Source organism: Arcobacter thermotolerans, from assembly GCF_983172305.1.
The window spans coordinates 1-57,671 of the sequence record NZ_CFAFZJ010000012.1 but is presented as its reverse complement, the minus strand read 5'-3'; the positions used below and the strand labels follow the sequence as shown (position 1 = coordinate 57,671).

The window sequence follows — 57,671 nt, the reverse complement described above, 5'->3', positions numbered from 1 at the left end:
AAACTCTATCATTCATAACTACTTAATTCTAAAGTTTCATTTGCTAGAGATAGTATAGATTCGTTAAAAGTTGGAACTTCAAATCCATCCGTAGTGAGTTTTAATGGCTTCACTTCAGTTTGCTTGTCAAACAAAACAAATTGATATGCTTTTATATCTTTTGGATTTATCAAATCACTCTTTTCATAAGCAAGTTTTTCCATTAAATTTTTTCTATCTTTATGATTGTAAAGTTTTATTAAATTATTTACTTGTTGCAAGATAGTATCACTATGTGTTGTACACCAAAGAGGTAAACCTTTGTTTACTAGTCTTGACATAGCTTGAACTACGACTCTTTGCATTTTTGGATGAAGATGTGCTTCTGGTTCTTCTATTATAAGTGATCTATAATCCACTTTTGAATTCAAAAAAATAATCAAAGGAGAGAGCTCTACAACTAAAGATGAAGTTATATAAAACGGTATAGATTTTTTAGAATTTTTTGGTAAATAGCTATAATCTGGAATTAAATCTTCCTTTTGCTCAATCTTTCCATTCATTACCTTTTCTTCTAAAAAATTAGCAATATCTTTAAACTTTGCTTTTTCACTCTTTTTTGATTCTATTAATCCTTGCAAAAAACGAACGACAGGAAGAGTAAATCTACTTGAAATCTCTCCATTTAATTCTCCCCACATATTCATAAGCTCACTTGTAAGAGATTTATAAGTTAGCATAAAACCTGTTCTAGCTGCTGGTAGGTACAAAGACTCTCCACCTGCTCTTTTATCAATATTTGAATTTATTGGAAAAAGAGGAGAGCTTAAATCTTCTATAATTAACTTCCAAGTTATATATTGGATAATTTTATATTTTTCTGTATCAGTAATACTGTTTTTATCCACAGGAACTCTTATATAGTCGCCTCCTGAAGATATTCTTTGAGATAGTTCTGTATTTTTTTCTTGCCAATTTATTTTTATTGGTTTTTCTCTTTTATAATTACTTAAAAACAATTGTCCAATAGTCAAAGTTTCATTTGCAAAAGTTCTTTTTATAAGTTCATTTTTCTTTGATTTTAAAACTTGATTGAACCATTCAATTATTACTAAAATTTCATTTTCAGTTAGTTCAAAACTATCTTCAAAAAGATGATTAAAAATTGTCATTTCCAATTGTTTATAATGCTCACTATTTGGAACATCTTTTGGGAATAAAAACCTTCCTTGAGTTAAAAGTCCCCAAAGCAAAGATACTAAATAGCTTTTACCACTATTGTTTTCACCAACAAAAAGCATAAAAGGTGCTATCTCTATTTCAGCTTCTTTTATCTTCCCAAAATCTTGTATATTTAGTGTCCATCTTTGTTTCATTTTTAACCCTATTTTCATAATTAATAAATTTTGATTGTATTTAAAAATTGCTTACAATACAACAAGTTCATTGTATAATTAAAATCTATTTTACAAACTCTCTATTTTTATCCGTTTTTCTCCAAATCATACTTTGCCTATCATATCTTTTTACTATTTTTGCAGAAAAACCTATCAACACTACATCCTCTCTATCTCTAAAAATCAATTTGTATCTTCACAATCTAGCTTTTTCTCTCAATCACACTCATAGCTCCATACCAAAAATATTTTGAAAATATAGCATTAAACTCTTTATGGCAAATAAAATTATATAACCATCTTCTACCTAAAACTTTATTCAAAGCAATAGAATCTACTTTTTTCAATTTATCATTTGCTTTTACTATCTTTTTGAAGTAATTTTTCAAATCACTCAGTAAAACTTTCTTTGCATTTGTTCGTATATTGTCAGATATTATAAAATGTAATTTTTTCTCATCTTCACTTAAATTTGTATCAAGAATATTTAAAGCTTCTTGAAAAATATTTTTAACTACTTGATATCTTTTTTCAACCTCTTTTTCTGCAACTCTTGTCATGCTTGTTTCTAAAAATCTATAATTTAACAGTACTTTAGGAATATTATAAAATTTTCCAACTTTTGCTAATTGAGTCCAAAGATGATAATCTTCTGCATACTTACAGTAGTATTTTGAAACATTCATTTTTTAAACCGCATATCTATTAGTTTTTCTCTTAAAAAGTTTGGTAATCCAAAATATCTCAAAAATTTTACAATAAATCCAACTATAAAAAATTTAAAATTCTTCTTTGAACTGATTGCTTCTCTAAACATATCAAAATCAAATATTTTTAATTTAAATTTATAATCTCTTTTATCATCAAGTATTTGATTTACTGTTTTTCTAACTTCATCTTTAAAACAGAAAAATTTATATTTTCTTTTATATATTTTTGTTAAATCTTTATTAAACTTGTTATAATAATAATCTACCACATAATTCCCATCACTTTTTTTTGTATCCAATCTTGTTCTAAAACTATAACTATTTGATGATTGTCTATAATTAATAAGTGGCTTTAAAATTATTCCAAATTTACCAAATTCAAGAACTCTAAACCAAAGTTCAAAATCAGCAGCTGTTTTAAAATTTTCAGCATCATATTTTTTTATCTTATTTTTATAAATATCAGTTCTCATCATAACACTTGGACAAACAATAAAATTACCTATTTCTAATACTTTTTTTAACATTTCAATTTGATTATCTATCGTCATAAATTCTTTATTTTCAAAAAATTCTTTTAATGGTACTTTATATAATCTTTTACTATTTTCATCTATCAAATTCATATCAGTAGAAACAGCTACACACTCTTTATTTTCTAACAGAAATTTAACTTGCTCTTCTACTATTGTTGGTTCATAAACATCATCAGAGTGATATAAAGCACCATATTCTCCTTCAAGATTTTGTATACACTTATTAAAATTCCCTTCAGCTCCTATGCTAGTCTCATTTTGAAATACTTTTATATGAGTATATTTTGCTTCATACTCTTTTAATATTTTCATACTATTATCTGTTGAAGCATTATCAAATATTTTTATAATAATATTTTTATAGGTTTGATTTACTAAACTATCAAGTGTTTCACTTATAGTCTTTTCATTATTATAATTTGGTATGCAAATACATACTAAAGGTTGATTATTCAACTAAAACTCCTTTTTTCTTGATTATCATATACATCACAAATAAAAAATAAATTCCATATACTGTTAATATAATTAATGAATATTTTAATTGATATGAATATTCATAAAAATAAATAGAAATCAATAAAGGTAAAGCATATAGAAATATCATTAAAAATGTTTTAATTTCCAAGTTAATTTTAACTAATTTATTCATTTTAAAATACATGGTTAAAAATCCCATAAAACTTGCGAACAATAAAGCTATTGATACTAAGATTTTATAATTTTCAAATTGAGCAACTATTAAAACACCAACTACAGATAAAATACCTCCAACAGCGTATGGAAAAATAAGTTTTTTTGTATCTATTTTTGCATGAGCAATATTCGCTACCATATTAGCTGACATTCTAAAAAAAGCAATCCAAATACCAAATATAGCATAAATATAAGTATCATAATATTTTGCATCTACTAAAATTTTTATAAAATAAAAAGATAAAAAAGAGACAAAAAGAGCTAGTAAAAAATATATTGGGATAATTAGATTTATAATATCATTTATGGTATTTTTAAATTTACTTTCATCTTTCATGTTTTTATACATCATTGGATATAAATATTGCATAACTACAGTTTCAAAAGCACTTGAAATTGCAAAAGCAAGTGCTATTCCAACTCCAAAATATCCTAAAAACTCTGCACTTATATATTTTTCAATGATTATTCCATAGGATTGAGTTTGCATCCATAAAAAAAGAACTCCAATAGATAGTGGTAAAGAAAATTTTAAAACACTTTTTATATTGTCATATTTTATCATTCTAAAAGAGCTTGAAATATTAAACTCATTTTGAATCTTTCTTATAAAATATAATAATGCAAAAATAGCAAACAATCCAAATCCAAAGACCTGTCCCAAAATCCAAAATACACCTTTAAAATCAAAATAATTTATAAAATAGATAGAGAGTAGAAGTCCAACTATTTGAGTACCAATTGTAAATAAAATAAAAGAAACTCTATTCCCTAATAAATTAATCATAGGAAGAATTGTTTGATTCCAAGTATTAAAAAATATATATAATGATACAAATAAAATAAAATAAAACATTTCAATACTATTACCTATACCTACTTTATATAATAAATATGTCAAAATAAAAGATATAAAAAACATAAAAACAACATAAAAATTAAATATAAAAAAAACATTCATGATTTTCTTTTCTTCATACCATCTATGAGTATTTCTATTTATATATTGTCCTACTGGATTTATTAAAAAAAATCCATAAAGTCCTACTATACTCATTATTAAATAGTAATTTCCCATTTCTATTGGTTCTAAATATTTTGTTGCTATTTTTATACTTACTAATGCAATTATAATTTGTAATACTCTACCAATTATTAAAATTAAAAGCTCTTTATTTATCAATAATTATTCCTATTAAAGTTTTTGCAAAAAACTCGCTACTAAATAAATAAGCTTTATCACTTTTCAAAAAAGTTTCTATATTTTCTAAATATTGTAGATACTTTTCATTATTTATACTTGTTATAAACTCATAAAGTTTTTCATAACTCTCAAACTCTCTTTTATCTATAAAACAATCTTTTGGAATATGTTCTGTTATATTATTTGCACCCCAATATATAGGGATACATCCAGCAAAAAAACAATCAAATATTTTTTCTGTAATATAGCCTGAGATATCTTTTGCATTTTCATAACAAATAGCAAATTTATATTTTTCAAGTACCTCTTTTTTGGAATCAACTTTACCTTTATAGCTTGAAAAACTTGGTTTAAACATTTTTGATAATTTTGATTTTCTTAATAAAATATTTACATATTTGTTTTCACTTCTAAATTCATCCCATCCTATTCCATAAAAATCAAAATCATTCGGATGATTTTTTTCAAACCATCTTATAGCTTCAATTCTTTTACTATAAAGCTCAAGTGGGTGATTAACCTTTTTATTTCCAGCTATAAGAGTACAAAGTTTCTCTTTTTTTGATACCTCTTTATTTATAGTTTTTGGAATTTCTTGAGCAAAATTAAATTTAAAATATTTTTTGTTATCTATAATATCATCTTTCCAAGTAAAAATTTTATTGAAATATTTATGATTTTTTAAATTCCAATTATCAGGTCTAATTAATTCACTTTCAAAAATCAAAAGATAAGATTTTTGTATGTCGTCTTTTTTCGGTAATATTTTTGGCATTTCATTATATATTACAATCTGAGATTCTTCAATCGAATGTATATCTTGTGTTGCTAATTCATGTCCATATTTTTTAAACTCTTGTTTTAAAAACCAAAACGGATACATACAATTATCACGATTTATAATCTTATCGTTCAAATCAAAAAGCTTATTATTCTGATAAGATTTAGATACTACAATACATGCTTTTTTCATTTGATTTTTTCCAGTATCTCATTAAGTCTATGAATATATCCATGTTGTTCTATAGATTTTTCATGTCCTAATTTTTTTACACTTTCTCTTTCTTTTTCATTTTGTAAATAATACTTTATTAACAACTCAGCTTCATCTACATTGTTATAGCAAACAACTTCTCTACCTATATCAAAATAATTTTCAATTGTAGGAACATAATCAGTTAATTGAAATCCACCAAAATAAGGTATTTCAAAATTTCTAGCTTTTGTTTGGCTTTGATTTTTACTTTTTTTTGTAAACATACTTTTTATTGTTCTTAAAAAATTTTTAGGGTTATATAACATATATCTAATATCATAACTAACACTGTTTGAAATATTTAAATTAATTTTTGAGGATATAAATAATTTATTCATATCCTCAGCACTTAAAGGACCATTTTCCCATCCATTTCCAAATACTTCTATTTTTATACCTCTTTTTTTAAGAGTATCTATAAACCATTTTCTATATGGATGAAAACCACCCACAAAAGAAACATCATATTTATACTTTTCAAATTTTGGTATTTTATGGCTATTTATAGCAGCCCATTGGCTATAAATAATGTTATTTTGACCTAAGCTTTTGTATTTTTCTATAGAAAACTTATCTGTAGTAATGCAATATGTAAAATGATTTGCATATTTATATGTAAAATTATCAAATCTCCATTGATCGTCCCCAAACCAATTTATAGTTAAATATTTTGTTTTAAGATAATCTAGTGTTTCTAATTCAAACTGATTTTGAAATAAAGAAAAGAAAATTAAATCAGGTTTAATATGATCTGCAAAATCTTTTAATTTTTGTTGCATCGGTTTTGTATTTTGTAAATACTCATCATAATAAAACATTACAACTTCATGATGTAACTCTTCAAATGATTTTTTAAAACCATCAAGCCCTATGATATTTCTGCCACGAGCCTTGATACCATAATCGTATTGTAAATCTACATATAATATCTTCATTATTTATTACAAAACCCTCTAATCTTCTCAATCATATAATTAATAGCATCATCACCCATACCAGGATATAAACCTATCCAAAAGCTATCATTCATAATTTTATCAGTCACTTTTAAATCTCCAACTATTCTATAATCAGTATCTAAAACCATACTATCAAACATAGGATGTCTTATCATATTTCCAGCAAATAGGTTTCTTGTTTGTATTTTATTTGCTTCAAGATACTCTACAAGTTCATTTCGTGTAAAGTTTACACCATCTTTTAAAGTCATCATAAATCCAAACCAGCTTGGGTCAGAATTTGGTTGAGTTTCAACTAAATGTAATTGTTCTAAATCTTTTAATCCATCATATAGTTTCTTTTGATTCTCTTTTCTTTTTTCAACAAATGTTGGGAATTTTTCAAGTTGAGCACATCCAATCGCTGCTTGCATATCTGAAACTTTTAAATTAAATCCAAAATGAGAATAAACATATTTATGATCATAACCTTTTGGAAGTGTTCCAAAGCTTTGAGAAAATCTACATCCACAAGTGTTATCAACACCACTTTCACACCAACAATCTCTTCCCCAGTCTCTCATTGAAAGCATAATTTTTTTTAGAAGTGGATTATTTGTATAAGTAGCTCCTCCCTCACCCATAGTCATATGATGTGGAGGATAAAAAGAGCTAGTACCTATATCTCCCCAAGTTCCTGTTGGTTTTCCTTCATAAGTTGAACCTAATGCATCACAGTTATCTTCGATTAACCAAAGATTGTGTTTATTGCAAAACTCTTTTACAGCTCTTAGATTAAAAGGATTTCCTAAACTATGAGCTATCATAATAGCTTTTGTTTTAGGACTAAGTGCTAGTTCTAGTTGAGATACATCTACATTTGCATATTTTAAATCCATATCTACAAATACTGGAACTGCTCCATATTGAACTATTGGAGCTACAGTTGTTGGAAATCCAGCAGCTACAGTTATAACTTCATCTCCTCTTTTAACTTGTCTATCTTTTAGTAAAGGAGAAGTTAAAGCATAAAATGCAAGTAAGTTTGCACTACTTCCTGAATTTACTAAAAATGCATATCGTACACCCAAATATTTAGCCAAAGTTTTTTCAAATTTTTTACTATAATCACCATATGTAAGCCAAAAATCTAAAGAGCTATCAACTAAATATTGCATCTCTGTTTCATCAAAAACTCTTCCTGCATAATTTACTCTAGTTTCACCATCAACAAATTTTTTCTCTTGCACTGGTTTATGAACCAGTTCATAATACTCTTTTGTTTTTTGTAAAATCTCTTGTTTTAGTTTTTCTTGTTGTGTCATTTGTTTTATTTCCCTTTCCAGATATTATTTATTTCTTTTAGATATGGATCATTTATGATAGATTCTTTATCTAGCCTTTCAAGATTTACTTTAAAATAGTTTCTCATTTTTGAAATAGCATCTTTATGTGAAGTAAATTCAAAGTTTTTTAATTCTTTCATAATTCTTTCATTATTTGAAGTGTATTCGTTGTTTAAACAATCATTTAGAACTTTAATTTCAGATTTAAAATCACTTGTTTCATTTACTAAATTTGCAAGAGTTATTAAATCAATTTTTATACCTGTTGTAGCATTATAGATTTTTTCTTTTGATTCATTATGAATAGTCCAATCTATCATCCGTAACAAATCATCTATATAAATATAATCAAAGTAAACATTTTTATTTATCACTATTGGCAATTTTAATAGATTTTTCACTATCGCATTTGTAATGAACTTAAATCTATAATTTTCATACTCTCCATAAGCTCCAAAAATTCTTAATTGAACTATATTATCCGATTTTTCGATATATTTAGAAGTGATTGATTTATAAAAACCATATTCATCCAAAGGTTGTGCATCTAAATAATCTTCTTCACGAGCGTCAACTATAGGTTTATGTTTACTATATTCTGCTCCACTTCCAAATGATATAATTTTTTTTACATTTTTCTCATGTTTAGCGATATTAAAAAATATTCTAAGATTATACTCAGTAACATTTTTCATATCAACTGTTGTTCTATCTCCACCTTTATTTGCCAAATGAATTATAATATCAATTTTATTTCCTAAAATGTAATTATCTACTGCTTCTTCATTTACTAAATCAAGTTCTTTACTTGAAGGAGTAAAAAGATTATATTTTGAATAGTTTTTATTTAAATACTCTTTTAAATGAGTTCCTATAAATCCATTTGAACCTGTTATAAATATGTTCATAATATCTCCAATATTTTTTTTGAAATTTTTTTTGAAGTAAATTCAAACTTTTCTCTAATAAAAAATTGACTTCCAACATAATGAGAATATTCATCAGGTAGTGCAAATCTTTTAAATATTGGATTTAACCTAGATTCTGCAATATACTCTGATACCACACTTCCTAATCCTCCAATAATACTATGTTCTTCAATTGTAAATATATATTTTTTTGAAGATACTATTTTCTCCAAAGCTTCGTAATCAAAAGGCTTTATAGTGTGAAAACTAATAACATCTGCTAAAAATCCTCTTTGTTTTAGTTCACTTGAAACCTCCAAAGCTATATCAGAAGAATTTCCAGTAAATAAAATAGCTATATTACTGTTTTCATTTGTTTCTATAAAATTTGCTTTGCCTAATTCTATTTTTGATTCTTGACCACTAATTATAGGTTCACCTTTTTTAGCTAGTCTAAAATATATTGGACCTTGATGATTTATAGATTCTTCTGTAATCTTTTCTACTTCATAAGGATCACAAGGAGAAAATACAGTCATATTCGGTAATGCTCTCATGATTGCAATATCTTCAATAGAGTGATGAGTAGCACCTGCAGGACCATATGTAAGACCAGCACCAACTCCCACAAGTCTTACATTTGTATTCATATAAGCAACATCAACACGAATTTGTTCAAATGGTCTCATTGTTACAAAAGGAATTATACTGTAAACATAAACTATCTTACCACTTAAAGCTAACCCAGATGCTATACTTACAGCATTTGATTCAGCAATACCAACATTTAAAAATCTATCTGGAAATTTTTCTTCAAACTCTTCTAAAACAGAAAAACCTAAATCTGGTGTTATCACAAATATTCTTTCATCTTGTTCTGCTAATTTTACTAGTGTTTTAACAAATGTATTTCTCATGACAACTCTTTTATTGCTTGTTCTAATTGTTCTTTATTTGGTGATTTATAATGCCACACAAATTCATTCTCCATATAACTTACACCTTTCCCTTTGATTGTATGAGCAATAATAGCTTTAGGCTTATTACTTTTTGCAATTAATGCTTGCTCTATTTCATATAAATTGTGTCCATCTATTTCAATAACTTCCCAATTAAATGATTTTAACTTTTGATTTAATGGCTCAAGATTAACTACTTCATTTGTTTTTCCGTAACCTTGTAATTTATTGTAATCAATAATCATGGTTAAATTATCAAGATCTTTATGTGGTGCAAACATAATAGCTTCCCATATAGATCCTTCATTTAGTTCTCCGTCTCCACACATTACATAAACATGATTATCAAGTTTATCTATTTTATTTGCTATTGCCATTCCTACACCTATCGATAATCCATGCCCTAAAGAGCCAGAAGAAACTTCAACTCCTGGAACTGCATCTTTATCTAAATGTCCTGGTAATTTTCCTCCATCTAAATAAAATCCATTGAGTAATTCTTTTGAAAAATATCCTCTCTCTGCTAAAGTTGCATAAAGGGCTGAGCTTCCATGTCCTTTGCTGAGAATAAATTTATCTCTACTTTTTAAGGTTGTATTACTAGAGTCAATATTCATAATTTTAAAATATAAAATTGTCAATATATCAACTGTTGATAATGCTGTTCCTGAATGTGAAGCAAATGATCTAGCATTCATCTGAACAATAGACTTTCTAATATTTTTTGATATTTGTTCTAATTCCATCATTTACTCCACTATATTTTATTATTTTTACTTCAAGCAAAGCTTTTACACTACAAAAATACTTTTGAATATTTACTATCATATATTTAATCCTTTTATCAATATGTAAGTCTTGCTCTAGTTCGTTCAATCATTTCACAAAACTCTTTTTCTATATCTTCTTCTTTTTCATTCCACTTTAAATTATCATTTTCTTCTATTGAAACTTTTGTTTGATTTAAGATATTTTCTCTATTTTTGGCATTATCTTCCCATCCTCTTCTTTTTGAAAGTTGAGAAAAACTTTGCTCTATAATATCTAAAGAAAAAGATGATTTTTCTTTAACCTTATATGCAAAAAGTGCAATATCATCATCTGGGAAAATAGTTTTTCCACCTTCAAACATTTCATAAACTTTTTTTGACTTCTCATAAGAGTGTTTAAAAAGATAAGTTTGCACTGTTGGAATAGTTGTAAAACAGTTAATATCTTCCAAATATACTGCATTTGCCCTTTGTTCTTCTGGTCTTTTAAATGGTTGCCAACCTACTGGAGTGTAAATTCTATTTCCATTTTTAGCTTGTGTCATAAATAAAAATGTTGGAGTAATTCTATATATAACTCCATCTTTACTATTTTCTCTCATAGGTTCATACTGTTGTGTATTAAAATTATATTTTTGTGTAGCAAAAAAAGTTGCTACATCAAAATTTTTTGTAATATCTAAATAATCAGTTGCCAAACCATAATGTTGTCCTATAGCATGTGAATCTACGCATATATTCTTACTCTTTGCAAAAGTAAATCTAGGATTTGTTTGAATAGCTTGTTCAAAATACAATGAACGGCAAATAGCAAGAAATAGTTCTTCAATATCTTTTATTCTCCCAAAACCTGATAAGCAAGGGTTATAAACACTCGTTTGTCCACGATACTCAAAAAAATCAAACTCAACTCCACTCATTAAGTTTACACAATCTTTTTCAGTGTCTTCTATGGCATGTAATCCTTCCATATTGTCAAATTCTATATCTCTATAATTAAAAATTTCACCTGTATTTAAAGGTTGAATACTTAAATGTTGTTTTAATATCTCAATATTTTCAAATATTTTTGTCATTTTAACTTCCCTAAAAGCTCAAAAGAGTTTATATCCATCTTGGAAACTGCAAACCATTTTTTACCCAAATCTTTCAAACTAGCTCCAAAGTGATAAATATCTTTTTCATCAATGAAAATTTGTCCATTGTAGAAAATGTGATTTTGGTGTGGTTCATAATCTTTGATCTTTGACTTTACAACTTGCATATCATTTTCAAGATTTAGTAGTCTTTGTTCTGTTATTTTATGACTGTTTATAGCATAACCATTAAAGATATACTCTTTTAATACTGATGTAGCCCATTGTCGAAATTTTGTAGCTTTTTTACTATTTGCTCTGTATCCTATAGATATAATTACATCCAAATTGTAGTGTAAAACATCTCTAGCAACCTCTCTATTTCCCTCTTTTTGAACTATCCGGAAATTCCGGATAGTTGAGTTTTCAACTAGCTCTTCCTCTTTATAAATAAATTTTATATGTTCATTTATTGTTCTAATATCTTTATCAAAAAGCTCTGCAATTTGTTTTTGAGTAAGCCATATAGTTTCACTATCTATTGAAGTCTTTAGCTCAAGCTCCCCATCTTTATATATAGCTATGGATTGGTTTGATAAAGCTAGTTCCACTATCTTGCCCACTCTATATTTTTTGCTTTTGCATCAGCAATATAACTCTCTAAATCATTTTGAGTTAATATCTCTTTATTATTTTCATAATAAGATTTATACCATTTTACAGTTTTTTCAAATGTTGTTTCACTATCCCAAATATCTTTCCACTTTAAAAGAATATGTGCTTTTGAGCAGTCTAGCTTTAGAAGATTTGCTTCGTGAAGTTGATTTGGATCACTATTTATCTCATAATCTATTTTATCCCAATGTTTTTTTACATTTTTCACAACCTCTTCAACTGTAATACTTCCTTCATCTGATGGACCAAAATTCCAAGCTTCTGCAAACTCTACTTTTTCTTCAAGAAGTTTTTGACCAATATGTAAATATCCACTAAGTGGTTCAAGTACATGCTCCCATGGTCTTGTTGCTTTTGGATTTCTTATACTTACTTTTTTACCAATTGAAACTGAAATCATAATATCAGTAATAAGTCTATCCTTTGCCCAATCACCACCACCTATTACATTTCCAGCTCTACAAGTTGCAATTAAAGTATTGTGAGTTTTTTTGTAATCTTTTATATTAAAAAAAGAATTTCTATAAGATGTTGCTAATATATCTGCACAACCTTTAGATGAACTATATGGATCATATCCTCCCATTGGATCATTTTCTCTATATCCCCAAACCCACTCTTTGTTTTCATAAGCTTTATCACTTGTGATATTTACTATTGCTTTTACATTATTAATTCTGCTAGCTTCAAATACTTTTAAAGTTCCTATTACATTTGTTTCATAAGTTTCTATTGGATTTTCATAAGATAATCTAACCAATGGTTGTGCTGCAAGATGAAATACAATGTCTGGTTTATATTCACTAAAAACTTGATTTAATTTATCTAAATCTCTAATATCTCCAATAATAGAAATAATATCTAAGTCTAAAAGTTCTATATGGTTTGGATTTGTAGGAGCTTCAAGTGAATACCCTACAACTTTTGCACCCATTTGTTTTAACCAAAAACATAACCAAGAACCTTTAAATCCAGTATGCCCTGTAACAAGTACAGTTTTATCTTTATAGATTCCAGAAAATAAACTTTGCATTACCAAATTTTCCATGGAGCTTTACCGCTATCCCAAAGTTTATTTAAATCATTTTTATCTTTTAAACTATCCATAGGAGACCAAAATCCTGTATGCTTATATGTAAACATCTCACCATCTTTTGCTAAATTTTTAAGTGGAGCTTGCTCAAATATTGTACTATCTCCTTCAAGAATATAATCAAATACTTTTGGCTCACATACAAAATATCCAGCATTTATAAAATGCCCATCACCCTTTGGTTTTTCTTGAAAACTTGCAACTTGATTATTATCAATTATTTCTATAGCTCCAAACCTTCCATCTGGTTGATGAGAAGTCATTGTGATTGCTTTTCCATGAGATTTATGAAATTTAACAAGTTCATCTATATTTATATCAGCTACACCATCACCATAAGTTAACATAAAAGGTTCATTTCCAATAAAACTTTGTGCTCTTTTTATTCTTCCACCTGTCATACTATCTAAACCTGTGTCAAGAAGTGTTATTTTCCATGGTTCACTTGAGTTATTTAAAACTTCCATTTTTCCTGTTTGCATATCAATAGTAACATCACTTTGATGTAAAAAGTAGTTTGCAAAGTACTCTTTTATATAGTAACCTTTATATCCAAGAAGAATAACAAAATCATTAAAACCATATTTCGAATATATTTTCATAATATGCCATAGAATTGGTTTTCCACCAATTTCTACCATAGGTTTTGGTCGAATATCTGTCTCTTCGGATAGTCTTGTTCCAAATCCACCTGCTAATAATAATACTTTCATTTTAAAACCTCTGCCAAATATTTAATTTCATCTTCTAATCCTATTTGATGATTTCCAACAAATAATCCATTTTCATGTAAATAATCAGCATTCTTAAGTTTTCCATGGATTTCATAATCAAAATACTTCATAACCTCATTTCTAGTAAAATTTCCAGTAACTATTGGTCTACAATCTATTTTTGCATCCATAAGCTTTTTAACTATATCAACTCTTTTAAGTTTTGAAGTAGGTTTGATAATAAGTGAAAAACCAAACCATGAACTATTACAAATATCTTTTTGGATAATAAAATCAGGATGGTTTGAAAATAACTCTTGGAAAAGTTTTGCATTTTCTCTTCTTTTAGCTAAAAAATTTGGAAGTTTTTTAAGCTGTTCTATTCCTATTGCTCCACTCATTTCTACTGGTCGTACATTATAACCTGGAAGTACAAATCTAAATGACTCTTCAAACCAGTTATCACTTTTTGTACAAACTTTATTATCTTTAGGTAAATTTCTAGTCCATCCATGAGCTCTTAAAGAAAGTAATATATGATAAAGCTCTTCATCATCAGTTACTACAAATCCACCTTCCATTGTTGCCATATGATGAGAAAAGAAAGTAGAAAATGTACCCATTATCCCAAAAGTTCCAGCTTGTTTACCTTTGTACTCTGCTCCCATAGATTCGCAATTATCTTCAAGTATGAAGATATCTTTATCTTTTGTCATTTCAAAGATTTTATCAAAATCATTTGGATTTCCTAAAAGATTTACTACCATTATCATTTTTGTATTATCTGTGATTGCAGATTTTAAAGCATCTAAATCATAGTTTAAAGTTTCTAAATCTATATCTACAAATTTTAATTTTAATCCATATTGGTGTAATGGATAATATGTAGTTGACCAAGAAACAGCAGGAACTATTACTTCATCTCCTCTTTTAAGCTTTGGATTTTTTGTATAAAAAAGTGCCGCAGTTGCTATTAAATTTGCAGTTGAACCAGAGCTTACCATTACAGCATATTTACTTCCAGTAAATTTACAAAAATCTTTTTCAAACTGTGCAACACTCTCACCCATAGTGTACATATCTCTATTTATTACAGATTGGATTGCTTCTAACTCTTTTTCATCCCATGTTGATGTTGCTAATGGATAGCTAGTTATCATTTTAATACCTCTTTTAAATAATATTCATAAGTCTTTTGAATTCCATCTTTTAAAGATGTTTTATATTTCCAACCAAAGCTTTGAAGCTTTGTATCATCAATAAGCTTTTGTTTCATTCCAACAGGTTTTGATAAATCATGGATAAATTTACCTTTGTATCCAATAACTTCTGTTATAGCTTTATAATATTCATTTATCGTATAGTCATGCCCTAACCCTACATTTATATTCTGTGGCATATCTTCAAAATTTTCTAAAGCAAAATATGTAAAATCTGCCAAATCTTGAGCATACATAAACTCTCGTCTAGCTTCTCCATCACCCCAAATATCAAGAGTTTCTTGATTATTTACTTTTGCTTCATGAATTTTTTTAATAACTGCTGGAAGCATATGAGAATGTTTGGGGTCAAACTTATCATATCGTCCATAAAGGTTGCATGGAATAATTGTTTTATATCTATAGTCACTATTTTCTCTATTTATATATTCACAAAGTCTAGTTGAAGTTACTTTTGCAATAGCATAGCCTTCATTTGTAGGCTCTAATTCACCTTTGAGTATTAGCTCTTCTCCTAGTGGATTAATAGCATCTCGTGGATACATACAAGAGCTACTCATATTTATAAGTTTTTTAATTCCAGTTTCATAAGCACTCATTATAATATTTAATCCTATTTGAGTATTCTCAACTAAAAATGCTACAGGATTTGCTATATTAGCTTGAATACCACCAACTCTTCCTGCACAGTGAATTATAATATCGGGTTTATTTTCTTTTATATATTTATCAACCGAATTTCTATCTAAAAGATTAAGCTCTTTACTTGATGGAGTTAAAAGAATATAATTTTTTGATTTTTCAAATTCAAATATATTTTTTCCTACCATTCCATTTGAACCAGTTATTAGTATTTTTTGCATATCAAAAAATCCTACTCATAATAACTCATAGTTTTATATCCACCATCTTTTAGGTAAACATCTTTTGTCATAAGTTTTAAATCTGATTTCATCATATCATTTACTAAATCTTGTAGATTGTATTCTCTATTCCATCCTAGCTTTTTCTCTGCTTTAGAAGGATCTCCTAAAAGTAAATCAACCTCTGTTGGTCTAAAGTATCTTGGATCAACGCAAACTACTATTTGTCCTAATTTAAGGTGAGAAATATCTATATTTGATGCTTTTGCTTTTTCTAAATCTAAAGAATCAACTATACCAACTTCATCAACTCCAACACCTTCAAATCTAAGATTTATTCCAGCATAAGCAAATGAGAATTTTACAAAATCTCTTACAGTTGTAGTTTGACCAGTTGCTATTACCCAATCTTCTGGCTCCTCTGCTTGAAGAATCATCCACATCATTCTTACATAATCTTTTGCATGTCCCCAGTCTCTTTTTGCATCAAGGTTTCCAAGATATAGTTTATCTTGAAGTCCAAGAGCAATTTTACTTGCAGCTCTAGTTATTTTTCTAGTAACAAATGTCTCACCTCGAACTGGAGATTCATGATTAAATAATATTCCATTACAAGCAAACATTCCATAAGCTTCTCTATAATTTACAGTTATCCAATATGCATACATTTTAGCAACTGCATATGGGCTTCTTGGATAAAATGGAGTTGTTTCACTTTGTGGAGTTTCTTGTACTTTTCCATAAAGTTCAGAAGTAGATGCTTGATATATTTTTGTTTTTTTTGTAAGTCCTAATAGCTTTACAGCTTCAAGGATTCTAAGAGTTCCAGTACCATCTGCATTTGCTACATACTCAGGTGTTTCAAACGATACATGAACATGACTCATAGCAGCAAGATTATAAATCTCATCAGGTTGAGTTTCTTGAATGATTCTTGTAAGATTCATACTATCTGTCATATCACCATAGTGAAGATGTAACTTTACATCTTTTTCATGAACATCTTGATATAAGTGGTCTATTCTATCTGTATTAAACAAAGAGCTTCTTCTTTTAATACCATGAACTATATAACCTTTTTTTAAAAGAAATTCAGCAAGATAACTTCCATCTTGTCCTGTGATTCCTGTGATTAGTGCTACTTTTTGATTTGTCATTAAATTCTTTCTCCTATACTGTTTTTAAAATAATCTTTTACATATTTATAAACTTCTTTAGAGTTCATAATTTCATCCTTGCTTAACCATACATAAATATTATGTTGAGCTTTTGGTAAGTCTTGGATATAAGATACTTCTATCTCATATGCAAGATTTACATAGTGAGTTGATATATTATCATCTACAAAACTATCTTTATAAAAATGTTCAAACACTCCAATAAACTTTGGATTAAAATCTTCAATATTTAATCCAATTTCATCTTTTAATAATCTTTTTTTTGCTTCATTTAGAGTTTCATTTTTAAACAATCTTCCACCAAGTGTAAAAAAGTAATCATAAGCTGGTTTATTTACTCTTTTACCAAGTAGTATTTTATTGTCTTGATTTTTAATAATAAAATCTATTGAAACTAAAGGTGCGATATCAACTAAAGTTTTAAATTTATCCAACTCAAGCATTTTAGTTTTTACACTCTCTGCTAAAATCATCTTCAACTCTTACAATATCATCTTCACCTGTATATTCACCAACTTGTGCTTCTATTAAAACTACTGGTATTTTTCCTTCATTTTCAAGTCTATGAAGTTCTCCAGCTTTTATATATGTACTCTCATTTGGTCTAACTAATCTTTTCTCATCTCCTACAGTTACTGTTGCAGTTCCTGATACCACAATCCAGTGTTCACTTCGGTGGAAATGTTTTTGTAGCGATAATCTTTTCCCGGGGTTTACTTCTATTCTTTTTATCTTATATCCAGTTGATTCTTCTAGAACTGTATAGCTTCCCCATGGTCTATATCCTGTTAAGTGAATATTATGAAGTTGTGAGTTTGACTCTTTTAATTTTTCAACTACTTTTTTAACCTTTTGACTAGAGCCTTTTTTAGAAATTAAAAGTGCATCACCAGAATCAATAATTATTAAATCTTCTATATCAACTGTTGCTATTTTTCGCTCACTTCCATATACTAAATTATTTTTAGAATCAATTGCTATATGATTTTCATTTATAGTATTATTATTTTCATCTTTAGGAAGTTCTTCATAAAGTGAATCAAAGCTTCCTACATCACTCCAAGAGATATTTGAAGGAATTACTTTAACTATATTTGATTTTTCCATAACAGCATAATCTATACTATCCTCAGGAATATTTGCCATATCTTCATGTTTTATTCTAATTAGGTTATTTGTATTTGTTGCATTTTCAAAAGCTATTTTTGAAGTTTCATATATCTCAGGTGAATAGTTTTTAAGTTCATCAAGAAATACTCCTGCTTTAAAACAAAACATTCCAGAGTTCCAATAATAGTTTCCAGCTTTTAAATATGAAGTTGCTATTTCAAAGTTTGGTTTTTCATGAAAAGCTTTTACATCAAACTCATTTACAGTTTCAATATATCCAAATCCAGTTTCAGCAAATGTTGGAGTTATTCCAAATGTTACAAGTTTATTTTCAGATGCAAACTCTTTTGCCTTATTAAGTACTTTTTCATACTCTTTTTCATCTTTTATTAGATGATCACTTGGAGTTACAAGAACTATTTCATCATAATCAAGTTGCATACAAGCAAGTGCAATTGCAGGTGCTGTATTTCTTCCTATTGGTTCTAATAAATATTTATTATTCTCAATATTAAGCTCTTCAAGTTGATCTAAAGCTAAAAAATATTGTTCAGAGTTTGAAACTATAATAGAAGATTTACACAGTTTACTATTTCTCTCAACTGTTAATTGAAAAAGTGATTTATCATCGAAGAGTTTTACAAACTGTTTTGGCATAAGAGTACGACTAATTGGCCATAGTCTTGTTCCACTTCCACCGCATAATATTATGTTTGTCATTTTAATTCTCCCCTAAACCTTTCAAAACATCAAGCTCTTTTTGAAGCTCATCATACTCAGCTTTTTTTATAGCAATAAACTTCTCTGTAATCTCTATTTTCTCTTTGATACCTTTAGGAGTTAGAAGATATTTATATTGGATCTTATTTTCTGAGTTTACAAATCTTTGAGTTTTTATAAGACCTTTATCAATTAAGTTTTTAAGTACATAATTCACTTTTCCCAAGCTATAGCCTATCTCATCTGCTATTGTTCTTTGGCTTGTGACTTTATCTACACTTCTTAGAATTTTTAGTTCTATCTCTTCTTGATTCAAAATCTTAATTCCCCTTTAAAAATTGAGTTTGAAATATACTATGTTTAATCTTTGAACACTATTAAAAATTAATTATATTTTTTTAATTCCATCGAATTTGATGTAATTAAAAAAAACAAAATAGTAGTAAAACTAGAGGTAAAATTATATATATTTATTTTTTAAATAAATATGCTAAAATACCAATAAATAATACTTTAAGATATAAACATAAGGTAAAATTAGAGGTAAATTATATAAAGGATTTTTGTATGTATATAACTCCAGCAATTCCTGAATCTGGTTCTATAAAGCTTGATACTTTTTTATTTAAAAAAGCTGAAGAAATTGTTATGAAAAGTGCAAAGTTAACAGGTGGACATAATAAACAATTTATCTTAGCAATAAAAGATTTATTGAAAATCACAAATAGTTACTATTCAAATTTAATTGAATCAGAAGGTACTCACCCTTTTGATATTGAAAAAGCAATGAAAAAAGATTTTTCATCAGAGAAAAAGAAAAAAGATTTACAACAACTCTCTTTGGTACACATAGAAGTACAAGAGTATATACAGCACTTAACAACAATAAACAAAGATACTTATTTGTTGGATACTATACTTGATATTCATAAAGAGTTTTATTCTAAAGATGAAATGAAATATGCTTTAAAGATAAAACATGATGATTTAGAAGTAGATATGATTCCTGGGAAGTTAAGAGAAAGCTTTGTAAAAGTTGGTAATCATCTTGCTCCTGATCCTAAAGATTTAAGTTCCTATTTTGGGGAATTTGAATTTTTTTACAATCAAAGTAAGTTTGAAAATAAAACTATGCAATTAATTTATGCACTATGTTCTAATCATCGTTTAGTTTATATACACCCTTTTTACGATGGAAATGGAAGAATTTCTAGGTTATATTTAGATTATATTTTATATAAAATTGATTTAGAAGGTTATGGACTATGGAATATATCAAGAGGATTAGCGAGAAATATTGATAAGTACAAAGAGTTTTTATCAATAGCAGATGAACCTTATACAGGTAGTTATGATGATGGAAGAGGTAATTTATCATTAAAGGCTTTAAAGTTATTCTTAGATTTTATGTTAGATATAGCTTTGGATCAAATAAATTATATGTCCGAAGTGTTAAGAATAGATTTAATTGCAAATAGAATCAGAAATTATGTAATATTCTCACAAAAAAATATGTATAAAGATATTGAACCATTACCAAAACATTCTGAAAAAATATTTGAGCATTTGCTTATATATGGAGAAATTCCAAGAAATAGTGTAAAAGATGTATTAGGTGTAAGTAAACCAACAGCCATAAAAATAGTTAAAGAGTTAGAAAAAAGAGAATATATTACCTCATTAAAACCTCAAGGTCCTATTTCTATAAAATTTAACTCTCATTTTGCATCAGAAGTTATACCTGAAATTTTTCCAAAGGTTTGATAAAGAGAATTTAGTTTACATTTGGAAATTAATTAATATCTATATTTAAATTTAAATAATTCTTCATCCTTGATTTTTAAAATATCTTGAATATCTTCAATACAATCAAGCCCTCTTAAAACATCAATAAATTTTTCTAAACTTATTTTCCCGCTAATCTCAAACTCTTGATAACTTCTAAAACTCATTCCTATATGTTGTGCAAACTCTTTTTGAGTACCGTATGTTTCTATATTTTGTTTTCTTTTTCTTTTTGCTCTAGAAGCGAACTCTTTGATTATCTCTTGAGTTGTTGATAAACTAAAATCTATATCTCTCACTTTTTTATTTCCTTACTAAAGTTTTCATCTACTATTTTTGTTTCATTTAAAATATGATTTGTGCTATATCTTTTTTCCAAGCTTTTATAGTAATCATTTAAACCCTTTTATACATTTAGAATGTATATTCTATCATATTTTTATGAAAATATACATTATTAGAGTACATTTTATTTAATTGCATTATACTACACAAATATAGTATCTGTTAAATCTTAAATACTTTTTTATGCATATTCAATATAGAATTTCCTAAAAAATATGATAAATGTCCATATTCTGAATTAACCTGAGCATGTTTTAAAAAAACAAGATACAAAGCTTTATTTTTTTTATTAATCAAAGGAGGAATATAATCTATTTTAATACATTGAGCAGCCATTATTATTCTTCCTAATCTTCCGTTTCCATCTCCAAAAGGGTGTATTGCTTCAAAATGAGCATGAGCTTTTGCAATATCTTCAATTGTTTCAATATCTTTATATTTAGAACACCAATATTCCAACTCTTCTGGTATATCTCTTGGGTCAGTTAAGTGTAAATCTTCACTTCCTGGAATAATTCTTATTTTTGTTGAATATTTACCAGCATCTGCTCTAATACCACTCATTAAAATAAAATGCCATATTCTTATTTTTTCAGTAGTTATTGGAAATACATCTTCTGTATTGTTTAATGTATCCATTATGATTTTATTACTCAATGATGATAAGTTATTTATAGAAAATATCTCTCTTTTGTTCAAGTCGTTTATTAACTCATTATTCTGGGAAATAACTTTATCAAATTTTTTCTCACTAATATCCGCCTCTTCAATTTCCAATGATCCAAATGATGAATATTTAGAGATTAAATGAACTATATCTTCTTCTTTTATATTAAAATATGAAAAATCGGTTTTATTTAATTGTGTTAAAACTCTAATAACTTCATTCGCATCAATAGATTTAAATCCAAAGGCTTTACAAAAAGCAACATCAATTTTAAGCTTATTCTCTTCTTTGATTGAACTATCATTTTCTTTCCATTTTAAAATAGATTGTCGACTTATTTCCAAATAATCAGATAATTTTGCTTGACTACCATGATATATTAATAAATCGTTTATTTTTTCTGAATAAGTCAATTGTGTATAATCAAACATATTAGCTCCTTTTAAAAGTATAATAGTTTACACTAATACTCTTTAAATGTAAAGTAATTTGACTATTTTACACTTTGGTTTACATTTTATATATTTAATAAGTCATTTAATTTATATAAAATTTTATTTAAGGTAAAAGTAGAAAATTTAAATTGTAATAAATTATAAGTGGCGACCCCAGCATGATTCGAACATGCGTCATCAAGAGGAAATCTTGAGGTCCTTGGCCACTAGACGACAGGGTCTTAAAAAAGAATTTTGATTATAGTTTAGTTTGCGTTTTATTTTGCTTAAAATAAGACAATGCCTATCTTATTTTTTTTAACCTTTTTTTACCTAATTTATAAATTTCTGAAGAGGAAGTTTCAAAAAATCCTAAATTTGAGATAACTTCTACATCACATTTTTCAAAAGCAAAATCATACTCAAAACTTTTTTTTGTCTTATTTGCAGAAGTTGAAGATAAAACTCTAAATTTTTTTATAAAATCAAAAAATATAGACTCAGATTTTACAACTCTAAAAGAGTTTAAATTTGGATATATAAATGTAGTTTTAGAACTATTTCGCACTATTTTTCTAAACTTTTTTGGAACTCTTGCAAACTCCTTTAAAGTTACAAAACTATCCAAAGTTTTAAGGATTTTTTGATTTGAAGGTCTTTGTTTTATATTTGATAGTTTCTCATCATTTGATGATGAGAAACCAACAGTTGTATCTGTTTGTACCAAATATACTAAATCGGGATTCATTTTTAGTAGTTTAAAAACTCTTGAATAGATTTTGGAGTTGAAACATCTTTTGTTTTTAACTCTTTAATTGCATCAGTTGCAGCATTTGCAGCAGCTACTGTTGTAAAATATGGAACATTCATTCTTAAAACTGCTCTTCTAATCTCTTTTCCATCATCTTTAGAAGACTCTTGCTCTCCACTTGTATTTATTGCCATTACAATATCACCATTTGTCAATAAATCTGTTATATTTGGTCTTCCTTCACTAACTTTTAAAACTTTCTCACAAGCAATTCCAGCTTCAGATATAATTTTTTCAGTTCCTCCAGTAGCACATATAGTAAAGCCACTATCAACTAAACTTTTTGCAATAGTTGAAGCAAACTCTTTATCCAAATCACATAAAGAGATAAACACTTTTCCACTTTTTGGAAGAGAGTTTTTAGCTGCATTTTGAGATTTTGCAAATGCCATTGCAAAATTTGATGCAATACCCATAACTTCACCTGTACTTTTCATCTCAGGACTTAAAAGTAAATCTGCACCTACTAGTTTGTTAAATGGGAAAACAGACTCTTTAACAGCTACGTGATCTTTTAATCTTGGTTTTAAAACACCATTTTCTTCATATACAATATCTCTATCATAAACTTTAAGAGCATCTCTTAAAGTTTCTCCCCACATAACTCTAGTTGCAACTTTTGCAAGCGGCATTCCTGTTGCTTTAGATACAAATGGAACAGTTCTAGATGCTCTTGGATTTACTTCAATTAGATATATTTGTCCTTTATGAATTGCATATTGAGTATTCATCAAACCAACAACTCCAAGACCTAAAGCCATCTCTTTAGTTTTTGATTCTAATTGTTTAATTAAATCATCACTTATAGAGATTGGAGGAAGTGAACAAGCACTATCACCTGAGTGAATACCAGCTTCTTCAATATGTTGCATAATTCCACCAATATAAACCTCTTTTCCATCACAAATACAATCAACATCAAGCTCAATAGCTCTATCTAAGAATTTATCAATTAAAACAGGTGCATCATTTGAAACACTTACTGCCTCATCCATATATTGCTTTAACTCTTCTGTTGAGTAAACAATTTTCATACCTCTTCCACCAAGAACAAAAGAAGGTCTTACTAATACAGGATATCCAATTTTTTCAGCTATTTGTATAGCTTCATCAATTTTTACAGCTGTTCCATTTTCTGGTTGTAAAAGACCAATTTTTTCAACAAATGCAGAGAATTTTTTTCTATCTTCAGCTAAATCAATTACATCAGCTGTTGTTCCAATAATTTTTGCTCCAGCTTTTGTAAGTGCTTGTGCAAGTTTAAGTGGAGTTTGTCCACCAAAATGAACAATTACACCATCTGGTTGCTCTTTTTCAACAACACTTCTAACATGTTCAAAATCAATTGGTTCAAAGTATAAAACATCTGATGTATCATAATCTGTACTTACAGTTTCAGGATTACAGTTGTACATAATTGTTTTTACACCCATTTCAGCTAATGCAAAACTTGCGTGTACACAACAATAATCAAACTCAATTCCTTGACCAATTCTGTTTGGTCCTCCACCAATAATCATAACTTTTTTCTGAGTTGATTTAGGCATCTCTACTTTTGGAAGTTTTGAAACATTTGTAGTTGAATATAAGTATTGATTTAAAGCTTTAAACTCTCCTGCACAAGTATCAACTTCATTGTATTCAAAATCTATATCTAAAGCTTTTCGTGCAAGATATACATCTTCTTCAGTTTTTCCAATAACATTTGCAATAAATTTATCACTAAATCCATTTGATTTAACTTTTCGCAAAAACGCTTCATCTTTTAAAATTGCAGGAGTCATAGAAAGTTCCATTTCGTACATCTCTCTAAACTTAGCTAAGAACCAAGGATCTATTTTTGATAACTCAAAGATATCTTCATTTGTTAAACCTTGTCTCATACCATCCATTAGGTATTGAAGTCTTTTATCATTTGGTCTTCTAATCTCTTTTTTGATTAACTCTAAATCTGTTGAGACAGTATCAAAACCACAAAGACCAGTCTCTAGTGAACACATAGCTTTTTGAATAGTCTCATTGAAATTTCTTCCAATAGACATAACTTCACCAACACTTTTCATAGAAGTTGTTAAAGTTGAGTTTGCTTTTGGGAATTTTTCAAATGTAAATCTAGGAACTTTTGCAACGATATAATCAACCGCAGGCTCAAAACTTGCTAATGTTCCTGTCATATCATTTTTAATCTCATCAAGTGTAAATCCAACTGCTAAAAGTGTTGATACTTTTGCTATTGGATAACCTGTTGCTTTTGAAGCAAGTGCAGAACTTCTTGAAACTCTTGGATTCATCTCAATTACAAGCATTCTTCCTGTTTTTGGACACATAGAGAATTGAACATTTGATCCACCACTATTTACTCCAACTTCTCTTAGAATTGCAAAAGATGCTTCTCTCATTTTTGCATACTCTTTATCTGTAAGTGTAAGCGCAGGTGCAATAGTTATACTATCTCCTGTATGAACTCCCATAGGATCAAGATTTTCAATAGAACAAACAACTATACAGTTATCATTTGTATCTCTGATAATCTCCATTTCATACTCTTTCCAACCTAAAACCGATTCTAAAATCTCAATTTCATTGATTGGTGAAGCATCAAGTCCTGCTTGCGCTAGTGCTTTAAACTCTTCCATATTATAAGCAACACCACTTCCAGCACCTGCTAGAGTAAATGAAGCTCTGCTAATAACAGGGAAACCAATCTCTTTAGCTAATCTCATAGCCTCTTCAAGATTATAAGCATTTTCACTTCTTGGTAAATCAAGACCTATTTTTTTCATAGATTCAGTAAAAAGATGTCTATCTTCACCTTTTTTAATTGCTTCTGGATGAACTCCTAAAAAAGTAATTCCTTCTAAAAGTCCTTTTGAATACATTGAAGTCGCTATATTTAGTGCAGTTTGTCCACCCATTGTAGGCAAAATAGCATCTATATTCTCTTTTTTAATTATATTTAAAACAACCTCTTCTGTAATTGGTTCTATATAAGTTTTATCAGCAAATTCTGGATCTGTCATGATAGTTGCTGGGTTTGAGTTAACAAGGACAACTCTATATCCTAGCTCTTTCAAAGTTTTTGTTGCTTGAGTACCAGAATAATCGAACTCACACGCCTGTCCTATAACAATCGGTCCTGAACCAATCAACAAAATGTTTTTTATATCTTCTCTTTTTGGCATAACTTTCCTTTCACTGATTTAAAAATTTGGCAAGTTTACCCAAAAAGTACTTAATCTTTTGTTATAAAAGCACTATCATATAGAGTTTTATTAAGAGTTATTGCTTTGAGTAACAAAAACTAATTTTGCTTCTTCTAATAACTTTTGAGCTAGCTCCAACTCTTTTAAACCATCGTTATATAACTTTAATGACTCATTTATTGTAATTTGTGGATTTGAAAGTTTTTCTAAAAGCTCTTTTGCTTTTGTAATTTTATCTTCAAAATTAATATCTTCTTGTTTTTTAATATCTTCCATTTTTAATCCTTTAAAATATCTTTTATATGTTCTTCAAATTTCTCAACTTCTACTAAAAAAGAGTCATGACCACTAGAGCTATCTACTAATTTAAATGTCACTTGATCTTTTTTACCTATTTTTACCATAATATCTCTAATCTCTTCCATCTCATTTGGGAAAAATAGCATATCATCTTTAAAAGCAATTAAATGAAGTTTTCCTTCTATTTTTAAAAATGAATCCTCTAATTTATCTTTATTTCTTCCAGCATCAAAAATATTTATTGTTTTACAAATATATAAATATGATAGTGGATCAAAAAATTTTGGAAAACTATATGAGTTGTGCTCAAGATATTTCTCTATCTCAAATCTTCCAAATAGCTCATATAATCCATCTGTTTCAACATAATCTCTTCCAAATTTGCTTATGAATAGATTTGGACTTAAATATGCAATTAATCCAGCCATTCTTCCAACTGCAAGACCAACTAACCCTCTTGCTTTTAAATCATCTTTTTCATAGTTTCCATTTTGAAAATTTGGATCATGTCTTATTGCTTCAATAGCTATTTTATTTAAAGCTATTGCCCAAGGTCTTGTATATGCTGTTGTTGCCATTGGAATATAGTGTTTTGCAAAAGTTGGATGCTCAATTGCATAACAAAGAGCTTGCATTCCACCCATACTTCCTCCAATAACCGCAACTGCATTTTTAATTCCTAATTTTTTATAAAGTCTCATTTGTGCATTTACAATATCCGAAATTGTTAAAACAGGAAATTTTAATCTATACTCTTTTTTTGTAGATGGATTAATACTTAAAGGACTCGTAGAACCATATGAACTTCCAATATTATTTGAACAAATTACAAAATATTTTTCTGTATCAATAGCTTTTTTATCTCCTATAAACTTATCCCACCAACCAGCTTTTGCCTCATTTTCATAACGACCAGCTGCGTGATGACTTCCAGATAGAGCATGACAAATAACTATAACATTTGATTTATCTTCATTTAATCTTCCATAAGTTTCATAAACTATCTCAAACTCTTCAAGAAGCCTTCCACTTTCAAGATAAAGTGGTTCGTTAAATTTCTCTTTTTTTGTCTCTATTTCCAAAATATATTCCAAATTTTTCTATTTTTTTAGATTAAAGTCTATCTAAACTAAAATAAAAAAGCCTTTTAGTGACATATTTTTAAGAAATTTAAAGATATAAAACTTTTTAATCTTATATTATAAGTAATTTTTTATATAATCATAGTTTAATATTATAAAAAGGATTTTTGTGAATAAAATTGAAGAGTTAAAAAAACTTTTAGAAAAAGAGGTTTTACCAGAACTTAAAGCTGAAATAGAGGCTTTAGAAAAGTTACTTTCAAAGAAAAATGATAAAGAGATAAAAGAGGAATTAAACTACTTTTTAGAGGTAAAAAAGTTTTATGATGAAGCTTTGAAACTTATAAATGAAAATAAATTAACTCAAGAAGAGGCGGAAAATATTTTACTAGATTTAGAAGATATGGAAGATGATGAGGAGGAAATTTAGTGTTTGATTTAGAGATTTATGAAATTGTTTTTATAGCGTTTTTTGCTATTGCTTTTGTATTTGGATTTTTTGCTCAACAAAAACAGTTCTGTTTTAGTGGAAGTTTAAAAGATTATATACAAATTAAATCAACAAAAAGAGCAGCTAGTGTTGTTATGGCTATGATTGTAGCTATTATTTCTACTCAAATATTTGCATCTATTTTTGACATTGATTTAAGTTCTAGTAGCTATTTTAAAAGTAATATAAACTACTTTGCTATTATTATTGGTGGTGCTTTATTTGGTGCTGGAATGATGATAGCTGATGGTTGCAGTAGTAGAAGCATAGTAAAATTTTCTCAAGGTGATGCAAATGCTTTAGTAACGCTACTTTTTATTGCAATTTTTGCATTTGCTAGTACAAAAGGGGTTTTATTTGGAGTTGTAAATGGTTTTATAAATAATCAATTTATGATAGATATTTCAAGTAATTTATCAAACTTTACGCTAAATATTTACTTTGTTTTAGCAATTTTAGTTTTACTTTTGGCATATTTTGTAAAAAAAGTAAAAAGAGTTTTTAGTTTATACGATGGTGTTATTATTGGATTTTTAGTTGGTCTTTCTTGGTTTATCTCTGGATATATTGGAGCTGAAAGTATTGAAAAAGAGATTCAAGTTCAAGCTTTAAGTTATGTATATCCTAGTGCAAAAACTTTAGAATTTTTTACTTTTTTTGAAATAACAGAGTTATCTATTGGAGTTTGTATTGTTTTAGGTGCAATTTTTGGTGCATATTTTTCGACATTTTTTAATAAAAAATATAGTTTTGGATGCACTTCAAAAATGAATTTTAATAAATTAAAATACAATATGATAGGTGGTTCTATGATGGGAATTGGTGGAATTATGGCTATTGGATGTACTGTAGGACAAGGTTTAAGTGGTGTTTCTACCCTTGTATTTAGTTCATTTTTAGCAATAATTTCTATTGGAGTATCTGGTTTTATAACTGGAAAAATACTTTATAAAAAAGATAAACTTCCTATGTGTTTCTTATTTGAATGGGAAGATGATGATAAAAAACAAAAACCTTTGGATTACGAAATATAAAAAAAAGGATACAAACTCAAATATTTGAGTTTGTATCCTTAAATATTTTATTAAATCATTTTAGTGAAGTGGATACTCTACTGTATAACCTCTCATAAGAGGTGGAGTATCAAGAGTGCTTTCAACTGCTTCAACTTTTATAGCTTCAATCTCATTTTCATCACTCTCTTTTTGTTCCTCTTTTATCTCATTTTTAGCTTCAAATCCAGTTGCTATGATAGTAATTTTTACTTCATCTCTTTCAAAATCTGTATCTGTTGTAGTTCCAAAAATAATTTGAGCATTTATATCAACTCTTTGATTTATATTATTCATAACATCTTCTATAGCAAAAAGTGATATTTCTGGACTTATTGTAAAGTGAATTAAAATTCCTTTTGCACCGTCTAAAGGTACTTTTTCTAGTAAAGGAGAGTTTATAGCATTATCTAAAGCTCTACTTGTAGCCTCATCTCCTTTTGCTTTTCCAATTCCCATTAAAGCAATACCTTTATGCTTCATAATAGTTTTAACATCTGCAAAATCGGCATTTATATCATTTCCACTACCTGGATTTAATATAACTTGGCTCATTCCATTTACAGCTTGATATAAAATATTATCTGTAACTTTAAAAGCATTTTTTATACCAATTGTCTCATCAACAGCTTCTCTTAGTTTATCATTTGCAATAACAATTAAAGAATCACTAACTTTTTTAAGCTCTTCAAGACCTAAATTTGCCAAAGCAGCTCTCATTCTTCCTTCAAAACCAAAAGGTTTAGTAACAACAGAAACAGTCAAAGCTCCAACTTCTCTAGCTGCTTTTGCAATAATAGGGGCAGCTCCTGTTCCTGTACCTCCACCTAATCCAGCAGCAACAAAAACAATATCAGCACCTTTTAAAGTCTCTTTTATCTCATCATAACTTTCAAGCGCTGAGTTTCTTCCAACTTCTGGATCCATTCCAGCACCAAACCCATTTGTAAGCATAGGTCCTAATTCAATCTTTTTTGGAGCTTTTGAAATATGAAGAACTTTTAAATCTGTATTTGCAACTATTAAATCAATCATATGAGTACCTTCTTCAATCATATAATTAATCATATTACAACCACCACCTCCAACACCAATTACTGCAATTTTTGGAAGATTATTTGATAGTGCTTTTGTAGGCATATCCTCTTTTATCATTATATCATCTACTCTAAATAGATTGTGACTGCTACTATTTTCCATTAAAACCACTCCTCAATTTTTTTCCAAAGTCCAAGACCTTTTTTCTTTTTATCTTTTGGTAAAGGGTCTAAGATTGTATCATTCGTTCTTATTCTCATATCAGGTCCAGCTTGTCCAATATGTGGAGTTTGTGGTGCAATAAACTTATCATTAACTTGACCTTTTCTAATAGGTCTTATTAATTTTTTACTAGAATCTAATTGATAACCTCTATTCATTCCTAAAGCAAACATAATCAATCCAACAACTGTTGCCATATGTGGCTCATCAAAACTAACTCTAAATGAATTTGGAATGTTTTTTGGAGTAGCAATTGTTACTGGAATCTTCTCAAAAATATTTTTTGTCAGCTCTTTTATTCCACCTAATTGACTCATTCCACCTGTTAGCACTATTCCTGAACCAATATTATCAAGTAAAGCATTCTTTTTTAACTCATTTTTAACTAAAACTAAAAGCTCTTCTACTCTTGCGTGAATAATTGTTTGAATATGACCAAGAGGAAACTCTTTAAAATACTCTTCATCATTTATTTGTGAAACTCCAACATTTGAAGGTCCAACTTCTCCATTTCCAAAGTAATCTTTTATTAAAGAACCATACTCAATTTTTATCTTTTCAGCTGTTCTAAGAGGTGTATTTAACATCAAAGATAGATCATTTGTAATATTTTTTGAACCAACAGGAATAAATCCATTATAAATTATAGAGTTTCCTTTATGATATACAAACTCAGTTGTAGAAGCACCTAAGTTGATCACAACAGCACCTATTCTTTTTTGTTGTTCATCTAAAACTGCCAAAGAAGCAGCATAAGAGTCAAGCACAAATCTAACATCATCTATACCAAAAATTCTTAATGCAGATTTAATATTAATTAGTGCATTTCTTTTTGCAGTTACAATGTAAACAGATGCTTCAAGCTTTGAACCATTCATATTAAATGGGTTTTCAACTTCTTGATCATCTACTTTAAAAAATAGTGGTATTACGTGAACTACATCATAATCAGGTAAAATTATTGAGTTTGAAAGAGCCATTTGCATTGCTTGATTTATATCTGTTTCAGAAACAAGTCCATTTGGAATAGTTACATATCCAGTTGCTTTGATTCCTCTTGTATAATTTCCAGAAATAGATACAACAGTCGTTCCAATAGTCTCTGTTACACTCTCTTTTGCTTGAAGTATTGCATCTTTTATAGTTCTTGAAACATCTTCAATATTTGTTATAAGTCCTTTATTTACTCCAACACTATCTTGAACTCCAAAACCTAAAATTTCAATACTATTATCTAAATCATATTTTGGTTTAGATATTACTGCACTTGTAACACTAGAACCAATATTTATTGTAAGAAAAATATCATTTGTATTATTCAAAACTACTCCTTTGCCTGCATAAATGTTTTTATTACAATACTATTTTCAAGTTTTTTAAGTAAATTTGACAATAAATCAGAATTTTGAACCTGTTTTATCTCATCTCTTACAAAACTATCTTTTGCTTTGTCGTAAGAAGCCATTCTTGAGTCAATTATTTTATATAAAACAACTTTTGAACCAACTTTTGCAATTCCCTCTTTAGTAGAACTAGCAAAAAGTTGTCCTAAAAACTCTATTGCTTCTTGCTCATTTAATCCTTTAATTTTAGAAGCACTTGCTCTATTTACTGCTGTTGCTTCATTTCCTTTAAAATCTTTTAAACTATTTTGTGCTAATTCATCTAATTTTTTTGCTTTCAAATTAAGTTTAAAATCTTCAATTACCTTTGCTTTTGCTTGCTCAAAAGTTAAATTAACAGAAGGGTTCACTTTTGCTAGTTTTACTATATAAAATCTATTATTTTCAAAAAATGGTTTTAAAATCTCTTCTTTTTTTAACTCTTTAATTTTTTGAACATTTTCAGCTGAAAATGGAATTTTATTTTCAGAATAAGTCGCTTTTTTGTCAAAATTATCTTCAGATTTTTTAAGTTTTAAGTAAAGAGTAAGAGCCTCTTTTTTACTAAAATTCTCATCCAAATCTTTTATAATCTCTTCTTTTGCTTCTTCAAAAGATTTTAACTTTCCATCTTCAAATTTATAATCACTTTTAAACTTGTCAAAATGATTTTTTATATCTTCTTGTGTAGAGTTAGAAGAAGAAATAGGAAGCTCTTTTATCTCTAAATCATAAAAAACTTCACTCTTATATGCATTTTGATTCTCATCAAAATATTTTTTAAGTTCATTTTCATCAACACTATTTACATCAACATCATTCAAAGTCAATATTTTATAAGTAATATCATCTTCTAAAAATAGTAGTTTACTAATATTTTCTATCTCATTTGGAGTTGGTTCTATACTAAAAAGAGCTTGAACTTTTTGAAAAAGTATTGAATTTTTAAGACTAGTTTCAAACTCTTGAGGTGACATTCTATTTTGTTGTAAAACATTTACATATTGATTTTTATTGAATTTACCATCTACTTTAAACTCTTCATAATTAATCAACTCTTTTGCAATCTCTTCATCAGTTACCATCAAACCTAAAGAGTTACCATAAGACATAAGAAGATTTTTTTGTAAAAGTTGAGAAAATGCAACATCTTTTAATCTTAATTGCTCTGCTAACTCTTTATTAAAAGATGCTCCAAAAATTTGTGAATATTGATTATAAAGATTTGAATACTCTTGTTGATACTCTTCTACACTAATCTCTTTGTTTCCAACAGTTGCAACAACGCCACCTTTACTACCATAGTCATATGATCCCCATCCTACAAATCCAGCACCTACAAAGGCAATAGTACTAATCCAAATCGTAATAACCAACCACTTTTTATGTCTTTGCATCCAAGTTATCATAAAATAAACCCTTAAAAAAAATTTAGAGATTATAATACAAAAATCTTGCTTGTATGTTATTTAAACGCTTATAGATAAACTATTTGTTTCTATTTTTTTATCTTTATTGCACAATAAATCATTTATAACACTCTCTCTTATTGTCACTTCTATTTTTTTACAAGCACTTTTAAAAGCTTCTTCTTCCCCAACAATAAAACACATACTTTTTGCTCTTGTTATTGCTGTATAAAGTAGTTTTGTATTATGCATTATATAGTGTGAAAAGCTCATAGGAATTAAAGCATTTTCATACTCCATTCCTTGTGTTTTATGAATTGTTAGACAATATGCTAAATTTAAAAGATGATGAATATTATCAAAGTCATAAAATACTACCATATCATCATTTGGATATAAAACTACACACTTTTTTTCATCAAAATCTAATTTTATTACAAGTCCAAGTTGTCCATTATAAACTCTTCTTTCCATAAATTCAGTAGAGTTTGATTTATACATACTCATAGTTTGAGCTTTCATATTCTCATTTTTAATATGAATTACTTTATCTGTTAATTTATATTCAATATCTTTTATTTTTAAACTTCTATTTTTTGTATGATTAAAAAGTCTTTGAAGTTCTATATTTAGATTTTCAACTCCTAAAACTCCACCTTTCATAGGTGTAATTACTTGAAACAAAGTAAGTGCTTTTCCTATATTTTTCTCTTTTATAAAATCATAGTAATTTTGTATATAATTACTTGCAATATTTAAAATATTATTTAAGATATACTCACTATTTTCACCTCTCATATCTGAAAACTCATTTTGAGTCAATGAATTTTTCATAGAGTAGTAATTTCCTATTGATACATCAACAAACTTAAAATCTTCATACTCTTCTTTATAATTTGGTAATTCACCTTTTCTTATATCATTTGCAATTACAGCTATTGCTTGATTCTCGTTTTGTCTATAAATTTTTGTAAGTTTACAAATAGGTGCTAATTCATATTTTATGCTATCAGCTAATATATTTCCAGCTCCAATAGCTGGAAGCTGCCCATCATCTCCAACAATTATAAAAATTGTATCATCACTTATTTTGCTTATAATTTGGGCAAATGTAACAGAGTTTACCATTGAAGCTTCATCTAGTAAAATAACTTTATATGGAAAAAAATCTTTCTCTTTATGTTTTACTAAAAGACTTTGAATTGTGCTTGCGTTGTATCCTGTTGTATCACTTATTCTTTGACTTGCAATTCCACTTAAAGCAATAGCTATAATATCATCATAGCTTACTATCTCTTCAAGAAGTTCCAAAATAGCTCTACTTGAAGTTGATTTTCCTGTTCCTGCATATCCTATTAAAAATAGCGTCTTTTCTCCAGAATTTATTAATTCAACTGCTTTTTGTTGTTCACTACTTAGAGTAAATCCTAAAGTTTTTTGTTTTTTTTCTAAATACTCTTCAAAATTATCTATAATTTTCTTATTTTTATTATCTTTTCTTATATTAAAAAAATCTAATATTTTCTTCTCACAATAATATAACATTGAAAGTGCAATACGATTTTCACTTGTACTATAAATCTCCTCTTTTGCTAACATTTCAACTAAAATATTTTCATAAAGTAGCTCCTCTTTTGAAAACCTCAAACTATCATCTAAAAGTTTATAAAGATGAAATTTATCTATTGAGGAGTTACCGTTATTATCACAATACTCTCTTAAAGTATAATTTAAACAAGCTTTTATTCTAAAAGGTGATTTTACATCGATTCCTAAAGCTTTTGCTATCTCATCTGCTCTTTTAAATCCTATTCCTTTTATATTTATTAGCATATATGGATTTTGTTTTATTTTTTCGATTAAGTTTTCAACTTCACTAAAAGTTGAGTATATTTTTGTTATTAGATTTGAAGTAACTCCAAATTTACCCAAAAAAGCACCAAGTTCTCTAAGATGCTTAAAAGAGTGCCAAGAGTTTAAAATAGATTTTAGTTTTTTCTCTTTAATACCTTTAAAATTTAAAAGTTCATTTGGATTTTCATCTAAAATCTTTATTAAACCTTCTTCTCCATATTTTTCTAAAATCTCTGTTGCTGATTTTTTTGTAAAACCTTTGATTATTTTAGTAAGGAAAAAAAATAGTTCATGCTCTTTTACTTGTAAAGTATTAAACTCAAATTGAACTCCATATTTACTATGAGTTATCCAATTTCCAGTTAATAGTATCTCTTCTCCTACAAGTTTTTCAATATCTGCATCAAAATAGACTCCACATATTTTTTGATTATTTTCTAAAACTGCAATAGTATATTTTGTTTCATCATTTTTATATAAAACTTTTTTTAAAACTCCACTAAGATTGAAGCTCTTCTCATTAGTTTCCATCATTATACTTATCTTTTTTATGCTTATCTTTTTTATATGAACTCTTATTTTTCTCTTTTTGAAGTAAATTTGCCTCTTTTAAAAGTATAGCTCTCTCATCTTCAAAGCTTTCACTATGATTTTTTGTAAAAGAGATAGTTTTTTCAATAAAACTATTTAGCAAAGTATAATAATCTGAATAAAGTTCAACTTTTTGTGATTTACACATATCTTCATAATTTTTTAAAGTTCTTTTTAAAAACAGCTCTTTATCAAAATTTTCAAGTTTTAACAAAGATATTGTTCTTGTTAAAAATTTTTCAACAACTCTTATATAACGAATTCTTAACTGTTTCTCGTTTATTTCAAAACCCATTTTTCAACTTTAATATTTTTTGAATCATATCTATTTTTAATATCACTTTTTTTTAAATTATAAGATTATAACTAAATCTATTTTAAAATAGTTAAAATATTACAAATTGTCATATTTTAACTATAGTTCACAAGCACTTTTTAGAATATCAATTCCAAATTTTTCTCTTAGATTTTGTATATTTTTACCCAATTTATCTTTTTTCAAATCATCTTCATACTCAAATAAATTATAAGTATGTTCTCCTTTTTTTGCAAAATTAAAAACTGTAATATATAATTGAACTACACCATGATTTCTGTGTTTGTCTGCTTGCATAAATAGATTTATTATAGAGTTTTTAAAATCAAATTCATTAAAAATCTTATTACTATTTTCTTGTGCTTTTGTTTTAATATTTGACTCATATTTTATATGAATTTGAAAAGACAAAGGATTATGCCCATCTTTTTTTACTATAAAACTCAAATATCTACTTAAAATCATAACTCTTCTTTTAAGCTCTTCTCTATTAAAAACTACATCAAAACTTCTTCCAATTCCTATACTTTTTTTCTCTTTTGTTATATTTAGTTTACTATCTTTTATTCCACAAACTCTATTATATGTATCTATTCCAACTTTTCCAAAAGAGTAAAATAGATTTTTATTTTTTCTAATATCTCCCAAAGTTTTTATATTGTAACCACTTAATTTTTCACAAAGAGATTTTCCAATTCCTGTAAAGTTTTCTATTAAAATATTTTTTGTAAACTCTTCAATATTTTCTTTTTTCAAAAGTTTTATATTGTTTGGTTTTGCCTCATTTGTCATAAGCTTTGATAAATATTTTGTATTTGCTAAGCCAATAGAGCAAGGAAGATTTAACTCTTTTAATATCTTATCTTTTAATTTTCTTGCAAAATCTTCTGCTTCATCCTCTTTTATATAACCAGTTAAATCACCAAAAAATTCATCAATAGAGAACTGCTCTATTAGAGGAATTTCAAGTTCCAAAAGCTCTTTTAATTTTGAAGACAACTCATCATAAAGACTATATTTTGGTGGTATCATTTTCAAATTTGGACAAAGTTTTAAAGCTTCATTTACACTCATAGCTGTTTTTACTCCAAAAGCTCTTGCCTCATAAGAAGCTGATGTTATAATTCCTCTTATTTTATTATTTTCATCAACAAAATAATCATTTGAACTATTTTCATCTTCACTATCTAAAATTTTACTTGAAAAACTAGCACGATTTGTTGCCATTGTTCTTTTTACTCTTGTGTGTGAAAAAATATCTACATTACTTTTCCCACCAACAGCAACGGGAATATTATGTAAACTTTTATCAAGAGTTCTATGTGCTGATACAAAATAGCAATCTAAGTCAATATGAATAAACATAATAAAATATTACTCTATTTTTGATAAAATATTTAATAAATATTGCAATTTGCAATATTTTTATATTTTATACCTTAATAAAAAATTGAGAAGAATTTACACATAATTTTTTTTTATAATTCTATATAAGATTTATTTAATATTTTAAATTTTTATTAAGTTTATTAAATTATCATTCATTTGTATTTGTTATATAAAAGGAGAAGATAAAATGAAAAAACTGGCATTTTTACTTGCAACTTTCGCAAGTTTATCGTTTGCTGTAGATTATGACCCTGTAAGAGGAGAGATGTTATCTCTTTCTTGTGCAAACTGTCATGGAACTGATGGAAAATCTACTACTGCTATTCCAAAAATAGCTGGATTGGATAAGAATTATATGTATCAAACTTTACTTGAGTACAAAACTGGAAAAAGAGTTGATACACATATGATGCAAAAGCATACAAAAGGTTTCACTGATGAAGAGCTTGAGCAACTATCTTACTACTTTTCAAAAGTTAAATAAGCAAAAAGGATAAACGATGATAAATAGAAGAGATTTTGGAAAATTAGTTTTAGGAGCTACGGCTCTATCTTTTACTGCTTGCAATAGTTTAGCAAGTGGTTTATCTACAATTCCTGCAAATAAAAAAAGAGTTGTAATTGTAGGTGGTGGTTTTGGTGGAGCTGCAACTGCTAGATATTTAAGAAAATTTGATTCAAATATTGAGATTGTTTTAGTTGAACAAAATAAAGAGTATTATACTTGTCCATTTTCAAATGCAGTAATTGCTGGTATGGAAAAAATGGATTTCATAAAACATGATTTATCTACTTTAGCAAAAAAACACAATATAAAAGTAGTTTATGCAAAAGTTGCAAAAGTTGATGGAGCTAGCTCTAGTGTAATTTTAGAAAATGGAGAAAAAATCTCTTATACAAAAGCTGTTGTAAGCCCTGGAATTGATTTTAAATATGAAAAAGGTTATACAAAAGAGAATGAAAAACATGCACCACATGCTGTAAAAGCTGGTGAGCAAACTACAATTCTTCAAAAACAACTTGAAAATATGAAAGATGGTGGAACTTTTGTAATGGTAGCACCTGCTGATCCTTTTAGATGTCCTCCTGGACCTTATGAGAGAATCTCACTTGTAGCTCACTATATTAAAAATAATAAACCAAATTCAAAAATTATAGTTCTTGATCAAAAAGATAAATTCTCAAAACAAGTTCTATTTACAAATGGTTGGAAAGAACTTTATGGTGATTTAATTGAGTGGAGAGCAGCACAATTTGGTGGAAAAGTTGTAAGTGTTGATCCTGTTAAAAAAATAGTTGTAACTGAAGATGAAGAGGTTCAAGCAGATGTTTTAAACTATATTCCAAATCAAAAAGCTTCTCAATTAGCATTTGATTCAGGACTTGTAGCAGAAGGAAAAGATTGGTGTGATATTCATCCAAAAACTTTTGAATCTAAATTAGTTAAAAATGTTCATGTTATTGGAGATGCTTCAAATGCAGCACCTATGCCTAAATCAGCATTTAGTGCAAGTACTCAAGGAAAAGTTGTAGCTCTTCAAATATCAAGAATGCTAAAACAACAAGAGCCTTTAAATCCTCCAAAACTAGCAAATACTTGTTATAGTTTATTGAGTCCAAACTATGGTATTTCTATTGCCGCTGTTTACAATGCACTTGATGATAAAATACAAAATGTTGATGGAGCAGGTGGAGTAAGCCCTGAAACTGATCCAGATGGTCATATTAGAATTTTAGAAGCAAAATATGCTTATGCTTGGTATGAGAGCCAAACAGCTGACATATTTAAATAAAAATTTTAGCTTGGTGCTTTTGCACCTTGCTAATATTTAATTAAGACAACTCACTCATATTTTTATCAAATTCACTATTTATACTCTCAATTTTTTGCATAACTTCTAAAATTTCATTTTCTACTTTTGTTTTATCAAGACCAAAAAGTGTAGAAGCTTTATTTTCTAACTCTTCTATTTTAGCTTTTAGAGGTTTTAAATCTTGACTTTTTTTAGCAACCAATTGAGCTCTTAACTGTTTACTCTCTTTTTTATTTAACTTTGGTTTATCACTTTTTTGGCTCTCTTTAGTTTTTGTTGGTTTTGCATCTTCAATATCATCACCCCAACCTATTTTTTCTAAAAATTCATCATAAGTTCCATTAAAATAATCAGCTCCATCATTTGTAAAAACTATTAATCTATCACAAACTGCTCTTAGTAGCTCTTCACTGTGAGTTACTATAATACTTGAACCCTCAAACTCTTTTATAGCAGTTGTAAGTGCTTCAATTGATTCAATATCAAGGTGATTTGTAGGCTCATCAAGGAAAAGAAGATTTACATCTTGTGCAATAATTTTTCCAAGCATTACCCTACTTTTTTCTCCACCTGAAAGAAGAGATATCTTTTTCTTTGCATTATCTCCACTAAACATCATAATTCCACAAATATTTCGTATAACTGATTCTGATATTTTATTATTTACACTTTGTATCTCTTCAATAATTGTATTATTTTGATTTAAATGATTTATATTTGTTTGGCCAAAATGACCAAAAACTGTGCTTGGATGAAAATCTACACTTCCACTAAGAGCTTTTAATTCACCTGCAAGAACATTTAAAAGTGTAGATTTACCTTTTCCATTTTTTCCTATAATTCCTAAAGTTTCACCACGACTTAATGCAAAAGTTATATCTTTGAAAAGAATATTACTTTTATAATATCCAAAACTTACATCTTTTACTTCAAGCAGATATTTTGCACTTGTATCTTTGTAATTGAAATCAAACTTCAAATCTTTTTCATAGACAATATCTTCCATAACTTCCATTTTTTCAAGAATTTTTACTTTTGATTGAGCCAAAGTTGCTGTTGCTGCCCTTGCTTTATTTTTTGCAATAAACTCTTCAAGATCTTTTATTTTTTTATCTTGAGCCTCTTTTTGCTTCATATAATGCTCTTCATTTGCTGCTAATTGTTCAAAGAATTTAGTTGTACTTCCAGCAATTATAAAAGCATTTTTTCTAATAATTCCCATAGTGTGTGTACAAACACTATTCATAAAATCTCTATCGTGAGTAATAAGTATAACTTCTCCATCAAAACTTTTCAAAAACTCTCTTAACCATCTAATAGATAAAATATCTAAATAGTTTGTAGGCTCATCAAGAAGTAGCATATTTGGCTCTGTTAAAAGAAGTTTTGCTAAATTTATTCTTATTTGGTAACCACCTGAAAAACTCTTTGGCTCTTTTTGTAAATCCTCTTCACTAAATCCTAAACCAAATAAAATTTTTTCAGCTTTATAAATATTGTACTTATCATCTTCACTTAAAGCAGTTGCTGTTTCATCAAGTAAAGTTTTCTCTTTAAAATCAAAATATTGTTTCAAAGCACCTATTTTATAGTTTTTTGGAGTTGCAATATCTCCACTATCAGGTTGCTCTTCTCCAAGAATAAGTTTAAAAAGTGTTGATTTTCCTGTACCATTTCGTCCAACAAGTCCAACTTTATCGCCTTTATTTAATCTTAAATTTAAATCTTGATATAAAGTTTGTGTTGGGTATGATTTTTGTATATTTATTAGCTCTATCATCTGTTTTCTCTATTTTTTGAAATTTTTAAGGCGGGATTATATTATATTTTGTGTTAGAGGTTGGTTATTTTAAAAACCTTTTTCCAAACTCTTGCCCTTTTACTTCAATATATTTGTAAGTAAGCATAGATATAAAAATTACTATAAAAAGTATGATAAATACAACAAAGTTATTTATAAAAATATTTCCAAAATCAATATATCTAACAGTTTCAATCATTGGTGCAAATTTCTTATTTAATATTTTTTCTAAAACCATGGAAACAGAAACTAAACAATATAAAATTGCAGCATGTGTCATATAAATTGAATAAGACAATTTTCCTAATAGTTGAAAAAATGAAGCTTTTAAAATTTTTGATAAAACTCCTTTTTCAAATGCAAAGAAAAATACAATTACCAAAAATATTAAACTTGCATATATTGCTTTGTATTCTTCAACATATGAAATTATGTAGATAATTAAAAATATTAATAAAAACTCTACAACAGAAAATAAGTTTGTATTTATCTTTTCAAATTTTAAATTAATTTTACGATAAATAAGATATGTTAAAGCTCCAGCAAAAAAACATGAAAGTCCACGAATAACTTCACTCATAACTCCAAAACTATTTATAATTATATAAAAAGATATAAATGAAAACAAAAACCAAACAATATATTTTAAATTTGATTTTATAAAAAGTGTAAAGAAAAAGATAATATACATATAATACTCAACACTTAAACTCCAAGCTGGACCATTCCAACTAGTTGGAATAGTAAAAGGCAACCACGATTGCAAAAATAATAAATTAGGTAAAACTTCTTTTAAAGAATATGAATTTGAAAATGGTTCATTATTAAAAGAAAAACCATAATTATATGCAATTAATTTACCTAATTCCAATAAAACAAAAATAAAAAACATAAACAAATGTAAAGGATACAGTCTAAAAGTTCTACTTATTATAAATCTTTTAAAAGTTACATCTTTAAAGCCATAAGTATGAGCTAAAACAAAACCACTTAAAACAAAGAAGAATTCAACAAACAGACTACTTCCCCTAAAAAAACTAAGCTCTGTAATTGAGCCAATTATGTGCATATGAAAAATTACAACACAAATTGCTGCAATTCCCCTAAAGCTATCAAGAACTAAAAACCTTTGATTCATATTGTTACCTTGTAAAGAATAATATTTTTCTCTTTTTTAAAATTTTGAGCTAAATATTATCTAATCAATACTTAATAAGGCAAATATTTTGCCAATATCTACTTATTAGAGCAAATTATTTGCTTGTTGTTTTGTCAAAAAATTTGAGTTAATTTTTAAATAAAAAAGGATAAAAATGACTCAAAGAGATATGGCAGGAATTTTAAAAGTAACTCCAATGACACTAAGAAACTGGAAAAAAGAGAAACCTAGACTTTTTGAAATTATTCAAAAAGGCTTCGCCTTTGAAGAGGCTGTAAAAAAAGCACAAGAAAATGCAGATGAGTTAAAAGCTTTGGAAGAGAAATTTAAAATAAAAAAATAAAATTTTATATTTCTAAAGATTTAATACTTTTTTGAATTATATTTTTAGCATTTAAAGCTATATTTTCAAACTTTTTAGTTTGTGGTTCAATTTTTTCAAGCTCTAGAATATATTTTTTCTCATCAAGTCTATCTAAAGATGAGTTTAAAATATCTAAGTCATCCAAGGAAATAAATCTTGAAAAAACTAAATTTTCAATAATTTTTTTATCAAAAAATATAGCTACTGCAATATCAAAAATATCACGAGTAAGATTATCTTGTTTTCTATACTTTATTTTTTTTGCTACTATATCTTCAATTGATTCATAAAAAAGTTTATAATCTAACTTTATGATTTCATTTTCTATAGGATTGTTTATAATTGATTCATTAAGTAAAAAATCTACTTTTATATCATCTTTAGTTTTAAGTTGTACATGGTGATTTATCCCATCAAATCTGTATTCATTACTATCAAATAAATTTGTCTCATCTATGTACCATTTTGGATTTAAAAAATCAAAAAGTTGTGATTCTGTGACAAATATATCTATATCAAACGATTTTCTGTGATTAAAATGAAACATTGCTAAAGCAGTGCCACCACCAAAAACCCACCAATTTTTCAAAGTTGACTGTTTTTCAATAGGAGCTAATAACTCATAATAAACACTATTTAAAGTATTTATTTGTTGTTCAAAATTATTTAAATAGCCACTCATATTCTGAAATCTCCTTTGCATTGTACTGGTCTTTATAATAATCATATAATATTTTTAAATTTGTTTTATCAATATCAAAAATTTCACAATATTTTATTACATCATCATAATTTACTTCATTAAAAATTGTAGTTATTGCATATTGATATTTTTTATCTGTTGTTGGTTTTGAAAAAATATTGTATAAATCATCTAAAGTATAGTGGAGTCTTTGGTCACTTATAGAGTTATTTATAATTGATAATATCCATTTTGCTATAGATATTTTTTTCTCTTCTTCTAAAAATTTATTATATGGTTTTATAAAATCATAATTTTCTTTATCTAAAGATAAATCATATTCCATTTGCTTTAATAATATAAACTCTGGTTTCAAATCAAAAAATTTTGCAAATTTTTTTGCTGTATGTATAGTAAAACCTCTCTTTTTCTGATAGAGTTCACTTATCGTTTTTTTACCTATTTGTAAAATTTCACAAAGTTTATCTTGTGTTATTTTATTTGGTTCTATATATTTTTCTTTTATAAAATCTATTGGTGCTATCATTTTATTATCCTTATATGATAATTTAAACATTTAAAATATTATCATAATATGATAATATTTGCAAAGCATATTTTTAAGTTTTGTTTAGAAAAATAGTAAAAAAGCACAAGAAAATATAGATGAGCTAAAAGCTTTGGAAGAGAAATTTAAAATAAAGAAAAATTAAATAACAAAATATTACACTTCTAGATTAAGCAAAATATTGTAAAATAAAAAAATTTTAAATAAGCAGATTTATGGAAAACTATATTTTAAACAGATACGACAAAGATGAAAATGGAAATTTAATCATAAAAATTAACACAAAAAAGATAGAAGATTTATATGAAGATTATGACCAAAAGTCATCATTTATAAAAAAAGATTTAAAAGAAAAACTAGAAGAGTATCTTTTTGAAAGTGTAGATGAGATAGAAAATGCTCCTTTTATTCTACAGTTTCATTTTGAAGATAGTATCTCAATAGACTCATCAAAAAGGCTTCAAAGTAGTATAAATGAGTATTTTTCATATCTTCAATTTTTGGAAAAAAAGAGTATGAAAGAGAGTTTAAAAAACTCTATTATCTTTTTTATTATTGGATTTTTTCTTGTTACTCTCTCTTTTATCTTATCAGAAGAAGAGAACTTGGCTATAAAAATAGTTTCTGAAGGTGTTATGATTGGTGGTTGGGTAGCACTTTGGGAAGCTTTAGCTATAGTTTTAGTAAACTGGTTACCACTAAATAAAAATCTAAAAATATACAAAAAAATAGCAAACTCAAAAGTAGAGATTTATTAAATCCCTACTTCTTACAAAGCGCTAGCCATATTCAAATAGTGATGGGCCATATACGAACTTCTTGCATATGGACTTGCCTTTACAAACTCAAATCCCATATCATAAGCTATTTTTTCATACTTTTCAAATTGTTCTGGCTTTACAAACTCAATAACTTTTTCAAAATCACCACTAGGTGCTAGATATTGTCCAATACTTAAAAACTTACAACCAACATCTAATAAATCTTGAAACACTTGAATCATCTCATCTTGTGTCTCTCCAAGTCCTACCATCAAAGCACTTTTTGTTTTAATCTTATCGCCACCAAGCTCTTTTAATCTTTTTAAAACTTCTAAACTTCTTCCATAAGTTCCATTTCTTCTTATACGATATAAAGAAGGAACTGTTTCTACATTGTGTCCAATAATTGTAGCACCTGAATCTATAACTCTTTTTAAACTCTCATCATTTCCCTTAAAATCAGGGATTAGTATCTCAACTTTTGTATCTGGAGATTTTTCAATAATATCTCTTGTAACTTTATAAAACTGCTCTGCTCCACCATCAGCTAAATCATCTCTTGCTGGGCTTGTAATTACTACAAATTTTAAGCCCAAAGTTAAAACCGAAGTAGTTACTTTTTTTATTTCACTCTCATCTACCTTTTTTGGCATTCCTGTTGTTACATTGCAATATGTACATCTTCTTGTACAAATATTTCCTAAAATCAAAAATGTTGCATTTTTATTTGAAAAACATTCACTTATATTTGGACATTTTGCCTCTTGACAAATTGTATGAAGTCCACCAACATCTTTAAGCAAATTTTCCATCTCAACTTGTGTATGTGGAGTCAATTTTTTTCTTAGCCACTGCGGCTTTTTATAAGCTACTTCATTTGTATTTATTGTTTGTATCACTACTTTTCCTCTTCTATTTTTTCTAAAATATTTTTCTCTTCTTCATTTAAACTATCTTCAAATATTTCAACTTCAAAAACTTCTTTAAAAGCTTTTATTAAACCATCTTTTGCCTCTTCAAAATTTAAGTTTATCCAAAAATCTTGTAAAGAACTTCCAAAAACTTCATTATCTTCTTTTGTAAAAAGTGGTATTGAGCCATGCTGAAGAATACAATTTTTAGCTCTTTTTTGTGCATTCCCACCTATTTTTTTACCATCAATTATAATATCGTATGCTTCAAATCCAACTTGACAAAAAGGACTTTTACTTAAAACTATACTTTCTTCATCTTTTGCAAATTTTGGTTTTAATCCCAAATCTTCATAAAATTTTAATAAAAATTGACAAATAAAAAAATATGTCTCTTTTACATCACGATTTTCTATTGCATTTGGATTTAATAAAATTGTATATGAAATATCATGACCATGAAAAAGTACTCCTCCTCCAGTTAATCGTTTTGAAACATTATTTTTGTAATCGCTTTGTAATTTTTTGTAATCATCAATATCTTGCCCTGCTCCAAAAGTAATACAATCCTCCCAAGAATAGAGTCTTAAGATTGGAAAACTATCATTTTTGAAAGCTTTAAATAAAGCTTTATCTATATTTGAATTAATCTTAGAACTAAGATTTTGTGTTATAATCAATCTAAATTTATTGTTAATTTTCATCTATTTTAATCCTTAAAATATTTGATATAAGCGAATTATAATTTATTTTAAATTAAAATTCCAAATTAGTTTTAAAACTTAAGAAAACTTTTATAAAGGATATTTATGCCAAAAGTACAATTAGAAGATGTTAATCCGCTAGAAACTAAAGAGTGGATGGAGGCTTTAGAAGCTGTTATAGATGAAGAGGGAGTACAAAGAGCTCACTTTTTACTAGAAAAATTAATAGATAAATCAAGAAGAAGTGGTGCACACTTACCTTTTAGTGCAACAACTGCTTATATAAACTCTATTCCTAAAGAAGAGGAACCAAAAATTCCAGCGAATATGGATTTAGAGAGAAAAATTAGATCTATTATTAGATGGAATGCACAAATCATGGTTCAAAGAGCTTCAAACAAGCAACTTGAACTTGGTGGTCATATTGCATCGTTTCAATCATCAGCAACACTTTATGACGTAGCTTTTAATCATTTTTTTAAAGCACCAAATGATAAAGATGGTGGAGATTTGATATTTTTTCAAGGACATATAAGTCCTGGTATTTATGCTAGAAGTTTTCTAGAAGGAAGATTTACTCAAGAGCAGATGGATAACTTTAGACAAGAAGCTTTTGCAGATGGATTATCTTCATATCCACACCCAAAACTTATGCCTACATATTGGCAATTTCCTACAGTGTCTATGGGATTAGGACCTTTACAAGCAATTTATCAAGCAAGATTTTTAAAATACCTTACAAATAGAGGAATTAAAGATTGTAGTGCTCAAAAAGTTTACTGCTTTATGGGAGATGGAGAGTGTGATGAACCTGAGTCTTTAGGTGCTATTGGTATGGCTGCTAGAGAAGAGTTAGATAATTTAATTTTTGTAATAAACTGTAACTTACAAAGACTTGATGGTCCAGTAAGAGGAAATGGAAAAATCATCCAAGAACTTGAAAGTGAATTTAGAGGAGCTGGTTGGGAAGTAATCAAAGTTATTTGGGGTGGATTATGGGATAATTTACTTGAAAAAGACACATCTGGAAAACTTCTTGAGCTAATGGAGAAAACAGTTGATGGAGAGTATCAAAACTTTAAACAAAAAGGTGGAGCATATACAAGAGAAAATTTCTTTAATAAATTCCCAGAAACTGCAAAACTTGTTGAAAATTTAAGTGACAATGATATTTGGAAATTAAACAGAGGTGGTCACGATCCTGTTAAGGTTTATGCAGCTTATAAAAAAGCAGTTGAGACAAAAGGAAGACCTTCTGTAATTTTAGCAAAAACTGTAAAAGGTTATGGAATGGGAAGTGCAGCTGAGGGTATGAATATTGCTCACGGTGTTAAAAAAGTAGATGTAAATCAGTTAAAAGCATTTAGAGATAGATTTGATTTACCAATTAGTGATGAAGATGTTGAATCTTACTCATACTACAAACCAGATGAAAACTCTGCAGAAGTTCAATATTTAAAAGAAAAAAGAGCAGCTCTTGGTGGGTTTGTACCACAAAGAAGAGAGAAATTTTCAAATAAACTTGAAATTCCAGCGTTAAGCGAATTTGAAAGTATAATTGCAGGTAGTGGAGATAGAGAAATATCTACAACTATGGCATTTGTAAGAGTTTTAAATGCTTTATTAAAAGATAAACAAATAGGTAAAAATATTGTTCCAATAGTTCCTGATGAAGCTAGAACATTTGGAATGGAAGGTATGTTTAGACAATTTGGAATTTATTCAAGTGCTGGACAAAAGTATATTCCACAAGATAAAGACCAAGTTGCATTTTATAAAGAAGATATAAAAGGTCAAGTTTTACAAGAAGGAATAAATGAGCTTGGAGCTATGAGTTCGTGGATTGCAGCTGCAACATCTTATTCTGTAAATGATTATCCAATGATTCCATTTTATATATTCTACTCAATGTTTGGGTTCCAAAGAACTGGAGATTTATGTTGGGCAGCTGGTGATCAAAAAGCAAGAGGATTCTTAGTTGGAGGAACAAGTGGAAGAACAACACTAAATGGAGAAGGATTACAACACGAAGATGGACACTCTCATATTTTAGCAAATACTATTCCAAATTGTATTACTTATGATCCAACATATGGATATGAAGTTGCTGTTATTGTTCAAAATGGAATTGAAAGAATGTATGGAGAAAATCAAGAAGATATTTTCTACTATATTACAACATTAAATGAAAACTATGCACAACCTGCAATGCCAGAAAATTCACAAGAGGGAATTATAAAAGGAATTTATAAAGTAAAAACTTTTGAAGCAAAAAATGACTACAAAGTTAAACTTCTAGGTTCTGGTTCTATATTCCAAGAGGCTATGAAAGCAGCAGAAATTTTATCAAAAGAGTATGATATAAAAGTTGATATCTACTCTGTTACTTCTTACAATGAATTAACAAGAGAAGCTCAAGATTTAGAAAGAGAGAATTTATTAAATCTTGATACAACTGCTAAAACTCCATATATAGAAAAAGTTTTAGGAAGTGATACAGATAGTATTATTATAAGTGCAACTGACTATATGAAAGCTTATTCTGAACAGTTAAGACCTTATATCAAAGGAAATTTCAAAGCTTTAGGAACAGATGGTTTTGGAAGAAGTGATAGTAGAGCAAATTTAAGAAAATTCTTTGAAGTTGATACAAACTTTATTGTTTATACAACATTAGCAGAACTTGCAATAAATGGGAAAATAGATAAAAAAGTGGCTCTTGAAGCTAAAAATAAATATGCGATTGATACAAATAAAATCAATCCTAGAAATGCGTAAGGAGTAAAAAATGGCAAAAATATATGATGTTTTTATTCCAGATTTAGGTGCTGACAAAGATGTTGATTTAATTGATGTTATGATAAAAGTTGGCGATATTGTTGAGATTGAAGATGGTTTAATCACTCTTGAAACTGAAAAAGCATCGATGGATGTTCCAACTCCATATAAAGGTAAGATTGTTGAGATTTTAGTAAAAGTTGGAGATAAGGTAAATAGTGGAGATTTAATTGCTAAAATTGAAGCAACGAATGAAGTTGAATCAAATAGTAATCAAGCTGATGAAATTACTGCTACTGCTTCAAAAATTGAAGAGCCAAAAGAAGAAGTTGTAGCTGTTTCAACTCCTCCTCAATTTGTAAAAGAGCAATCTATACAATCAGTTGTTGAAGAGGTAAGAGTTCCTGATTTAGGTGCTGAAAAAGATGTTGATTTAATTGATGTTATGATTCATGTTGGAGATATTATTGTAAAAGATTACAGTATTATTACTTTAGAGACTGAAAAAGCTTCTATGGATGTTCCTGCACCTTTTGGTGGGGAAGTTATTGAAATTTTTGTAGAAAAAGGTCAAAAAATTAATAGTGGAGATTTAATTGCAAAAGTTATTAAAACTGTTGTAATTGAAGATAAAGTTCCAACTCCAACTTTTACTGCAAATTCAACTCCTACAACTGTTGAAAAAAGTAGTAATGCAAAACCAACTCTTCAAGAAGTAGCTGCAAGAAGTGCAGATATTGAAGAAGAGAGTAAAGTATTATCTAAAAAAGCAACAAAAGTATATGCAAGTCCAAGTGTTAGAAAAATTGCAAGAGAGTTTGGAGTTGATTTAGGTTTTGTAAAAGGTAGTGCTGCAAAAGGAAGAATTTTAGTTGAAGATATTAAAGCTTATGTAAAAGAGCAATTAAATAAACCAGCAAGTGCAACAGGTGTTGGATTTGGGTTTAATTTGCCTGAGTCAAAAGAGATTGATTTTTCACAATTTGGGAAAATCAATAGAGTTGAGCTTAGTCGTGTTCAAAAAGTATCAGGTCCATTTTTACACAAAAACTATCTATCAGCACCTCATGTTACACAATTTGATGAAGCTGATATTACAGAGCTTGAAGAGTTTAGAATTGAGCAAAATGAGAAAGCAAAAGATTTCAAACTTTCACCTCTTGTATTTATAATAAAAGCAGTTGAAAAAGCTCTAAAAATTCATCCAAAATTTAACTCAAGCTTAAGTAGTGATGGTCAAGAGCTAATTATGAAAGAGTATTATAATATTGGAGTTGCTGTTGATACACCAAATGGACTTTTAGTTCCTGTTATTAAAGATGTAGATAAAAAAGGTTTCAAAGAGATTGCAATTGAGTTAGCACAACTATCTCAAAAAGCAAGAGAAGGAAAATTAACTTCAAATGATATGAGTGGTGGATGCTTTACAATTTCAAGTCTAGGTGGAATTGGTGGAACATACTTTACACCAATTATAAACTCTCCAGAAGTTGCAATTTTAGGTGTATCAAAATCATCTATGAAACCAATTTTTAATGGTAAAAAATTTAAACCTAGACTAATGCTTCCACTTAGTCTATCTTATGATCATAAAGTAATAGATGGTGCTGATGGTGCTAGATTTACAACAACTTTAAGTCAAATCCTAAGTGATTTAAGACTTTTAAGTCTATAAGGAGTTATTTATGAATGAAATAAAAACTCAAGTTTTAGTAATTGGAGCAGGACCTGGTGGTTATTCTGCTGCTTTTAGATGTGCTGATTTAGGATTTGAAACAACTATAGTTGAGAGATACTCAACTTTAGGTGGAGTTTGCTTAAATGTAGGTTGTATTCCTTCTAAAGCTTTACTTCATGTTGCAAAAGTTATTGAAGAGGCAAAACATATAAAAAATGCTGGAATATTTTATGAAGAGCCAAAAATTGATATAAAAAAGGTTGCAGAGTATAAAAGTGGAGTTGTAAAAAAACTAACTGGTGGTTTAGATGCAATGGCTAAAATGAGAAAAGTAAACCATATTCAAGGTTATGCAACATTTTTAGATGAACATAGTGTTGAAGTTGCTCTTACAAATAGTGATGAAAAAACAAAAGTAAGTTTTGATTACTGTATTATTGCAGCTGGAAGTCAAAGCTCTAAAATGTCATTTATTCCTCATGAAGACCCTAGAATTTGGGATTCAACAGATGCTTTAGAGGTAAAAGAAGTTCCAAAAAAACTTCTAATTCTTGGTGGTGGAATTATTGGTCTTGAGATGGGTACGGTTTATTCAACTTTGGGAAGTCAAGTTGATGTTGCGATTCGTGGAGAGCAACTTATGACTGGAACTGATGCTGATTTGATAAAACTTTATACAAAAGCAAATAAAGATAGATTTAATATCATGAGTAAAACTCAAACTCAAAGTATAATTCCAAAACAAGATGGAATTTATGTAGAGTTTAAAGGTGAAAATGCACCTAAAGAGGGAATCTTATATGATGCAGTTTTAGTTGCTCTTGGAAGAAGTGCAAATGGAAACAAACTTGGACTTGAAAATACTTCTATAGAGGTAAATGAACAAGGATTAATCAAAGTTGATAATCAACTGCGAACAAAAGTAAATCATATATTTGCTATTGGAGATATTATAGGTCAACCAATGCTTGCACACAAAGCTGTACATGAAGGGCATGTAGCTGCTGAAGTTATTGCTGGTCATAAAGTTTATTTTGAACCAAAACAGATACCTTCTATTGCTTATACATTCCCAGAAATTGCATGGGCTGGGATGACTGAAATTGAGGCTAAAAAAGCTGGTATTAACTATGAAGTTAGCTCATTTCCTTGGAGTGCAAGTGGAAGAGCACTAGCAAGTGATGTTTCAAATACTGGGCTTACAAAACTAATTTTTAATAAAGATACAAATCAGCTTATTGGTGGAGCGATTGTTGGGGAGAATGCTGGAGAGCTTTTAGGTGAAATTTCACTTGCTCTTGAGATGGATTGTGATGCCCAAGATTTGGCTCTTACAATTCATGCTCACCCAACTTTACATGAATCAATAGGTATGGCCGCTGAGATTTATGAAGGAACTATAACAGATTTACCAAACGCAAAAGCTATAAAGAGAAAATAATTTCTCTTTATAGTTCTATTTAAAAATAAATAAAATAACTCATACTTCTATACTATAAAGACAAGAAAAAATATCATCTTTTTGTAAAACTTGAATTCCTCTTTTATCTTCTAGATTTTGATTTGAATTTTCCTCATTTGCAACTCCAAACCAAGGTTCAATACAAACAAATGGTGTAAGATTTGGTTTTGACCAAATTCCCAAATATGGAAAATCTTTAAATTCTACTTTTAAAATTTTACTATTGTTTTTATCTCTTAAAATAATAGATTTTATATTTTTATCATTAAAAATTAAAGCATCATTTTTAAATATGTTTTCATTCAAAATAATTTTATTTTCCAAAAAAAACAACTCTTCTTCTTTGTAAATTAAACCTTTATCGTTTAAGAAATATCTCTTTGTTTTCTCTATCTCCTCAAACTCTAAAAAATCACCATTTGAAATATTAAAAGCTGGATGAGCTCCAATTGAAAAGTACATTTTATCTTCACTTATGTTTTTTACTTTATATGAAATTATTAGTTTTCTTTTATCTAATTTATAAGAGATATTTAACTCAAACAAAAATGGATAAATTTCCAAAGTTTTTTCATCATTTTTTAAACTAAACTCAATAAAATCTTCATCTTTTTTAACAAGTTCAAAATCTTTATCTCTTGCAAAACCATGTTGTGATAAATTATATTTTTTACCTTTATATATGTAACTATCATCTTTTAATCTTCCTACTATTGGAAAAAGCACAGGTGAGTGTCTTGCCCAGTATTTTGAATCTGCTTGCCAAATATATTCAAAATCATTCTCTATTTTTTGTAAACTATTTAATTCAGCTCCAAATGATTTGATTTTTGCTTTTATAAAACTATTTTTTATCTCATAATTCAAAATATTTTCCTATTTTTTAATCTCTTTTAAAATTCTCATAGAGTTAAATATAGCTATTAAAGCTACTCCCATATCTGCAAAAATCGCCTCTTGCATTCCAATCACAGCCCCTGCTCCCAAAAATAAAAAGCCAATTTTTACAGCCATTATGAAAATAATATTTTGATATACAATAACTTTTGTTTTTTTAGCTATTTTTATTGCATCGCTTATTGAATTTAAATTATCATTTAAAACTATAACATCAGCAGATTTTATAGCCAAATCACTTCCAATTCCACCCATAGCAAAACCAATATCAGCATTTGCTAAAGTTGGTGCATCGTTTATTCCATCTCCTACAAATGCAGTTGTTTGGTTTGTATCTTTTTTTATATTTTCATAAATTTTTAGTTTATCTTGTGGTAGTAGTTCATATCTTACCTCATCAATTCCTATATTTTTTGCAACTTCTAAGGCTTGCTCTTTTTTATCTCCTGTTAGCATAAAAGTTTTTAATATATTTAGTTTTTTTAACTCTTTTAAAAACTCTTTTGCTTCACTTTTTATAACATCACTTACAACAATATATCCAACAAATTTTGAGTTTATTGATACATAAACAATATTTAAATTCTCATTTAGATTTTGTGCAATTTTTATACCAAATTTTTCAAGAAGTTTTCTGTTTCCTACTAAAATCTCTTTTTCATTTACAATAGCTTTTATACCTAAACCACTAAACTCTTCGCTAAAACTAAGCTCTTTTAGGTTTAACTCCTCTTTACACTCTTTTACAACTGCTTTTGCTATTGGATGAGTTGAAAAGCTCTCAACTGTCGCAATAACTCTTAGAAGCTCATTTTTACTCATATCAAAAGCTTCTACTTTTGTAACTTCAAAAACCCCTTTTGTCAAAGTTCCTGTTTTATCAAAAACAAAATTTTTGATTTCAGTTAGTTTTTCTATATAATTTGCACCCTTTACCAGTACACCTTTTTTTGAAACAGCTCCAATAGCACTAAAATATGATAGAGGAACAGATATAACCAAAGCACAAGGACAAGAGATTACTAAAAATACCAAGGCTCTTTCAATCCAATCAGAGTATAAAGCATTTTCTATAAAAAGTGGTGGTAAAAATGCTAAAAAAAGAGCCAAAACAACAACTATTGGAGTATAAACTGAAGCAAATTTTGTAATAAATTTTTCAGCATTTGCCTTTTTTAAACTTGCATTTTCAATTAGCTCAATTACCTTTGCAATTGTTGAGTCTTTGTAAAGTGATTTTACTTTTAGATAAACAGCATTTGAAACATTTATATATCCACTTAAAACCTCTTCATTTTGTTTTAAAGTTTTTGGTTTAAACTCACCTGTTATTGCACTTGTATCAAAAGAGCAAGAGTTTTCAAGCAAAATAGCATCAACTGGAACTTTTTCTCCAACTTTTACTAAAATAACATCATCTAGTTGTAACTCTTGGGGAGTTTTTTGAGCAACAGTTTCACCCTCTTTTACAAATGCAAATTCTGGTTTTATATCTATAAGTGCATTTATACTATCTCTTGAATTATTTACAGCAACTCTTTGAAACATCTCACCAACTTGATAAAAAATCATAACAGCAATAGCCTCAACAAAATCAAAAAGAGCAATTGCTCCAATTGTTGCAATTGACATTAAAAAATACTCATCAAAAACTTTTCCAACAATAATATTTTTAAATGCCTTATATAAAACATCCCAAGCAACAATCATATATGCTATTAAAAAAACTGCTATTTGTATTTGTCTATTTTCTATATAGTTATATGAGATGTAAGTTAAAAAAAGTGATAAAAAAGTAATAAACAAAAGCTTTTTGTCTAAATTTTGCCAAAATCTTTTTTGATTTTTACTCTCTTCTTTTACAATGATTACCTCTTTTTCTATCTTTTGAATCTCTTTTTCTATTAAATCACTTAAATCTTTGTCTATATTTTGCTCAAATGTTAAAGTAGAAGTTGAGAAATTAAGCCTTACATTTGATAGTTGTGTCATATTATTTAAAGTTTTTTCTATTTTTAAAGCACAGTTTGCGCAATCGAGATTTTGTAGTTTTAGTTTTTTCATCTATAAATTCTTTCTATATTTACTATATTTTTAAAGAAAAAAGTATATCTATATGGCTATGAATTGAATATTAATTTTGTTAAAAGAGTAAGATATTTTGCAATATCTTACTTAAAATTTGAGTCTATTTATTTTTTAAACTAGAGCTTACTCTTCTATTTCTTGTGCTACTAGATGAAGTTTCACTTTTTTTTGAAGAAAATCTATTGCTATTTCCTCTTGGTTTTTCACTTGAAGATGATTTTTCTTCATCTCTTTTTCTACCAAAAGTTCTTTTTGAACTATAAGTTTTATCTTCTGTTTTAGAAACTCTACTTTGTGTTGATCTATTTCCACCACTATTTGATCTATTTCTACCATTTGAAATAGGTTCTGCTTTTATATTTGGATTTACTTTAAAACCTTCTATTGCTATTTTATTTATCTTTTGTTTAATTAATTTCTCAATTGCTAATAGATAATCATGCTCATCAATACAAACTAAAGATATAGCATCTCCACTATTTCCAGCCCTTCCAGTTCTTCCTATTCTATGAACATAATCTTCAGGAACATTTGGTAACTCAAAATTTATTACATGAGGAAGTTGGTCTATATCAATTCCCCTTGCAGCAATATCAGTTGCAACTAAAACTCTTACAGTTCCAGCTTTAAAATCATCTAAAGCTTTTGTTCTTGCACCTTGAGATTTATTTCCATGAATTGCAGCTGAAGTTATTTTATCTTTGATTAAAGCTTCACTTAGTTTATTTGCACCATGTTTTGTTCTTGTAAAAACTAAAACTTGTTTCCAGCTATTTTTATTTAAAAGATGAATTAAAAGCTCTTTTTTTCTCTCTTTATCAACATGATGAACAGTTTGTTCAACTTTGTGTGAAGTGCTATTTGCTTTTGAAACCTCTATTAAAACAGGAGTTTTTAGCAAACCATCTGCTAATTTTTTAATCTCTGGTGAAAAAGTAGCCGAGAAAAGTAGATTTTGTCTATGTTTTGGCAAAATTGATAATATCTTTTTAATATCATGAATAAATCCCATATCAAGCATTCTATCAGCTTCATCTAAAACCAAAAACTCTACTTTTGATAAATCTAAACAATCTTGAGAAACCAAATCAAGCAATCTTCCAGGAGTTGCTGTAATAATATCAACACCTTTTTTCAAAATTGCTTTTTGAGGATTTATTCCAACTCCTCCAAAAATAACAGCTGATTTAAATGGAAGATATTTTCCATAAACTTCAACACTTTCTCCTACTTGCGTTGCTAACTCTCTTGTTGGAGTTAAAATAAGTGCTTTTACAACACTTTTTCTATCTTTTAAATAGTTTTTATTTAATAATTCCAAAAGTGGAAGTGTAAAACCAGCTGTTTTTCCAGTTCCTGTTTGAGCAGCTGCTAAAACATCTTTTTTTTCTAATATTACTGGAATAGCCTGTGTTTGAATAGGAGTTGCTGTTGTATAGCCTTCTTCTTTAATTGCACGAAGAAGTTCTGTGCATAAGCCTAAGTTTAAAAATGACATAAGTACCTTTTGTTTTATGAACCTACAAAAGTTATTAGCTTAAGTTACGATCTAGGTTGAATAATTTGAGTTTAAATGAGTTGTAGAAAATCTACATAAACGAAGTCAGGCATAGACCGAAGTATGCCGAAATTGTGAGATTATATCACAATTTCTTGATTTTGATTCATAAATTGGAAAGAATATCTTTTTATAAAAATTAATTTGCTACAATCAACAAAAATATATAAAAGGAAAAAAAATGCAATATATAGAAATATCAAACAAAACAGTTCAAGAAGTAGTTGATAGTATAAAAGAAGTAGCACCAAACCATGGTTTTGGAGTTCAACATATACACAATATAAAAGAGACTTTAAGCTCAAAGGGTAAAAAACTAGATGCACAGTGTCAAGTAATTGATATTTGCAATCCAAATGTTGCTGAAACTTTTTTAAATGAAGATATTAGTTTAGCTTGTATTATGCCTTGCAAAATTGCAGTTTATACTCAAGATGGAGAGACAAATATAACTTTAAACTCTTTAGTTCAATTAGTAGATGATATAAACCCTGATTTAATAGAACTTGCACAAAAAACACAAGAAGGGCTTTTAAAAATAATAGAAGAAGCTAAATAGTGATAAATATAAGTGAGGTAAATTCAATATCAAGTATGATTCAACTCTCTGTTGCACCTGTTTTTTTATTAGCAGGTGTGGCAGGACTTCTAAATGTTTTTACAGGAAGATTAGTTAGAATTATTGATAAGGTTGATAAATTAGATAAATTTGAGAGTGAAAAAAAAGAGCAAAACAAAATAGATGATGAATTAAGAAATATGATAAAATCTAGAAGAGATTTTTTAACTATGAGAATGAATAATACAAATCGAGCAATATTTTTTGGGACAACAACAGGGGGAGTGTTAGAAATTCCGTGTCAATCTGATAAAATAATATCAAGGATTGACAATGGAACAAGAGATAAACTTTGATTTCAATGAAATATTGAAAGAATTTAGAAGTGGT

At 27.8% G+C, this 57,671-nt stretch carries 55 protein-coding genes and 1 tRNA gene (1 of these 56 running past the window's edge); 12 read left to right on the top strand and 44 right to left on the bottom strand.

Translation table 11 applies throughout. The features are described 5' to 3' along the window. From AC5LG6_RS09345 to AC5LG6_RS09240, 22 genes are all read right to left on the bottom strand, one after another. Window positions 1–12 carry the 5' end (the start) of a hypothetical protein gene (locus AC5LG6_RS09345; protein WP_498586359.1) on the bottom strand. It extends 561 nt beyond the left edge of the window, so 12 of the gene's 573 nt are visible here — the first part of the coding sequence; it begins with the start codon at window positions 10–12; its stop codon lies off the left edge, out of view. Next, window positions 9–1,355, bottom strand: coding sequence for an AAA family ATPase (locus tag AC5LG6_RS09340; RefSeq protein ID WP_498586358.1), 1,347 nt, complete (start codon window positions 1,353–1,355; stop codon window positions 9–11). The genes AC5LG6_RS09345 and AC5LG6_RS09340 overlap by 4 nt, the downstream gene beginning before the upstream one ends. An 85-nt stretch (window positions 1,356–1,440) precedes the next feature. After that, window positions 1,441–1,563 carry a hypothetical protein gene (locus tag AC5LG6_RS09335; RefSeq protein WP_498586357.1) on the bottom strand — a complete coding sequence of 41 codons (123 nt, stop codon included), beginning with the start codon at window positions 1,561–1,563 and terminating at the stop codon, window positions 1,441–1,443. 16 nt (window positions 1,564–1,579) lie between these two features. Then, window positions 1,580–2,062, bottom strand: a complete 483-nt coding sequence (locus tag AC5LG6_RS09330) for a hypothetical protein (RefSeq protein ID WP_498586356.1) — start codon at window positions 2,060–2,062, stop codon at window positions 1,580–1,582. After that, a complete protein-coding gene (locus AC5LG6_RS09325; RefSeq protein WP_498586355.1) occupies window positions 2,059–3,078 on the bottom strand; it encodes a glycosyltransferase in 1,020 nt (339 codons plus the stop codon). The genes AC5LG6_RS09330 and AC5LG6_RS09325 overlap by 4 nt, the downstream gene beginning before the upstream one ends. Next, a complete protein-coding gene (locus tag AC5LG6_RS09320) occupies window positions 3,071–4,501 on the bottom strand; it encodes a lipopolysaccharide biosynthesis protein (protein ID WP_498586354.1) in 1,431 nt (476 codons plus the stop codon). Before AC5LG6_RS09320 ends, AC5LG6_RS09325 begins: the two co-directional genes overlap by 8 nt. Further along, window positions 4,491–5,495, bottom strand: a complete 1,005-nt coding sequence (locus AC5LG6_RS09315; RefSeq protein WP_498586353.1) for a glycosyltransferase family 10 domain-containing protein — start codon at window positions 5,493–5,495, stop codon at window positions 4,491–4,493. Before AC5LG6_RS09315 ends, AC5LG6_RS09320 begins: the two co-directional genes overlap by 11 nt. Beyond that, window positions 5,492–6,493: a CgeB family protein gene (locus AC5LG6_RS09310; RefSeq protein ID WP_498586352.1), complete on the bottom strand. Its 1,002-nt coding sequence runs from the start codon at window positions 6,491–6,493 to the stop codon at window positions 5,492–5,494. Before AC5LG6_RS09310 ends, AC5LG6_RS09315 begins: the two co-directional genes overlap by 4 nt. After that, window positions 6,493–7,821 carry a lipopolysaccharide biosynthesis protein RfbH gene (gene rfbH, locus AC5LG6_RS09305; protein WP_498586351.1) on the bottom strand — a complete coding sequence of 443 codons (1,329 nt, stop codon included), beginning with the start codon at window positions 7,819–7,821 and terminating at the stop codon, window positions 6,493–6,495. The genes AC5LG6_RS09310 and rfbH overlap by 1 nt, the downstream gene beginning before the upstream one ends. Before the next feature lie 5 nt (window positions 7,822–7,826). Next, entirely contained in the window at window positions 7,827–8,750 is a 924-nt protein-coding gene (locus AC5LG6_RS09300; protein WP_498586350.1) for an NAD-dependent epimerase/dehydratase family protein, read from the bottom strand. Next, window positions 8,747–9,667, bottom strand: a complete 921-nt coding sequence (locus tag AC5LG6_RS09295; protein WP_498586349.1) for a transketolase family protein — start codon at window positions 9,665–9,667, stop codon at window positions 8,747–8,749. The genes AC5LG6_RS09300 and AC5LG6_RS09295 overlap by 4 nt, the downstream gene beginning before the upstream one ends. Beyond that, the gene (locus tag AC5LG6_RS09290; RefSeq protein WP_498586348.1) at window positions 9,664–10,455 is read right to left on the bottom strand and encodes a transketolase; all 792 of its coding nucleotides are present in this window, start codon (window positions 10,453–10,455) and stop codon (window positions 9,664–9,666) included. Before AC5LG6_RS09290 ends, AC5LG6_RS09295 begins: the two co-directional genes overlap by 4 nt. Window positions 10,456–10,553: 98 nt before the next feature. Then, window positions 10,554–11,555 (bottom strand): FRG domain-containing protein, encoded by a 1,002-nt coding sequence (locus tag AC5LG6_RS09285; RefSeq protein ID WP_498586347.1) that lies wholly within the window; start codon window positions 11,553–11,555, stop codon window positions 10,554–10,556. Beyond that, window positions 11,552–12,166: a virulence RhuM family protein gene (locus AC5LG6_RS09280; RefSeq protein WP_498586346.1), complete on the bottom strand. Its 615-nt coding sequence runs from the start codon at window positions 12,164–12,166 to the stop codon at window positions 11,552–11,554. The genes AC5LG6_RS09285 and AC5LG6_RS09280 overlap by 4 nt, the downstream gene beginning before the upstream one ends. Continuing rightward, a complete protein-coding gene (rfbG, locus tag AC5LG6_RS09275; protein ID WP_498586344.1) occupies window positions 12,166–13,278 on the bottom strand; it encodes a CDP-glucose 4,6-dehydratase in 1,113 nt (370 codons plus the stop codon). The genes AC5LG6_RS09280 and rfbG overlap by 1 nt, the downstream gene beginning before the upstream one ends. Further along, window positions 13,263–14,036: a glucose-1-phosphate cytidylyltransferase gene (gene rfbF, locus AC5LG6_RS09270; RefSeq protein ID WP_498586343.1), complete on the bottom strand. Its 774-nt coding sequence runs from the start codon at window positions 14,034–14,036 to the stop codon at window positions 13,263–13,265. Before rfbF ends, rfbG begins: the two co-directional genes overlap by 16 nt. Beyond that, window positions 14,033–15,196, bottom strand: a complete 1,164-nt coding sequence (locus AC5LG6_RS09265; protein ID WP_498586342.1) for a DegT/DnrJ/EryC1/StrS family aminotransferase — start codon at window positions 15,194–15,196, stop codon at window positions 14,033–14,035. The genes rfbF and AC5LG6_RS09265 overlap by 4 nt, the downstream gene beginning before the upstream one ends. Beyond that, window positions 15,193–16,119 carry a GDP-L-fucose synthase family protein gene (locus AC5LG6_RS09260; protein ID WP_498586341.1) on the bottom strand — a complete coding sequence of 309 codons (927 nt, stop codon included), beginning with the start codon at window positions 16,117–16,119 and terminating at the stop codon, window positions 15,193–15,195. The genes AC5LG6_RS09265 and AC5LG6_RS09260 overlap by 4 nt, the downstream gene beginning before the upstream one ends. Window positions 16,120–16,130: 11 nt before the next feature. After that, window positions 16,131–17,276 carry a GDP-mannose 4,6-dehydratase gene (gmd, locus tag AC5LG6_RS09255; protein ID WP_498586340.1) on the bottom strand — a complete coding sequence of 382 codons (1,146 nt, stop codon included), beginning with the start codon at window positions 17,274–17,276 and terminating at the stop codon, window positions 16,131–16,133. Further along, a complete protein-coding gene (locus AC5LG6_RS09250; protein ID WP_498586339.1) occupies window positions 17,276–17,770 on the bottom strand; it encodes a GDP-mannose mannosyl hydrolase in 495 nt (164 codons plus the stop codon). The genes gmd and AC5LG6_RS09250 overlap by 1 nt, the downstream gene beginning before the upstream one ends. Further along, window positions 17,742–19,127 carry a mannose-1-phosphate guanylyltransferase/mannose-6-phosphate isomerase gene (locus AC5LG6_RS09245; protein WP_498586338.1) on the bottom strand — a complete coding sequence of 462 codons (1,386 nt, stop codon included), beginning with the start codon at window positions 19,125–19,127 and terminating at the stop codon, window positions 17,742–17,744. The genes AC5LG6_RS09250 and AC5LG6_RS09245 overlap by 29 nt, the downstream gene beginning before the upstream one ends. A gap of 1 nt (window position 19,128) precedes the next feature. After that, window positions 19,129–19,443, bottom strand: coding sequence for a MarR family EPS-associated transcriptional regulator (locus tag AC5LG6_RS09240; protein WP_498586337.1), 315 nt, complete (start codon window positions 19,441–19,443; stop codon window positions 19,129–19,131). A 251-nt stretch (window positions 19,444–19,694) separates the two neighbouring features. On the opposite strand from AC5LG6_RS09240, the gene AC5LG6_RS09235 reads away from it, so the two are divergent. Continuing rightward, window positions 19,695–20,891 (top strand): Fic family protein, encoded by a 1,197-nt coding sequence (locus tag AC5LG6_RS09235; RefSeq protein ID WP_498586336.1) that lies wholly within the window; start codon window positions 19,695–19,697, stop codon window positions 20,889–20,891. Window positions 20,892–20,923: 32 nt separating this feature from the next. Here the strand turns inward: AC5LG6_RS09235 and AC5LG6_RS09230 are convergent, their stop codons facing one another. From AC5LG6_RS09230 to metX, 7 genes are all read right to left on the bottom strand, one after another. Next, the gene (locus AC5LG6_RS09230) at window positions 20,924–21,211 is read right to left on the bottom strand and encodes a hypothetical protein (RefSeq protein ID WP_066220631.1); all 288 of its coding nucleotides are present in this window, start codon (window positions 21,209–21,211) and stop codon (window positions 20,924–20,926) included. A gap of 208 nt (window positions 21,212–21,419) precedes the next feature. After that, entirely contained in the window at window positions 21,420–22,355 is a 936-nt protein-coding gene (locus tag AC5LG6_RS09225) for a Fic family protein (protein WP_431400383.1), read from the bottom strand. A gap of 169 nt (window positions 22,356–22,524) precedes the next feature. After that, a tRNA-Glu gene (locus tag AC5LG6_RS09220) sits at window positions 22,525–22,600 on the bottom strand. Between the two features lie 62 nt (window positions 22,601–22,662). Further along, window positions 22,663–23,106, bottom strand: a complete 444-nt coding sequence (locus AC5LG6_RS09215; protein ID WP_066358972.1) for a Sua5 YciO YrdC YwlC family protein — start codon at window positions 23,104–23,106, stop codon at window positions 22,663–22,665. Between the two features lie 2 nt (window positions 23,107–23,108). Next, window positions 23,109–26,351, bottom strand: a complete 3,243-nt coding sequence (gene carB / locus AC5LG6_RS09210; RefSeq protein ID WP_498586335.1) for a carbamoyl-phosphate synthase large subunit — start codon at window positions 26,349–26,351, stop codon at window positions 23,109–23,111. A 90-nt stretch (window positions 26,352–26,441) separates the two neighbouring features. Continuing rightward, the gene (xseB, locus tag AC5LG6_RS09205; protein WP_181403253.1) at window positions 26,442–26,648 is read right to left on the bottom strand and encodes an exodeoxyribonuclease VII small subunit; all 207 of its coding nucleotides are present in this window, start codon (window positions 26,646–26,648) and stop codon (window positions 26,442–26,444) included. A gap of 2 nt (window positions 26,649–26,650) precedes the next feature. Beyond that, entirely contained in the window at window positions 26,651–27,754 is a 1,104-nt protein-coding gene (metX, locus tag AC5LG6_RS09200; RefSeq protein WP_498586333.1) for a homoserine O-acetyltransferase MetX, read from the bottom strand. Window positions 27,755–27,923: 169 nt separating this feature from the next. Here metX and AC5LG6_RS09195 point away from each other — a divergent pair, with 169 nt between their 5' ends. Further along, a complete protein-coding gene (locus AC5LG6_RS09195) occupies window positions 27,924–28,184 on the top strand; it encodes a hypothetical protein (RefSeq protein ID WP_066155118.1) in 261 nt (86 codons plus the stop codon). Next, a complete protein-coding gene (locus tag AC5LG6_RS09190) occupies window positions 28,184–29,278 on the top strand; it encodes a YeeE/YedE thiosulfate transporter family protein (protein WP_260878428.1) in 1,095 nt (364 codons plus the stop codon). Before AC5LG6_RS09195 ends, AC5LG6_RS09190 begins: the two co-directional genes overlap by 1 nt. Before the next feature lie 60 nt (window positions 29,279–29,338). On the opposite strand, the gene ftsZ is transcribed toward AC5LG6_RS09190, so the two are convergent. The 6 genes from ftsZ to AC5LG6_RS09160 all read right to left on the bottom strand — a co-directional run bounded on the left by ftsZ (window position 29,339) and on the right by AC5LG6_RS09160 (window position 37,473). Continuing rightward, the gene (gene ftsZ / locus AC5LG6_RS09185; RefSeq protein WP_373681279.1) at window positions 29,339–30,448 is read right to left on the bottom strand and encodes a cell division protein FtsZ; all 1,110 of its coding nucleotides are present in this window, start codon (window positions 30,446–30,448) and stop codon (window positions 29,339–29,341) included. A gap of 47 nt (window positions 30,449–30,495) precedes the next feature. Then, on the bottom strand, window positions 30,496–31,878 hold the full coding sequence (gene ftsA, locus AC5LG6_RS09180) for a cell division protein FtsA (protein WP_066220651.1): 1,383 nt from the start codon (window positions 31,876–31,878) through the stop codon (window positions 30,496–30,498). Between the two features lie 2 nt (window positions 31,879–31,880). Further along, window positions 31,881–33,347 (bottom strand): peptidylprolyl isomerase, encoded by a 1,467-nt coding sequence (locus AC5LG6_RS09175; protein ID WP_260957849.1) that lies wholly within the window; start codon window positions 33,345–33,347, stop codon window positions 31,881–31,883. A gap of 60 nt (window positions 33,348–33,407) precedes the next feature. Beyond that, a complete protein-coding gene (locus tag AC5LG6_RS09170) occupies window positions 33,408–35,732 on the bottom strand; it encodes an AAA family ATPase (protein WP_066359000.1) in 2,325 nt (774 codons plus the stop codon). Next, complete coding sequence (locus AC5LG6_RS09165) at window positions 35,722–36,087, bottom strand: hypothetical protein (RefSeq protein ID WP_066155133.1); 366 nt, start codon at window positions 36,085–36,087, stop codon at window positions 35,722–35,724. The genes AC5LG6_RS09170 and AC5LG6_RS09165 overlap by 11 nt, the downstream gene beginning before the upstream one ends. 120 nt (window positions 36,088–36,207) lie before the next feature. Continuing rightward, entirely contained in the window at window positions 36,208–37,473 is a 1,266-nt protein-coding gene (locus tag AC5LG6_RS09160) for a Y-family DNA polymerase (RefSeq protein ID WP_498586332.1), read from the bottom strand. Between the two features lie 211 nt (window positions 37,474–37,684). Here AC5LG6_RS09160 and AC5LG6_RS09155 point away from each other — a divergent pair, with 211 nt between their 5' ends. Next, window positions 37,685–37,981, top strand: a complete 297-nt coding sequence (locus tag AC5LG6_RS09155; RefSeq protein ID WP_081560523.1) for a c-type cytochrome — start codon at window positions 37,685–37,687, stop codon at window positions 37,979–37,981. 16 nt (window positions 37,982–37,997) lie between these two features. Then, window positions 37,998–39,290, top strand: coding sequence for an FCSD flavin-binding domain-containing protein (locus tag AC5LG6_RS09150; RefSeq protein WP_498586331.1), 1,293 nt, complete (start codon window positions 37,998–38,000; stop codon window positions 39,288–39,290). A 40-nt stretch (window positions 39,291–39,330) separates the two neighbouring features. Here the strand turns inward: AC5LG6_RS09150 and AC5LG6_RS09145 are convergent, their stop codons facing one another. Together AC5LG6_RS09145 and AC5LG6_RS09140 are read right to left on the bottom strand one after the other, a co-directional pair. Continuing rightward, a complete protein-coding gene (locus AC5LG6_RS09145) occupies window positions 39,331–41,091 on the bottom strand; it encodes an ABC-F family ATP-binding cassette domain-containing protein (RefSeq protein ID WP_498586330.1) in 1,761 nt (586 codons plus the stop codon). 64 nt (window positions 41,092–41,155) lie between these two features. After that, window positions 41,156–42,250 (bottom strand): acyltransferase family protein, encoded by a 1,095-nt coding sequence (locus AC5LG6_RS09140; protein WP_498586329.1) that lies wholly within the window; start codon window positions 42,248–42,250, stop codon window positions 41,156–41,158. 175 nt (window positions 42,251–42,425) lie between these two features. On the opposite strand from AC5LG6_RS09140, the gene AC5LG6_RS09135 reads away from it, so the two are divergent. Beyond that, the gene (locus tag AC5LG6_RS09135) at window positions 42,426–42,614 is read left to right on the top strand and encodes a hypothetical protein (protein ID WP_260887857.1); all 189 of its coding nucleotides are present in this window, start codon (window positions 42,426–42,428) and stop codon (window positions 42,612–42,614) included. Between the two features lie 4 nt (window positions 42,615–42,618). Here the strand turns inward: AC5LG6_RS09135 and AC5LG6_RS09130 are convergent, their stop codons facing one another. Together AC5LG6_RS09130 and AC5LG6_RS09125 are read right to left on the bottom strand one after the other, a co-directional pair. Beyond that, the gene (locus AC5LG6_RS09130; RefSeq protein ID WP_498586328.1) at window positions 42,619–43,317 is read right to left on the bottom strand and encodes a nucleotidyl transferase AbiEii/AbiGii toxin family protein; all 699 of its coding nucleotides are present in this window, start codon (window positions 43,315–43,317) and stop codon (window positions 42,619–42,621) included. Further along, window positions 43,298–43,864 carry a helix-turn-helix transcriptional regulator gene (locus AC5LG6_RS09125; protein WP_434253186.1) on the bottom strand — a complete coding sequence of 189 codons (567 nt, stop codon included), beginning with the start codon at window positions 43,862–43,864 and terminating at the stop codon, window positions 43,298–43,300. Before AC5LG6_RS09125 ends, AC5LG6_RS09130 begins: the two co-directional genes overlap by 20 nt. Before the next feature lie 236 nt (window positions 43,865–44,100). Between AC5LG6_RS09125 and AC5LG6_RS09120 the strand changes: the two genes are divergently transcribed. Continuing rightward, window positions 44,101–44,643 carry a hypothetical protein gene (locus AC5LG6_RS09120; protein WP_066404383.1) on the top strand — a complete coding sequence of 181 codons (543 nt, stop codon included), beginning with the start codon at window positions 44,101–44,103 and terminating at the stop codon, window positions 44,641–44,643. A gap of 11 nt (window positions 44,644–44,654) precedes the next feature. Here the strand turns inward: AC5LG6_RS09120 and lipA are convergent, their stop codons facing one another. Together lipA and AC5LG6_RS09110 are read right to left on the bottom strand one after the other, a co-directional pair. Then, window positions 44,655–45,545: a lipoyl synthase gene (gene lipA / locus AC5LG6_RS09115; RefSeq protein ID WP_498586327.1), complete on the bottom strand. Its 891-nt coding sequence runs from the start codon at window positions 45,543–45,545 to the stop codon at window positions 44,655–44,657. Then, complete coding sequence (locus AC5LG6_RS09110) at window positions 45,545–46,261, bottom strand: lipoate--protein ligase family protein (protein WP_498586326.1); 717 nt, start codon at window positions 46,259–46,261, stop codon at window positions 45,545–45,547. The genes lipA and AC5LG6_RS09110 overlap by 1 nt, the downstream gene beginning before the upstream one ends. 105 nt (window positions 46,262–46,366) lie before the next feature. Between AC5LG6_RS09110 and aceE the strand changes: the two genes are divergently transcribed. The 3 genes from aceE to lpdA are packed head-to-tail and all read left to right on the top strand — an operon-like array spanning window position 46,367 to window position 52,158. After that, window positions 46,367–49,039, top strand: coding sequence for a pyruvate dehydrogenase (acetyl-transferring), homodimeric type (gene aceE, locus AC5LG6_RS09105; protein ID WP_498586325.1), 2,673 nt, complete (start codon window positions 46,367–46,369; stop codon window positions 49,037–49,039). A gap of 10 nt (window positions 49,040–49,049) precedes the next feature. Beyond that, window positions 49,050–50,714 carry a dihydrolipoyllysine-residue acetyltransferase gene (locus AC5LG6_RS09100; protein ID WP_498586323.1) on the top strand — a complete coding sequence of 555 codons (1,665 nt, stop codon included), beginning with the start codon at window positions 49,050–49,052 and terminating at the stop codon, window positions 50,712–50,714. A gap of 10 nt (window positions 50,715–50,724) precedes the next feature. Then, window positions 50,725–52,158, top strand: coding sequence for a dihydrolipoyl dehydrogenase (gene lpdA, locus AC5LG6_RS09095; protein WP_498586322.1), 1,434 nt, complete (start codon window positions 50,725–50,727; stop codon window positions 52,156–52,158). A 39-nt stretch (window positions 52,159–52,197) separates the two neighbouring features. Here lpdA and AC5LG6_RS09090 read toward each other — a convergent pair whose 3' ends face one another. From AC5LG6_RS09090 to AC5LG6_RS09080, 3 genes are all read right to left on the bottom strand, one after another. Then, window positions 52,198–53,046 (bottom strand): aldose 1-epimerase family protein, encoded by an 849-nt coding sequence (locus AC5LG6_RS09090; RefSeq protein ID WP_498586321.1) that lies wholly within the window; start codon window positions 53,044–53,046, stop codon window positions 52,198–52,200. 9 nt (window positions 53,047–53,055) lie between these two features. Beyond that, a complete protein-coding gene (locus tag AC5LG6_RS09085) occupies window positions 53,056–55,140 on the bottom strand; it encodes a heavy metal translocating P-type ATPase (protein ID WP_498586320.1) in 2,085 nt (694 codons plus the stop codon). 124 nt (window positions 55,141–55,264) lie between these two features. Next, complete coding sequence (locus AC5LG6_RS09080) at window positions 55,265–56,662, bottom strand: DEAD/DEAH box helicase (RefSeq protein WP_498586319.1); 1,398 nt, start codon at window positions 56,660–56,662, stop codon at window positions 55,265–55,267. A gap of 241 nt (window positions 56,663–56,903) precedes the next feature. Between AC5LG6_RS09080 and AC5LG6_RS09075 the strand changes: the two genes are divergently transcribed. Together AC5LG6_RS09075 and AC5LG6_RS09070 are read left to right on the top strand one after the other, a co-directional pair. After that, on the top strand, window positions 56,904–57,281 hold the full coding sequence (locus tag AC5LG6_RS09075; protein ID WP_141049901.1) for a DUF302 domain-containing protein: 378 nt from the start codon (window positions 56,904–56,906) through the stop codon (window positions 57,279–57,281). Continuing rightward, on the top strand, window positions 57,281–57,637 hold the full coding sequence (locus AC5LG6_RS09070; RefSeq protein ID WP_498586318.1) for a DUF2721 domain-containing protein: 357 nt from the start codon (window positions 57,281–57,283) through the stop codon (window positions 57,635–57,637). The genes AC5LG6_RS09075 and AC5LG6_RS09070 overlap by 1 nt, the downstream gene beginning before the upstream one ends. Window positions 57,638–57,671: the final 34 nt, after the last annotated feature.

Bases quoted from the DNA above. Each gene is read 5' to 3' on its own strand.
- AC5LG6_RS09340 (WP_498586358.1), bottom strand. From the start codon at position 1,355: ATGAAACAAAGATGGACACTAAATATACAAGATTTTGGGAAGATAAAA.
- AC5LG6_RS09330 (WP_498586356.1), bottom strand. From the start codon at position 2,062: ATGAATGTTTCAAAATACTACTGTAAGTATGCAGAAGATTATCATCTT.
- AC5LG6_RS09315 (WP_498586353.1), bottom strand. From the start codon at position 5,495: ATGAAAAAAGCATGTATTGTAGTATCTAAATCTTATCAGAATAATAAG.
- AC5LG6_RS09310 (WP_498586352.1), bottom strand. From the start codon at position 6,493: ATGAAGATATTATATGTAGATTTACAATACGATTATGGTATCAAGGCT.
- rfbH (WP_498586351.1), bottom strand. From the start codon at position 7,821: ATGACACAACAAGAAAAACTAAAACAAGAGATTTTACAAAAAACAAAA.
- AC5LG6_RS09300 (WP_498586350.1), bottom strand. From the start codon at position 8,750: ATGAACATATTTATAACAGGTTCAAATGGATTTATAGGAACTCATTTA.
- AC5LG6_RS09295 (WP_498586349.1), bottom strand. From the start codon at position 9,667: ATGAGAAATACATTTGTTAAAACACTAGTAAAATTAGCAGAACAAGAT.
- AC5LG6_RS09290 (WP_498586348.1), bottom strand. From the start codon at position 10,455: ATGGAATTAGAACAAATATCAAAAAATATTAGAAAGTCTATTGTTCAG.
- AC5LG6_RS09285 (WP_498586347.1), bottom strand. From the start codon at position 11,555: ATGACAAAAATATTTGAAAATATTGAGATATTAAAACAACATTTAAGT.
- rfbG (WP_498586344.1), bottom strand. From the start codon at position 13,278: ATGGAAAATTTGGTAATGCAAAGTTTATTTTCTGGAATCTATAAAGAT.
- rfbF (WP_498586343.1), bottom strand. From the start codon at position 14,036: ATGAAAGTATTATTATTAGCAGGTGGATTTGGAACAAGACTATCCGAA.
- AC5LG6_RS09265 (WP_498586342.1), bottom strand. From the start codon at position 15,196: ATGATAACTAGCTATCCATTAGCAACATCAACATGGGATGAAAAAGAG.
- AC5LG6_RS09260 (WP_498586341.1), bottom strand. From the start codon at position 16,119: ATGCAAAAAATACTAATAACTGGTTCAAATGGAATGGTAGGAAAAAAT.
- gmd (WP_498586340.1), bottom strand. From the start codon at position 17,276: ATGACAAATCAAAAAGTAGCACTAATCACAGGAATCACAGGACAAGAT.
- AC5LG6_RS09250 (WP_498586339.1), bottom strand. From the start codon at position 17,770: ATGATTTTAGCAGAGAGTGTAAAAACTAAAATGCTTGAGTTGGATAAA.
- AC5LG6_RS09245 (WP_498586338.1), bottom strand. From the start codon at position 19,127: ATGACAAACATAATATTATGCGGTGGAAGTGGAACAAGACTATGGCCA.
- AC5LG6_RS09235 (WP_498586336.1), top strand. From the start codon at position 19,695: ATGTATATAACTCCAGCAATTCCTGAATCTGGTTCTATAAAGCTTGAT.
- AC5LG6_RS09225 (WP_431400383.1), bottom strand. From the start codon at position 22,355: ATGTTTGATTATACACAATTGACTTATTCAGAAAAAATAAACGATTTA.
- AC5LG6_RS09215 (WP_066358972.1), bottom strand. From the start codon at position 23,106: ATGAATCCCGATTTAGTATATTTGGTACAAACAGATACAACTGTTGGT.
- carB (WP_498586335.1), bottom strand. From the start codon at position 26,351: ATGCCAAAAAGAGAAGATATAAAAAACATTTTGTTGATTGGTTCAGGA.
- xseB (WP_181403253.1), bottom strand. From the start codon at position 26,648: ATGGAAGATATTAAAAAACAAGAAGATATTAATTTTGAAGATAAAATT.
- AC5LG6_RS09175 (WP_260957849.1), bottom strand. From the start codon at position 33,347: ATGATAACTTGGATGCAAAGACATAAAAAGTGGTTGGTTATTACGATT.
- AC5LG6_RS09170 (WP_066359000.1), bottom strand. From the start codon at position 35,732: ATGGAAACTAATGAGAAGAGCTTCAATCTTAGTGGAGTTTTAAAAAAA.
- AC5LG6_RS09165 (WP_066155133.1), bottom strand. From the start codon at position 36,087: ATGGGTTTTGAAATAAACGAGAAACAGTTAAGAATTCGTTATATAAGA.
- AC5LG6_RS09160 (WP_498586332.1), bottom strand. From the start codon at position 37,473: ATGTTTATTCATATTGACTTAGATTGCTATTTTGTATCAGCACATAGA.
- AC5LG6_RS09155 (WP_081560523.1), top strand. From the start codon at position 37,685: ATGAAAAAACTGGCATTTTTACTTGCAACTTTCGCAAGTTTATCGTTT.
- AC5LG6_RS09150 (WP_498586331.1), top strand. From the start codon at position 37,998: ATGATAAATAGAAGAGATTTTGGAAAATTAGTTTTAGGAGCTACGGCT.
- AC5LG6_RS09145 (WP_498586330.1), bottom strand. From the start codon at position 41,091: ATGATAGAGCTAATAAATATACAAAAATCATACCCAACACAAACTTTA.
- AC5LG6_RS09140 (WP_498586329.1), bottom strand. From the start codon at position 42,250: ATGAATCAAAGGTTTTTAGTTCTTGATAGCTTTAGGGGAATTGCAGCA.
- AC5LG6_RS09135 (WP_260887857.1), top strand. From the start codon at position 42,426: ATGACTCAAAGAGATATGGCAGGAATTTTAAAAGTAACTCCAATGACA.
- AC5LG6_RS09130 (WP_498586328.1), bottom strand. From the start codon at position 43,317: ATGAGTGGCTATTTAAATAATTTTGAACAACAAATAAATACTTTAAAT.
- AC5LG6_RS09125 (WP_434253186.1), bottom strand. From the start codon at position 43,864: ATGATAGCACCAATAGATTTTATAAAAGAAAAATATATAGAACCAAAT.
- AC5LG6_RS09120 (WP_066404383.1), top strand. From the start codon at position 44,101: ATGGAAAACTATATTTTAAACAGATACGACAAAGATGAAAATGGAAAT.
- AC5LG6_RS09110 (WP_498586326.1), bottom strand. From the start codon at position 46,261: ATGAAAATTAACAATAAATTTAGATTGATTATAACACAAAATCTTAGT.
- aceE (WP_498586325.1), top strand. From the start codon at position 46,367: ATGCCAAAAGTACAATTAGAAGATGTTAATCCGCTAGAAACTAAAGAG.
- AC5LG6_RS09100 (WP_498586323.1), top strand. From the start codon at position 49,050: ATGGCAAAAATATATGATGTTTTTATTCCAGATTTAGGTGCTGACAAA.
- lpdA (WP_498586322.1), top strand. From the start codon at position 50,725: ATGAATGAAATAAAAACTCAAGTTTTAGTAATTGGAGCAGGACCTGGT.
- AC5LG6_RS09085 (WP_498586320.1), bottom strand. From the start codon at position 55,140: ATGAAAAAACTAAAACTACAAAATCTCGATTGCGCAAACTGTGCTTTA.
- AC5LG6_RS09080 (WP_498586319.1), bottom strand. From the start codon at position 56,662: ATGTCATTTTTAAACTTAGGCTTATGCACAGAACTTCTTCGTGCAATT.
- AC5LG6_RS09075 (WP_141049901.1), top strand. From the start codon at position 56,904: ATGCAATATATAGAAATATCAAACAAAACAGTTCAAGAAGTAGTTGAT.